Annotated in this window: 51 protein-coding genes and 1 riboswitch (2 of these 52 cut by a window edge); of the genes, 27 read left to right on the top strand and 24 right to left on the bottom strand. The window is 65.9% G+C overall.

The genetic code is table 11. From position 1 onward, the window contains the following. From AVE30378_RS17285 to AVE30378_RS32870, 8 genes are all read left to right on the top strand, one after another. Positions 1–1,327: the 3' portion of a 2-hydroxymuconic semialdehyde dehydrogenase gene (locus AVE30378_RS17285; RefSeq protein WP_129242099.1), read on the top strand. The gene continues 128 nt to the left of window position 1, outside the view; the window shows 1,327 of its 1,455 coding nt (coding positions 129–1,455); its start codon lies beyond the left edge, outside the window; the stop codon is at positions 1,325–1,327. A gap of 59 nt (positions 1,328–1,386) precedes the next feature. Then, complete coding sequence (locus tag AVE30378_RS17280) at positions 1,387–2,562, top strand: ABC transporter substrate-binding protein (protein WP_129242098.1); 1,176 nt, start codon at positions 1,387–1,389, stop codon at positions 2,560–2,562. A 28-nt stretch (positions 2,563–2,590) separates the two neighbouring features. Further along, entirely contained in the window at positions 2,591–3,511 is a 921-nt protein-coding gene (locus AVE30378_RS17275) for a branched-chain amino acid ABC transporter permease (protein ID WP_129242097.1), read from the top strand. Between the two features lie 37 nt (positions 3,512–3,548). Continuing rightward, positions 3,549–4,583, top strand: coding sequence for a branched-chain amino acid ABC transporter permease (locus AVE30378_RS17270; protein WP_129242096.1), 1,035 nt, complete (start codon positions 3,549–3,551; stop codon positions 4,581–4,583). Continuing rightward, the gene (locus AVE30378_RS17265) at positions 4,580–5,359 is read left to right on the top strand and encodes an ABC transporter ATP-binding protein (RefSeq protein WP_129242095.1); all 780 of its coding nucleotides are present in this window, start codon (positions 4,580–4,582) and stop codon (positions 5,357–5,359) included. Before AVE30378_RS17270 ends, AVE30378_RS17265 begins: the two co-directional genes overlap by 4 nt. Positions 5,360–5,368: 9 nt before the next feature. Further along, entirely contained in the window at positions 5,369–6,067 is a 699-nt protein-coding gene (locus AVE30378_RS17260; RefSeq protein WP_129242094.1) for an ABC transporter ATP-binding protein, read from the top strand. Between the two features lies 1 nt (position 6,068). Next, positions 6,069–6,839 (top strand): SDR family NAD(P)-dependent oxidoreductase, encoded by a 771-nt coding sequence (locus AVE30378_RS17255; protein ID WP_129242093.1) that lies wholly within the window; start codon positions 6,069–6,071, stop codon positions 6,837–6,839. Between the two features lie 137 nt (positions 6,840–6,976). Continuing rightward, on the top strand, positions 6,977–7,228 hold the full coding sequence (locus AVE30378_RS32870; protein WP_129242092.1) for a hypothetical protein: 252 nt from the start codon (positions 6,977–6,979) through the stop codon (positions 7,226–7,228). Positions 7,229–7,348: 120 nt separating this feature from the next. Here AVE30378_RS32870 and AVE30378_RS17245 read toward each other — a convergent pair whose 3' ends face one another. The 7 genes from AVE30378_RS17245 to AVE30378_RS17215 all read right to left on the bottom strand — a co-directional run bounded on the left by AVE30378_RS17245 (position 7,349) and on the right by AVE30378_RS17215 (position 14,176). After that, a complete protein-coding gene (locus AVE30378_RS17245; RefSeq protein WP_129242091.1) occupies positions 7,349–7,957 on the bottom strand; it encodes a hypothetical protein in 609 nt (202 codons plus the stop codon). 473 nt (positions 7,958–8,430) lie between these two features. Next, positions 8,431–9,222: an abortive infection family protein gene (locus AVE30378_RS17240; RefSeq protein ID WP_129242090.1), complete on the bottom strand. Its 792-nt coding sequence runs from the start codon at positions 9,220–9,222 to the stop codon at positions 8,431–8,433. 283 nt (positions 9,223–9,505) lie between these two features. Beyond that, a complete protein-coding gene (locus AVE30378_RS32865) occupies positions 9,506–10,978 on the bottom strand; it encodes a YecA family protein (RefSeq protein WP_129242089.1) in 1,473 nt (490 codons plus the stop codon). 279 nt (positions 10,979–11,257) lie between these two features. Then, a complete protein-coding gene (locus AVE30378_RS17230) occupies positions 11,258–11,572 on the bottom strand; it encodes a hypothetical protein (protein WP_129242088.1) in 315 nt (104 codons plus the stop codon). Between the two features lie 3 nt (positions 11,573–11,575). Beyond that, positions 11,576–12,193, bottom strand: coding sequence for a putative molybdenum carrier protein (locus tag AVE30378_RS17225; RefSeq protein WP_129242087.1), 618 nt, complete (start codon positions 12,191–12,193; stop codon positions 11,576–11,578). Positions 12,194–12,597: 404 nt separating this feature from the next. Then, on the bottom strand, positions 12,598–13,779 hold the full coding sequence (locus AVE30378_RS17220) for an oxidoreductase (RefSeq protein ID WP_129242086.1): 1,182 nt from the start codon (positions 13,777–13,779) through the stop codon (positions 12,598–12,600). Between the two features lies 1 nt (position 13,780). Further along, on the bottom strand, positions 13,781–14,176 hold the full coding sequence (locus AVE30378_RS17215; protein ID WP_129242085.1) for a RidA family protein: 396 nt from the start codon (positions 14,174–14,176) through the stop codon (positions 13,781–13,783). A 145-nt stretch (positions 14,177–14,321) separates the two neighbouring features. On the opposite strand from AVE30378_RS17215, the gene AVE30378_RS17210 reads away from it, so the two are divergent. Then, complete coding sequence (locus tag AVE30378_RS17210) at positions 14,322–15,200, top strand: LysR substrate-binding domain-containing protein (protein ID WP_129242084.1); 879 nt, start codon at positions 14,322–14,324, stop codon at positions 15,198–15,200. Here AVE30378_RS17210 and AVE30378_RS17205 read toward each other — a convergent pair. Continuing rightward, the gene (locus tag AVE30378_RS17205) at positions 15,159–16,106 is read right to left on the bottom strand and encodes a LysR family transcriptional regulator (RefSeq protein WP_129242083.1); all 948 of its coding nucleotides are present in this window, start codon (positions 16,104–16,106) and stop codon (positions 15,159–15,161) included. The genes AVE30378_RS17210 and AVE30378_RS17205 overlap by 42 nt on opposite strands. A 152-nt stretch (positions 16,107–16,258) precedes the next feature. Between AVE30378_RS17205 and AVE30378_RS17200 the strand changes: the two genes are divergently transcribed. Then, a complete protein-coding gene (locus AVE30378_RS17200) occupies positions 16,259–18,832 on the top strand; it encodes a penicillin G acylase (RefSeq protein ID WP_129242082.1) in 2,574 nt (857 codons plus the stop codon). Here AVE30378_RS17200 and cydC read toward each other — a convergent pair. After that, positions 18,804–22,418, bottom strand: coding sequence for a thiol reductant ABC exporter subunit CydC (cydC, locus tag AVE30378_RS17195; protein ID WP_129242081.1), 3,615 nt, complete (start codon positions 22,416–22,418; stop codon positions 18,804–18,806). The genes AVE30378_RS17200 and cydC overlap by 29 nt on opposite strands. A 92-nt stretch (positions 22,419–22,510) precedes the next feature. Here cydC and AVE30378_RS17190 point away from each other — a divergent pair, with 92 nt between their 5' ends. Continuing rightward, a complete protein-coding gene (locus AVE30378_RS17190) occupies positions 22,511–23,500 on the top strand; it encodes a LysR substrate-binding domain-containing protein (protein WP_129242080.1) in 990 nt (329 codons plus the stop codon). Here AVE30378_RS17190 and AVE30378_RS17185 read toward each other — a convergent pair. The 10 genes from AVE30378_RS17185 to AVE30378_RS17140 form a co-directional block, all read right to left on the bottom strand. Next, on the bottom strand, positions 23,492–24,220 hold the full coding sequence (locus AVE30378_RS17185; RefSeq protein ID WP_129242079.1) for a GntR family transcriptional regulator: 729 nt from the start codon (positions 24,218–24,220) through the stop codon (positions 23,492–23,494). The two genes, AVE30378_RS17190 and AVE30378_RS17185, sit on opposite strands and share 9 nt — an antisense overlap. Next, on the bottom strand, positions 24,217–25,746 hold the full coding sequence (locus tag AVE30378_RS17180) for an AMP-binding protein (RefSeq protein ID WP_129242078.1): 1,530 nt from the start codon (positions 25,744–25,746) through the stop codon (positions 24,217–24,219). The genes AVE30378_RS17185 and AVE30378_RS17180 overlap by 4 nt, the downstream gene beginning before the upstream one ends. Before the next feature lie 29 nt (positions 25,747–25,775). After that, positions 25,776–27,014: a thiolase family protein gene (locus tag AVE30378_RS17175; protein ID WP_129242077.1), complete on the bottom strand. Its 1,239-nt coding sequence runs from the start codon at positions 27,012–27,014 to the stop codon at positions 25,776–25,778. Beyond that, entirely contained in the window at positions 27,011–27,718 is a 708-nt protein-coding gene (locus AVE30378_RS17170; RefSeq protein WP_129242076.1) for an ABC transporter ATP-binding protein, read from the bottom strand. Before AVE30378_RS17170 ends, AVE30378_RS17175 begins: the two co-directional genes overlap by 4 nt. Beyond that, positions 27,715–28,470, bottom strand: a complete 756-nt coding sequence (locus AVE30378_RS17165) for an ABC transporter ATP-binding protein (protein ID WP_129242075.1) — start codon at positions 28,468–28,470, stop codon at positions 27,715–27,717. Before AVE30378_RS17165 ends, AVE30378_RS17170 begins: the two co-directional genes overlap by 4 nt. Further along, positions 28,467–29,489 (bottom strand): branched-chain amino acid ABC transporter permease, encoded by a 1,023-nt coding sequence (locus tag AVE30378_RS17160; protein WP_129242074.1) that lies wholly within the window; start codon positions 29,487–29,489, stop codon positions 28,467–28,469. The genes AVE30378_RS17165 and AVE30378_RS17160 overlap by 4 nt, the downstream gene beginning before the upstream one ends. Beyond that, complete coding sequence (locus AVE30378_RS17155) at positions 29,486–30,343, bottom strand: branched-chain amino acid ABC transporter permease (RefSeq protein ID WP_129242073.1); 858 nt, start codon at positions 30,341–30,343, stop codon at positions 29,486–29,488. Before AVE30378_RS17155 ends, AVE30378_RS17160 begins: the two co-directional genes overlap by 4 nt. An 83-nt stretch (positions 30,344–30,426) precedes the next feature. Further along, positions 30,427–31,608: an ABC transporter substrate-binding protein gene (locus AVE30378_RS17150; protein ID WP_129242072.1), complete on the bottom strand. Its 1,182-nt coding sequence runs from the start codon at positions 31,606–31,608 to the stop codon at positions 30,427–30,429. Between the two features lie 297 nt (positions 31,609–31,905). Beyond that, positions 31,906–32,709, bottom strand: coding sequence for an N-formylglutamate deformylase (gene hutG, locus AVE30378_RS17145; RefSeq protein WP_129242071.1), 804 nt, complete (start codon positions 32,707–32,709; stop codon positions 31,906–31,908). Between the two features lie 142 nt (positions 32,710–32,851). Next, a complete protein-coding gene (locus AVE30378_RS17140; RefSeq protein WP_244235076.1) occupies positions 32,852–33,490 on the bottom strand; it encodes a TetR/AcrR family transcriptional regulator in 639 nt (212 codons plus the stop codon). A gap of 147 nt (positions 33,491–33,637) precedes the next feature. Between AVE30378_RS17140 and AVE30378_RS17135 the strand changes: the two genes are divergently transcribed. Genes AVE30378_RS17135 through AVE30378_RS17125 form a run of 3 tightly spaced genes read left to right on the top strand, consistent with a single transcriptional unit; the run spans position 33,638 to position 37,255 of the window. Further along, the gene (locus AVE30378_RS17135) at positions 33,638–34,321 is read left to right on the top strand and encodes a MarC family NAAT transporter (RefSeq protein ID WP_129242069.1); all 684 of its coding nucleotides are present in this window, start codon (positions 33,638–33,640) and stop codon (positions 34,319–34,321) included. Then, entirely contained in the window at positions 34,308–35,342 is a 1,035-nt protein-coding gene (locus AVE30378_RS17130; protein ID WP_129242068.1) for an Lnb N-terminal periplasmic domain-containing protein, read from the top strand. The genes AVE30378_RS17135 and AVE30378_RS17130 overlap by 14 nt, the downstream gene beginning before the upstream one ends. Beyond that, on the top strand, positions 35,339–37,255 hold the full coding sequence (locus AVE30378_RS17125) for an esterase/lipase family protein (protein WP_244235075.1): 1,917 nt from the start codon (positions 35,339–35,341) through the stop codon (positions 37,253–37,255). The genes AVE30378_RS17130 and AVE30378_RS17125 overlap by 4 nt, the downstream gene beginning before the upstream one ends. A 92-nt stretch (positions 37,256–37,347) precedes the next feature. On the opposite strand, the gene AVE30378_RS17120 is transcribed toward AVE30378_RS17125, so the two are convergent. Further along, complete coding sequence (locus AVE30378_RS17120; RefSeq protein ID WP_129242067.1) at positions 37,348–38,649, bottom strand: LLM class flavin-dependent oxidoreductase; 1,302 nt, start codon at positions 38,647–38,649, stop codon at positions 37,348–37,350. 169 nt (positions 38,650–38,818) lie between these two features. Continuing rightward, positions 38,819–38,925, top strand: a riboswitch (TPP riboswitch). 104 nt (positions 38,926–39,029) lie between these two features. On the opposite strand from AVE30378_RS17120, the gene AVE30378_RS17115 reads away from it, so the two are divergent. Next, the gene (locus AVE30378_RS17115; protein ID WP_129242066.1) at positions 39,030–40,481 is read left to right on the top strand and encodes a sodium:solute symporter family protein; all 1,452 of its coding nucleotides are present in this window, start codon (positions 39,030–39,032) and stop codon (positions 40,479–40,481) included. A gap of 36 nt (positions 40,482–40,517) precedes the next feature. Here AVE30378_RS17115 and AVE30378_RS17110 read toward each other — a convergent pair whose 3' ends face one another. Next, positions 40,518–40,946 carry a VOC family protein gene (locus AVE30378_RS17110; RefSeq protein WP_129242065.1) on the bottom strand — a complete coding sequence of 143 codons (429 nt, stop codon included), beginning with the start codon at positions 40,944–40,946 and terminating at the stop codon, positions 40,518–40,520. Between the two features lie 356 nt (positions 40,947–41,302). On the opposite strand from AVE30378_RS17110, the gene AVE30378_RS17105 reads away from it, so the two are divergent. Continuing rightward, positions 41,303–42,055: an SDR family NAD(P)-dependent oxidoreductase gene (locus AVE30378_RS17105; RefSeq protein WP_129242064.1), complete on the top strand. Its 753-nt coding sequence runs from the start codon at positions 41,303–41,305 to the stop codon at positions 42,053–42,055. Here the strand turns inward: AVE30378_RS17105 and AVE30378_RS17100 are convergent. From AVE30378_RS17100 to hisD, 3 genes are read right to left on the bottom strand one after another with little or no spacing between them, the layout of a single operon-like run. Further along, positions 42,048–43,055 carry a LacI family DNA-binding transcriptional regulator gene (locus tag AVE30378_RS17100; RefSeq protein ID WP_129242063.1) on the bottom strand — a complete coding sequence of 336 codons (1,008 nt, stop codon included), beginning with the start codon at positions 43,053–43,055 and terminating at the stop codon, positions 42,048–42,050. The genes AVE30378_RS17105 and AVE30378_RS17100 overlap by 8 nt on opposite strands. After that, on the bottom strand, positions 43,052–43,819 hold the full coding sequence (locus tag AVE30378_RS17095) for an SDR family NAD(P)-dependent oxidoreductase (RefSeq protein WP_129242062.1): 768 nt from the start codon (positions 43,817–43,819) through the stop codon (positions 43,052–43,054). The genes AVE30378_RS17100 and AVE30378_RS17095 overlap by 4 nt, the downstream gene beginning before the upstream one ends. Then, on the bottom strand, positions 43,816–45,135 hold the full coding sequence (hisD, locus tag AVE30378_RS17090) for a histidinol dehydrogenase (protein ID WP_129242061.1): 1,320 nt from the start codon (positions 45,133–45,135) through the stop codon (positions 43,816–43,818). The genes AVE30378_RS17095 and hisD overlap by 4 nt, the downstream gene beginning before the upstream one ends. A gap of 274 nt (positions 45,136–45,409) precedes the next feature. Between hisD and AVE30378_RS17085 the strand changes: the two genes are divergently transcribed. From AVE30378_RS17085 to AVE30378_RS17035, 11 genes are all read left to right on the top strand, one after another. Next, positions 45,410–46,768 carry an aminotransferase family protein gene (locus AVE30378_RS17085; RefSeq protein ID WP_129242060.1) on the top strand — a complete coding sequence of 453 codons (1,359 nt, stop codon included), beginning with the start codon at positions 45,410–45,412 and terminating at the stop codon, positions 46,766–46,768. A gap of 129 nt (positions 46,769–46,897) precedes the next feature. Then, positions 46,898–48,118: an ABC transporter substrate-binding protein gene (locus AVE30378_RS17080; RefSeq protein ID WP_129242059.1), complete on the top strand. Its 1,221-nt coding sequence runs from the start codon at positions 46,898–46,900 to the stop codon at positions 48,116–48,118. Between the two features lie 109 nt (positions 48,119–48,227). After that, positions 48,228–49,040, top strand: coding sequence for a branched-chain amino acid ABC transporter permease (locus tag AVE30378_RS17075; protein ID WP_165360219.1), 813 nt, complete (start codon positions 48,228–48,230; stop codon positions 49,038–49,040). A gap of 47 nt (positions 49,041–49,087) precedes the next feature. Continuing rightward, positions 49,088–50,011, top strand: coding sequence for a branched-chain amino acid ABC transporter permease (locus AVE30378_RS17070; RefSeq protein ID WP_165360218.1), 924 nt, complete (start codon positions 49,088–49,090; stop codon positions 50,009–50,011). Further along, positions 50,008–50,772 (top strand): ABC transporter ATP-binding protein, encoded by a 765-nt coding sequence (locus tag AVE30378_RS17065; RefSeq protein ID WP_165360217.1) that lies wholly within the window; start codon positions 50,008–50,010, stop codon positions 50,770–50,772. The genes AVE30378_RS17070 and AVE30378_RS17065 overlap by 4 nt, the downstream gene beginning before the upstream one ends. Positions 50,773–50,774: 2 nt before the next feature. After that, positions 50,775–51,470, top strand: coding sequence for an ABC transporter ATP-binding protein (locus AVE30378_RS17060; protein WP_129242056.1), 696 nt, complete (start codon positions 50,775–50,777; stop codon positions 51,468–51,470). Positions 51,471–51,520: 50 nt separating this feature from the next. Next, positions 51,521–53,734: a N,N-dimethylformamidase beta subunit family domain-containing protein gene (locus AVE30378_RS17055; protein ID WP_244235074.1), complete on the top strand. Its 2,214-nt coding sequence runs from the start codon at positions 51,521–51,523 to the stop codon at positions 53,732–53,734. Between the two features lie 17 nt (positions 53,735–53,751). Continuing rightward, a complete protein-coding gene (locus tag AVE30378_RS17050; RefSeq protein ID WP_129242054.1) occupies positions 53,752–54,747 on the top strand; it encodes a LacI family DNA-binding transcriptional regulator in 996 nt (331 codons plus the stop codon). 44 nt (positions 54,748–54,791) lie between these two features. Next, a complete protein-coding gene (locus AVE30378_RS17045; protein WP_129242053.1) occupies positions 54,792–55,001 on the top strand; it encodes a hypothetical protein in 210 nt (69 codons plus the stop codon). 3 nt (positions 55,002–55,004) lie between these two features. Next, on the top strand, positions 55,005–55,874 hold the full coding sequence (gene serB / locus AVE30378_RS17040; protein WP_129242052.1) for a phosphoserine phosphatase SerB: 870 nt from the start codon (positions 55,005–55,007) through the stop codon (positions 55,872–55,874). A gap of 123 nt (positions 55,875–55,997) precedes the next feature. Continuing rightward, positions 55,998–56,504, top strand: partial view of a metallophosphoesterase gene (locus AVE30378_RS17035; RefSeq protein WP_129242051.1) — the 5' portion only. 189 nt of this gene lie beyond the right edge of the window; 507 of the gene's 696 nt are visible here — the first part of the coding sequence; it begins with the start codon at positions 55,998–56,000; the stop codon falls past the right edge of the window.

Raw genomic sequence — 56,504 nt, 5'->3', positions numbered from 1 at the left:
GGCGGTGCGGGCCGCCAAGGCCGCGTTGCGCGGTCCGTGGGCAAAGCTGAAAACGCAGCAGCGCGTCGAACTGCTGCACGCGGTGGCCGACGGCATCACGCGCCGCTTCGACGACTTCGTCGACGCCGAGATCGCCGATACCGGCAAGCCCTACGACCTGGCCAGCCATCTGGACATCCCCCGCGGCGCCGCGAACTTCAAGATCTTCGCGGACCTGGTGCGCAACATCCCGAACGAAACCTTCGACCTTGAGACGCCGGACAACGGCCATGCCCTGAACTACGGCGTGCGCGTGCCCCGGGGCGTGATCGGCGTGATCTGCCCCTGGAACCTGCCGCTTCTGCTGATGACCTGGAAGGTGGGGCCGGCGCTGGCCTGCGGCAATACGGTGGTGGTCAAGCCGTCCGAGGACACGCCGGGCACGGCCACGCTGCTGGGCGAGGTCATGAACGAGGTCGGCGTGCCGCCCGGCGTCTACAACGTAATCCACGGCCGCGGCCCCGGATCGGCGGGCGAAAAACTCACCCGCCATCCGCTGGTCGACGGCATCACCTTCACCGGCGAAACCCGCACGGGCGAAGCCATCATGCAGGCCGCGGCGGTGGGCGTGCGCCCGGTGTCGTTCGAACTGGGCGGCAAGAACGCGGGCATCGTGTTCGCCGACGCGGATTTCGACAAAGCGGTGGCCGGCATCGCGCGCGCCGCCTTCGACAACACCGGGCAGGTCTGCCTGGGCACCGAACGCGTCTACGTACAGCGGCCGATCTTCGAGCGCTTCGTGGCGGCGATGGGCGAGCGCGCGCGAGGCTTCCGGCTGGGCCGCCCCAGGGATCCCGGCGTGAACCTGGGGCCGCTGATTTCGCAGCGCCACCGGGACAAGGTGCTGAGCTACTACACCCGCGCCCGCGAAGACGGCGCCACCGTGGTGGCGGGCGGCGGCGTGCCGGACATGCCGGACGAACTGGCCGCCGGCGCGTGGGTGCAGCCCACGGTCTGGACCGGGCTGCCGGAAACCTCGGCCGTCATCCAGCAGGAAATCTTCGGGCCTTGCTGCCACATCGCGCCCTTCGACACGGAAGAAGAGGCCGTCGCGCTGGCCAACGCCACGCCCTACGGGCTGGCGGCCACGGTGTGGACCAGCAACGTGGGCACGGCGCACCGGATGGGGCAGGCCCTGGAAGTGGGCATCTGCTGGATCAATTCCTGGTTCCTGCGCGACCTGCGCACGGCCTTCGGCGGGGCCAAGCAGTCCGGCATCGGCCGCGAAGGCGGCGTGCATTCGCTGGAGTTCTACACGGAGCTGCGCAATGTCTGCGTGAAACTCTGACGTACCTGGCAGGCGCCGCGCAGAACGGCGCCGCCGCCCATCCCCCAAGGAGACATAGCATGCAAGCATACGCACGCGGGCTGTCCGCGCTGGCCGCCATCGCGGCCCTGACGGCGGCCGGCGCCGCAATGGCGGACATCCGCATCGGCTTTACCGGCGTGCTGTCCGGGCCGCAGGCGGCGCTGGGTCAGGACCAGTACGACGGCCTGATGCTGGGCATCGAACAGCTAGGCGGCAGCCTGGGCGGCCAGAAGGCCGTGGTGATCCGCGACGACGACCAGCTCAAGCCCGACGTGGGCGCGCAGATCGTGCAGAAGTTCATCGAGAAGGACAAGGTGGACGTGATCGTCGGCCTGGGTTTCTCCAACGTGCTCATGGCGGAACTGCGGCGCATCAAGGAGTCGGGCGTGGTGGCGCTGTCCACCAACGCGGGCCCCGCACCGATCGCCGGCCGCATGTGCCTGCCCAACCTGTTCGTGCTGGGCTGGCAGAACGACAGCATGTCGGAGGCCATGGGCAAGTACGTCAAGGACCGGGGCTACAAGCGGGCCTACCTGATGTCGTCCAACTACCAGGCCGGCAAGGACAAGCTGGCGGGCTTCAAGCGCTTCTACGGCGCGGCGCCGTCGGACGAGATCTACACCCAGTTGGGCCAGCTCGACTATTCCGCCGAGATCTCGCGCATGCAGTCGGCCGGGCCGGACGCGCTGTTCGCGTTCTACACCGGCGGGGTGGGCGTGAACTTCGTGCGCCAGTTGCGCCAGGCCGGCCTGATGGAAAAGCTGCCGTTCTTTTCGGAAAGCCTGATCGATTCCAACACGCTGACCGCGCTGAAGGATCAGGCCGTGGGCGCGGTCTACGGCACGCCGTGGGCGACCACGCTGGACAATCCGCAGAACCGCAAGTTCGTCGAGGCCTTCAAGGCCAAGTACGGGCGGCTGCCGTCGGAATACGCGGTGGGCGGCTACGACGCGGCCTATCTGCTGGACGCGGCGGTCAAGCAACTGGGCGGCAAGCTGGGCGACAGCCGCGCGTTGGCCGCGGCGGTGAAGGCGGCCGGCGCCACCTTCCCCTCGGTGCGCGGCGCGTTCCGCTTCAACACCAACAACATGCCGGTGCAGAACCTGTACGCCTACCAGGTCGTGAAGGAAGGCGACGGCGTGAACGTGAAGCAGTTGGCCACGGTGTTCACCGACCACCAGGACGCCTACGTGGCGGACTGCCCGCTGAAATGACGGGCCGGCGGCACAGGGGAGACGCGCCATGAACGGATCGTTGCTGCTGTCGCAGTTGCTCAATGGCCTGCAACTGGGCGCCTTGCTGTTCCTGCTGTCTTCGGGGCTGACCCTGATCTTCGGCATCATGAACTTCATCAACCTGGCGCACGGGTCGCTCTATATGATCGGCGCCTTCCTGGGGGCCACGGCCTATAACGCCAGCGGCTCGTTCACCTTCGCCATCCTGGCGGCGGTGGCGGGCAGCGGCTTCGTCGGCGTGGTGCTGGAGCGGCTGATCGCCCGGCCGCTGTACCGCCACGACCACCTCTACCAGGTGCTGGCGACGTTCGGCCTGATGATGTTCTTCAACGAACTGGCCTCGGTCATCTGGGGCAGCCGGCCGTACTTCGCGGCCGTGCCGCAGGGGCTGGACGGGGCGGTCAGCCTGTTCGGCAGCGACTATCCGGTGTACCGGCTGATGATCATCGGGGTGGGGGCGCTGGTGGCCCTGGGCGCCTGGTTCCTGATCCAGCGCACGCGCTTCGGCATGCTGATCCGCGCGGGCGCCAGCAATGCCCCCATGGCCAGTGTGCTGGGCGCCAACGTGGACCTGCTGAAGACGCTGCTGTTCCTGCTGGGCGCGGTGCTGGCGGGCGTGGCGGGCGCCCTGGCGGGGCCCATCCTGTCGGTGCAGTCCGGCATGGGCGAGCCCGTGCTGATCCTGGCGCTGGTGGTGATCGTCGTGGGCGGCATCGGCTCGGTGCGCGGCACCCTGGTGGCGGCTTTGCTGATCGCCATGATCGACACGCTGGGCCGCGCCTTCCTGCCCGACATGCTGCGCGCCGTCTTCGACGCCTCGGTCGCCAACGCGGTCGGGCCCGCGCTCGCCTCCATGCTCATCTACGTGCTGATGGCGGTGGTGCTGGCGTTCCGGCCGCAAGGCCTGGTCTTCTCGGCGCGGCGCTGAGCCCGCCGAGCCGCTTTCGCGCATAGGTCCAATCATCATGCAAGCAAACGACACGCGGCGCTGGGCGCTGCCCCTGCTGTTCCTGGTCCTGGCCGGCGTGCCGTTCGCCGCGCAGTGGCTGGGCGAACCGTTCTACGTGACCCTGGGCGCGCGCATCCTGATCTACGCGCTGGCCGCGCTGGCGCTGAACCTGGTGCTGGGCTTCGCCGGGCTGGTGAGCTTCGGCCACGCCATGTTCCTGGGCCTGGGCTGCTACGCGGTCGGCATCCTGAGCTACCACGGCTTCGGCAACGGCTGGCTGCAACTGGCCGTGTGCATCGCGGTCTGCGCGCTGGTGGCACTGGCGGTGGGCACCGTCTGCCTGCGTACCTCGGGCATCGGCTTCATCATGATCACGCTGGCGTTCGCGCAGATGTTCTATTTCCTGGCGGTGAGCCTGCGCGAGTACGGCGGCGACGACGGCCTGAACATCTACGAACCCAGTTCCTTCGGCCTGTTCGACCTGGACGGCAGCCAGCCCGTGTACTGGGCGGCCTGGGGCCTGCTGCTGGCCTCCAGCATCGCCATGCTGAAGCTGCGCCGCTCTCCCTTCGGCATGATCCTGCGCGCCACGCACGCCAACCCGCGGCGCGTGGACGCGCTGGGCTATTCCGTGTTCGGCGTGCGCCTGGCGGCCTACGTGACCTCCGGCGTGCTGACCGGCGTGGCGGGGCTGCTGCTGGCCAACCTGACGGCCTTCGCCTCGCCCAGCTACATGTCCTGGCCGGTGTCGGGCGAACTCATCGTCATGGTGGTGATCGGCGGCCTGGGCAGCGTGCTGGGGCCGATCGTCGGCGCCATCGCCTACCTGCTGATGGAAGAGGGATTCAAGAGCCTGACGCAGCACTGGATGCTGCTGATGGGGCCGGCGGTGGTGGCCATCGCGATGGTGGCCAAGGGAGGCTACGGCAGTTCGCTGGCCTGGCTGCGCCGTCCGCCGCCCGGCGCGGCTTCCAGCGCTCCGCCAGCGGGCGGGGAGAGCAAGACGGACCGCCGTCCGCCGGACGCGCTGGCCAAGGAGGCTTCCGTATGAACATGCAGACCGCCCACGCCGCGGCGCCCGCGAGCCTGGCCACGCGGGACCTGGTGCGCCGCTTCGGCGGACTGAGGGCGACCGACGGGGTGTCGCTGGCCGTCGAGCCCGGCGAACTGCACGCCCTGATCGGCCCCAATGGCGCCGGCAAGACCACGCTGATCAATCTGCTGTCGGGCGAACTGCGGCCCGACAGCGGATCCGTGCGCCTGGGCGCCGCCGACGTGTCCCGCGCTTCGGTGCAGGAGCGCGTGGCGCAGGGCATGCTGCGGTCCTACCAAGTGACCTCCGTGTTCGACAGCTACACCGTGCTGGACAACGCCTGCCTGGCCGCCTTGCGCAAGCGCCGCCGGCGCCTGTCGCCCTGGACCGCGCTGCGCGATTGCGCGGACGTGGTGGATGCCGCGAGGCGGGCGTTGCAAGCCTGCGGGCTGGACGACGTGGCCGAGGCGCCGGTGGAAAGCCTGGCCTACGGCCAGCGCCGCCAGCTCGAAATCGCGATGGCGCTGGCCGGCGAGCCGTCCGTTCTGCTGCTGGACGAACCCATGGCCGGCATGAGCGCGGCCGAAAGCGCCGGCGTGATCGCCTTGCTGCAAAGCCTGAAGGGCCGCTACACCATCGTGCTGGTCGAACACGACATGAACGCCGTCTTCGCGCTGGCCGACCGCATCAGTGTGCTGGTCTACGGCAAGGTCATCGCCACCGGCAGCGCGGACGACATCCGCAACCATCCCGACGTGCGCCGCGCCTATCTGGGCGACGACGCCGACGCCTAGGAGCGCGCCATGTTGAACATACGCGGATTGACGGCGGCCTACGGCCATTGCCAGGCGCTGTTCGGCGTCGACCTGGACGTGGGGCAGGGCGAGGTCGTGGGCCTCATCGGCCGCAACGGCATGGGCCGCAGCACCGTCATCAAATGCCTGTTCGGCCTGCTTCCCGCCGGCCAGGGCAGCATCGAATACGGCGGCCGCTCGCTGCGCGGCCTGGCGCCTTACCGGATCGGACGGCTGGGCCTGTCGCTGGTGCCGGAAGGGCGCCAGATATTCCCGACGCTGACCGTGGAGGAAAACCTGGTGGCCACGGCCTGCGCGCCCAAGGCCGCCGGCGGCTGGACGCTGGAACGCGTGTATGGACTGTTTCCGCGCCTGCGGGAACGGCGCGCCAACCTGGGCACGCAGCTCTCGGGCGGCGAGCAGCAGATGCTGGCGCTGGGCCGCGCCCTGATGACCAACCCCAGCCTGCTGGTGCTGGACGAGGCGACCGAAGGCCTGGCGCCGGTGGTGCGCGCCGAGATCTGGCGCGTGCTCGCCCAACTGAAGGCCGACGGCCTGTCGATGATCGTGGTGGACAAGAACACCACGGCCTTGCTGCGCTTGTCCGACCGCAACTTCATCCTCGACAAGGGGACGACGGTGTGGCGCGGAAGCTCGGCGGAATTGTCCGCGCGGCCCGAACTGGTGGCTGCCTACGTGGGAGTCTGAAATGAGATTGCAGGATCGGGTGGCGCTCGTCACCGGCGCGGCCGGCGGCATCGGGCTGGCGATTGCGCGGCGCTTCGCGGCCGAAGGGGCCTACGTGCTGATGGCGGACCGCAAGGCCGCCGAACTGGAGACCGCGGCGCGCGCCTTGGGCGAACGGGCCGCGGCCGCGGTGGCCGACGTGACGGATCCGGCCGACGCGCAGGCGCTGGCCGACGAATGCGTGCGGCGCTGGGGCGGCCTGGATATCTGCGTGTGCAACGCCGGCGTGATCCGGGCGGCGGATTTCCTGGACCTGACGCTGGAGGACCTGGACGCCGTCATGAACGTGAACGTGCGCGGCACCTTCCTGGTGGCCCAGGCCGCGGCGCGCGCCATGGTGGCGGGCGGACGCGGCAACGGCGCCATCGTGACCCTGTCGTCGATGACGGCGGAACTGGCGATGCCCGACCAGTTGGCCTACGGCGCCAGCAAGGGCGCGGTGCGCCAGATGACGAAGTCCATGGCGCTATCGCTGGCGCCGCACGGCATCCGCGTCAACGCCATCGGACCCGGCAGCATCGACACCGAGATCCTGGCGACCATCACCGCCAACCCCGAGGCGCGCAGGACCGTGCTGTCGCGCATTCCCATGCAGCGGCTGGGCGCGACCGACGAAGTGGCCAAGGTGGCGGTGTTCCTGGCCAGCGACGATTCCAGCTACGTCACGGGCCAGACGGTGTATGCGGACGGCGGCAGGCTGGCGCTGAACTATACGGTGGCGGTGAGGGAATAGGGGGCTGGGTGGCGGGCGGCGCGTACGGCAGACAGCGTGAGACGCCGGCGGAGGCCTCGTATTGCGAGTAAGGTACGGAGTAAAGGCCTTGATTGCCCGGCACTTCGGCCTGTGCCGCCAGCGGGAAACAGAACATTATGAAGATCCTACGCTTAGCACTGCGGCCCATCCTTGTCGCGGCTGCGTGCGCGTCCATTGCCGCCTGCGCGGATAATCCGCCCCGGCAAACCGATATGGACTATCGGAGCCGCCCATCTCCCACGACGCAGGGCGCGAACAGCACCCCCGGTTCCTCGGACCAACGTTTGACCATCCAGTCCGGGGAAGGGGAAAGGTTGAATCTTCCGTGGTTCATCCGGGATACGCAGGAGTGGATCAATAGCAACTGATTTCGATTTGATTCGTTAGTTGCCGGGGGGGCGCTTCTGGCTGGGGGCGGGCCGTCGTTGATGTCCGCTTGCGACCCGAAGTGGACGTCAAGGTATTTCGTAAGTAGCCCTTCAAGTTCGCTACCGCTTCAATAGATCGAACTCGTACGTTGGAGCCGCGGCGTTAACGGCGTACACGCGATAAGCTCCAGGAAGGGGATCGTGTGGTGCATCCAGCGTCACCCACTCGCGATCGGTGGCTCTCCAAAACATGCTTCTTCTCCGCGTCGCGTCAGGCTCACCAAAGTTCGCCAAGAAGTGCTTTCGAGCGAGATCAGTTCCAGCCTTCTCGCCGCTGGCGAGGTGAAAGAGTATCTGTGAAACTTTGCCCTTGCCGCCTCTCTCTGTGAAGTAGTAGGTCCCCCCCGTCACAACTGCGTCAAATTTTGCGTTGACAGAGTAGTACGCTCGTTCTTCATCCCATGTGCCGTCCGGGTAACGGCTTATAAGTTCAGCCACTGGGGTGCCGATAACCACCTCGTCAAATCCGAGCGGATAAACACTTCTATCTTGGAACGGAGACTTCAGCAAACTCGTCTGCAGGGCCGCACGCACCTCAGCTAACTCCCGCTTAGTGCGCTCAAGCTCCTTTGCGATCGAGGCCGAGTTCGCGCTCAATTCGGCAAGGCGCTCCACCTTCGCAGTAAGAAGGTCAACGCGCAAGGGAACGACCACTGTCATGAAGAACACGGCAGTCCCCACTGCAACGACAACCGCTATTGCAAGTGGGTGGTCCTTCCAATCTTTGCGAGATTGTGTGCCCATCTGTGGGCGTGGTTTGAATTTTGGTGTTGGCATAGAGGCCTTTTTGGAAGCGGCACGGAACCCGATCCCCCGAGCCTTTCGAAGACGCATACATTCATCACACGCTCAAGAGCCTAGCAATCTGCGATCTGGAGGTCTGTCCTGCGCCCCGGGACACTAGCGGGACAATTCGGCTTCAAAGCTGAAAGCGCGCGACGTGTCAAGCCGTATTGATCACTTGTTCGGTGAGCTTTGCAAATTTTACAAGCTGGCCGGATGGATTTCAAAATCCTCTGAGTCGTGACGTGCGATCAAACGTCCGTTGGTGGCCGTGAGCTGCCCCACTTGGCCGTCCGAGTTTGGGCCACCCCCGTATGTCGTGCGGTCGGGAATTCAAGGGCAGCCTTTGGACGCGACGCTCAACGAGATCGGGCCGTAGCTCGTCCTTCTAGAGCGCGAATGAACCTGATGGATGCACCGATGTGGCTGAAAATAAGCCGAGCCTCGCTGTCGTTCAGAATGGGGTTGTCGTGCGCTAGGCTCTTGTTGTTCCGCACATCGTTGAACGCTTCCAGGATGCTGATACCGCTCCGCAGGATGCGGTCGGCCATCTCCGACTCAAGCAGACCGGCCGCTCGAACCGCTTTGACATACTCACCCATGAGGCTGTGCAGCGGCTTGTCGCGGTTGACCTCGATGCCTCTGCGCTCGCAGTGCGTACGTAGGAACTTGATCGTGAACACATGCAGCCGATCGAGAGCGGTCGCGGGTTCATTTTGATCAATGGCCGTCCGTATGTGTTTGGCGGCAGCTTCGAAGTCCAAGTCGTTGACGCTGGCCGTGAACGCGTCGATCTCGGGAACGGGACTGGACGAGTTATGGTGAAGTCGGTCGATCACCTTCTGCACGTCAACGAGCAGGGCATTGTCAACGTCCACCGGCAGGCATTCGTACTCGTTGGCGTGCTCAATCATCGCGCCAATCACTTTTGCGACGACATGGTCGGGCTCAATGGTCCAAAATCCCCGCATGCGGTTGGCCTTGGAACCCGAACTCATATTGATACGATATTTAGCGTCGTCGATGTCCAGGCCGGTATGCTCTTCGAAGAAAAGGGAAAACGTTCGATCGGAAAAGTTGAGAACATAGCCGCTACTCATGCCGAGCAAGCGTTCGAGTTTCCGCTTTTCAATGGAGGACAAGGTTGCCATGCAGCTCCCGATGTTTTCCTAGATTGTCGATATCTGTAACGTCGTGCGGACTGACACCGCCCTTTAGATGACTCTCTGAACGGGCCGAGCGGCTCTCCCCCAAGTTGCCGCGATCATCAGTCTAAATTCTAGCCGGACAGCGCTTAGTTCGACATGCTGTCCATGGGCGTTGAAGAGGCGTTGTGAACGCAGGGGACAGCGATTACTGCCGATCCAAAACCGACGTCAGCTATGCCGAGTCCTGGAGCCTCACTTGTAAGGATAGGCTTGGTAACGCTCGATATTATCCCCCGTGGCACTTCTTAAACTTTTTTCCTGAGCCACACGGGCATGGATCGTTTCGCCCGGTCTTGCCGGACTTTGATCGCCTCTCTGGACGGTTCGGCTGTACGAACTGTGTGACGTGATCCCTGAATTGTTGTAGCGAGCCCGTTCCAAAGAAATTCCATTCACGGTTCAGATCTTCGTAGTAGCTCTTTCTGTCGTCTGGCCAGGTCTCGCACGGCATTAGGATAAAGTCCTCAGCGACTTCGCCTTTTGAGAACTTCGGGGCCTCAATGCCAATACCGATGACCTTCAGCAAATTGGGAAACTTGTTCTTGGCGGCGCCGCAAGCAATCTCCAACAGAGTTTGCCTTTTTTCACGGAAGTCCGCCTCTGAGCGGAACTCCTCTGGAACACGTAATTGCAGCAGAACGTAGCCAATGTTGGGCTCGAACGACGGCAGGAAGGTCACCTGGCGCGTGAACCTTCCCGTTTCAGGGAAGCGTTCGACGGCGGTGAGCATCTTTTCGGAAAGGACACGACGCATGAAGCGGGGTTCCTTCACCATTTCGAAGATGGCACTCTCACCGCTCGCGATATTCGAGTTGCCTCCAAGCGTTCCCGCCAGGCTGTTCTGGCAAGTCCGCTGAATTAACTGATCCCAAAAGTACGATACGCGGTCTTCGTGCTTAGTATTCTTGTAAAGATCAGTCTGCACGAAGTCGTGCCACTCACCTTCGCCGACCAGCACCCCATTGATATTTTTCCAGCCGTCGCCCCTCGGCCCGATAACGTGGCGCTTAGTCGCGCCGTCGTAATTCAGGAGATAGTGACCGAGGAGGTCTTCCTCGCCGCAGTAGCTCAGATAGTCAAAGGTGGTTGCTGCGCGGGTCTTCTCATTGAGATAGGCGGAGAAGTCACTGACCGTATCTAGCTCTCTAAAGACGATGTGCATGTTGTGGCTATCGAAGATATGAACTGGCTTGTGCCTGTCGATCTGGACATGGAACGGAATTGTCGGCCCCCCGTCGATCTCCGTGTAGGAGATTGCAAGACTTCCGTAAATATTTTGTGGCGATGCCCGTTCGCAAGCCTCCTTCGCTCCGTGCGCAACGATAATCTTGTGGATGACCGCCGTGTCTTTATCGAAGGGCACTGGGAGTGGTGTTTCGCGCTTCGCATCGGTATAGATCAGCCTACCACTGCGAATGTAGCGCTCCGCCCCGTGTGCGGTCTTGACCTGACGGTCGATGACGTTGCGCTTCCAGCGCTCCCAAAGTACTTGTGCATCTTTGTCAGGGTTCTCAGGGAGTTCGTTCTCACGATCAAAGAAGACGAATAAGGTGTCACCGAAGACAGCAAGCAGGTCACACAATTCATGTCCATCATCCTTGTGCGGATTGGGATAGCTCCAAAGCTTCAGGAAAGTCTGTTCACAGAATTCGGCGAGTAGCCGTTCCGTCGCTGTCACCCCGCCTACAGGCTTCGTCATCCCAGTTCCCCATGAAGTCTCTCGTGGATTCAAAGCATACGGCAGGCGGACGCCCAATGCGTCGTTGGGCATAGTGGCGCTGTCGCTAGTCCTTAGCCACCCATATATAACTATCACTTAGAGCGACTGGCCGCTCATGGCCGGAAGCTGTCCTCGATGACAGACTGCTTCCAACTGTGCATGCAGCCGGTCGCTGCCGAAAGAAGTTGGCCGCTCCGTGTTCTGCATCGGCCGCGGGGCGGAATACCGTCCGCTGCATGCTGCCGTTAGCCAGCCCATCTACCACCACAGTCCGAACACGGCGGTCATTGCGAATCCAAGCGTCAGCACGACAATGAATACGAAGAACCAGCAGGTTGCGCTGAACCAGATCTTATCGCTCATTAACGCGAAAGGAAGGTCAGTTCGCAAGGCGGACTTAACTTGGATATCAAGAGGAATTTCATCGAGAAATTTCTCGTAGCGTTGAATAGTCGTATTGTGGTAGTTGCCGAGGTTCCAGACTAACTTCAAGCACAGGATTCCGAAGACCGCCAGCCCTCCCGTCACGGCTCTCAGAAGAATTTCGTTCCCCGGGCGAGCTAGGTAGGCCATGAGTCAGCCGACGGCCGTAGCGAGGACACAGTACCAGTACGGTACCAACCAGCGCACTTGATCCCAGTGTCTGAAGTTCGCAAGCGCCGCATCACGCCGAGCCAGGACGACAGCAAATAGATCACCTCCCAGTACGGGATCATTGGAGGGCGGCTTCATGTCCATTAGGACTGCCTCCAGGATCCGTTTTGTTTTCGCATAGATAACGGGATCATCGCTTGACCGAGGGCCGGCGACATTGAGCGTGGCTGGGCGAGTTGCCGCGAGCCAGCGAGTGACCTCACGCACTGCCTCAGGAACGCTGAGGCGCGCGAGATTGACGTGGAGCCACGGCTTGTCCGCCTGCTCGGCTGTGGATGCTGTGAACTTCGACCCGCCGAACAGATCTCCGTGGGAGAGAATTAGAGTGGCGTCTGAGTCTTTGATGTTCAGAGCTGTTCGGGTGTCTGGTTCCGCATCCGGCGCCTCGACCATGCCGGGGTAGATGTCTGGAATAGCTCCGTTCTCGTCGAGACGCCCTTTAGGCACCCATCCACCGCAGGGGATACCGAGCTCGATGGCAATATCCAGGGCAGCCCGATCGGCACCGGTCTGTCCTCCAGAAACGATCTTGCTAATCATGGTGGCTTCCCTGGGTTAATCATCTCGCGAGGTGGCCAACTTCGTTATCGTGCGAATGCCCTGCTCGGCAATAACGGTGGAGGTCCGCAAGCGCGGACGTTAGCCACTTAAAGAAATCAATCAGTAAGCTGCAACCATGGGGAGTTCCGAGAGTCCCCAGTAACAAAGCAATGGATACGGCGACTGCTGAACGTGGTTAGCATACCGCGTAGATAAGCAGAATGTTCGCTTATGGCTGGGATTTCAGCGTGACCGAAATTGGCCCACAGCAGCTCACTATTTCCTTTCAAGAAGGAAGGCCGCCCGGTATGACATCTACATCTCGGTCACGCGCCATTCCCCGCCCAGCCGGTAGGTGGTCTTCGACGCAGCGTGTTGACAGGTAGCTGGCTTCCGGAGCGTCATCATCGGTCTCGCGCCGAACCGCCTCCACAAGCGCGGCGGCGTTCCTCGCGATGGCGCGCGGCATTGGCCAGGTCGGCGATTGGCGCCAGCAGCCCCCGATCGAAGGTCTCCAGCTCCTCGCCGGCGCGCAGTCTTGCGGGCCAGTCGGGATGCGTAAGCGCGCCGCGGCCGAGCGAAACGAAGTCGGCGTCCTTGCTTGCCATCAAGCCGCCGGCCTGCTGGGGATCATGCAGCGAGCCGTTGGCCAGCACCGGGACCGGAACGTGCCGCCGCGCCAAGGCTGCGAGGCTGGGACCCTGTTCGCCAAAAGCGGGGCGCCAGGCCTCGAACTCGGTCGTGTGCAGATAATCGATGGGCTGCGCGCCCAGGGTGCGGAAGATCTGCGCCGCATCCGCCTCGCCGCCTTCCCACTTGTGCGTGAAGTCGTTGACCTTGCCTTGCGAACTGCGCACCCCCACGACAAAGTGTTTTGCCGTCGACCGGCGGACGGCCTGGATGACGTCCACGGTCAGGCGCAGGCGATTGTCCAGGCTGCCGCCGTAGCGGTCCTCGCGCAAATTGGTGTGGGCGGTGAGGAACTGGTCCAGCAGATAGCCGTTCGCGCCATGGATCTCGACGCCGTCGAATCCGGCCTCCTGCGCCCTGCGTGCCGCCTGTGCGTAGCCTTCGACCGCTGCGGAGATGTCCTCGTCCGACATGGCTTCGGGCATCCGGTACGGCCCCGCGCCCCGATAGAAGGCCATCTGCTGTCCCCTCGGCTGTACGGCCGAGGGGCCCTTGGTGGCGGCGCGATGGGGATTGCCTTGCGACAGCGCGCCCGCGTGCATGAGCTGCGCGACGATGCGGCCGCCGTGTGCGTGCACGCGGTCCACCACGGTCCGCCACGCATCGCGCTGCGCGTCGTCGGTCAGCCCGGGCTGGAAGAGGTAGCCCTGCGCATAGGCCTTGTCTGTGTAGATGCCTTCGGTAATCACCAGGCCGAAGCCGCCGGCAGCGTAGGCTTCGTAGTAGTCGGCCATTTGCGCCGTGGCGCGGCCGTCCGCCGTGGCGCTGACCCGAGTCATCGGCGCGACGGCGAGGCGGTTGCGCAAGCTCAGGCCCCTCTCCAGCCGCAGCGGCGTGAACAATCCGGCGTGCGCGGTCTGCGCATCGCCGTCCGGACGATCGGCGAGCGTGCTCATGTCAGCGGCCCTCCTGCGGACGCACGGCCGCGATCGCTTCGATCTCGATCATGGCGGCGGGGTCGTAGAGCGCCTTGATTTCGGCGATCGTGTCGGCCGGGTAGGGGGCCGAAAAGAAGCGGCGGCGCAGCGTCACCACGTCCTCGAAATGTCCCATGTCGGTGACGAAGATGGTGACCTTGATGACGTCCCGCAAGCTGGAGCCGCCGGCTGCCAGCGCGCGGCGCAAGTTCAGGAAGGCTTGTTCGCCTTGCGCAAGAAAGCCGCCGGCGACGATCTTTCCGTCATCGCCGGCGCCCGCCTGGCCGGAGATGAACAGCAGGTTTCCGAATTGAATGCCCTGCGACAGCAGGAAGGGCTCGTAGTTGTCGGGCTGGGTGATGACGCGTTGTAGCATGGTGCGAATTCCTTCACTTATGGTTGCTGGGAGGATCAGCGCGATAGCGGCCGATCCATGCCCGTACTGTAGGGATGCGTGGCCCTGGTGACAAAGGTTCGTTTGTCAGCTATAAGGTGAAAGAAACTCATCTATGATGCCGGTCATGCAACGTCGATCCCTCCCGCTTTCCGGGCTACGCGTATTCGAAGCCGCCGCGCGCCTGGGCAGCTTCAAGGCCGCCGCCAAGGAATTGGCCGTCACGCCCACCGCCGTCAGTCACCAGATCCGCGCGCTGGAGGCGCAGACCGGGCTTTTGCTGTTCGATCGCCATGTGCGCAGGGTGTCGCTGACCGACGCGGGGACGCAGCTCTATCCCGTCCTGCGCGACGGGTTCGATGCCTTCGAAGCGACGCTGGCGCGGTTGACGCATCAGCGGACACGCACTCAAGTGACCATCTCCGCGACGAATGCATTTACCGTGAAGTGGCTGGTGCCGCGCATGGCCGATTTCCGGAGCCGGCATCCCGGCATCGACTTGCAGTTGCAGGCCAGCGACGACGTCGTCGATCTGCGATCGACCGCGGTCGACATCGCGATCCGCTATGGCCGCGGGCCGTATCCCGGCCTGGTGACCCAGCCCCTGTTCACGGACCGGTTCGCGCCCGTGGCGAATCCGCGCCTGGGCGTCGAATCGCCGGACGATCTGGCCCGCGTGCCGTTGATCCGTTTCGACTGGAAGCGGCCCCAACCGGAGAATCCCACGTGGGAGCGTTGGTTCAAGGTCGCGCAGCGGCCCCAGCCCCGCCAGGCGAGTCAATTGCGCTTTTCCGATGAAGGACACGCAATACAGGCGGCCGTCGCCGGCCATGGTGTCGCGCTGGTCAGCCTGGCGTTGATCTCCGAGGAGCTGGAGGCGGGCCATCTGGCGCAGCCGTTCGGCCCGGAGATAGACGGGCACACCTATCACCTGGCCATGTACGCCGGCCGGCCGCCGTCGGCGTCAGTCCAGGCCGTCGCGCACTGGTTGAGCACGCAGGCCTAGCGACGCAAATCCATCCCAGCACCCCCGCGTGAACTCGTACAGCGCATCCTGCGCCGTCAGCGGCGTGCGCCCCGCCAGCCGGGCCAGCGCGTAGTGCCCCTGGCGCTGCGGATCCGGCGGGATCGGCACTTCGACCATCAGCCCGGCCTCCTGCTGGCGGCGGGTGACGCAGATCACGCCCAGCAGCAGGGTGTCCGAGCGCAGCGCCAGTTCGACCAGCGCGTCCAGGTTTTCGCAGCGGTGGGTGACCATCTGTTCGGGGGCGCCGCCCGGTCCCAGCGTTTCCGTCAGCCGCAGCGAGACTTCGGGGCTGAGGGTGCTGGAGGCCACGGGGTACTGGCGGATCTGTTCGATGCCCGGCCGCTTGTGGGCCAGGATGGGATGGCCTTTGCGGCAGACCAGGCCGGCCCGCAGCGGGGGCAGGGGGCGGGTTTCCAGGTCGGCCGCGTCATACAGCATGCGGGCATCGCAGACCATGGCGTCGATGCGTTCGGCGCGCAGCATCTCCAGCAGGGCGGCGGTGGCGCCCAGTTCGACGCCGACGCGCACCTGCGGGTGGCGTTCGGCCATATGGGCCAGAAACGGCGACAGCAGCAGGGACGCGGGCGTGGGGCTCAGCCCGATGGACAGCGCGCCCGATTCGCCGCTGTGCAGGGTCTTGAGTTCGCGTTGCAGTTCCGCTTCCTCGAAGCGCATGCGGCGCGCGCGTTCGGCCACGCAGGCGCCGTAGGGCGTCAGGCGCACGCGCCGGGTGCCGCGGTCCAGCAGGGGCAGGCCCAGTTCGGCTTCCAGGGCCTGGATGCTGCGGCTGAGGGCGGGTTGCGACAGGTTGACCGCGTCCGCCGCGCGCGAATAGGTGCCGTGCTCGATGACGGCGAGCAGATGCTTGAGTTTCTGGAAGTCCATGTCCAAATCGCATTAATACTATGAAATAAATGCATTGGAATTATAAATGGGCTGTTCGTATGATGGTCCGGACGGCGCCCGCCAGAGGCGCCGCAATCCGTGCCCGGGACTCGCACCGTGGCGCGGCTCGTCAAATACGGAGACAGATTCGAATGAAGCAGCACTTGTTGTCGGCCGCCCTTGTAGCGGCCTGCGCGGCCATGGGCGCCCAGGCCCAGGAAGTCCGGCAAAATCCCCAGCCGTCCGAGGCCGCGGCGCGTCCGGCTGGCGCCGTCAGCGGCCAGGTCACGATCCGCCGCGACGGCTATGGCATGCCGCATGTGTACGCCAACACCGTCTACGGCATCTTCTATGGCTACGGCTACGCCGTGGCGCAGGACCGCCTGTTCCAGATGGAGATGGCAAGGCGCAGCACCCAGGGCCGCGTGGCCGAGGTGCTGGGCCGGTCCATGGTGGCGTTCGACAAGTCCATCCGCGGCAATTTCTCGCCCGAACGCATCCAGCGCCAGTTGGCCGCGCTGCCGGCCTCCGAGCGCCAGATCCTGGACGGCTACGCGGCGGGCATGAACGCCTGGATCGCGCGGGTGCGCGCCGAGCCGGGCAGCCTGATGCCCAAGGAATTCAACGACCTGGGGTTCCAGCCCGGGGACTGGACGGCCTACGACGTGGCGATGGTGTTCGTGGGCACCATGGCCAACCGTTTTTCCGACGCCAACAGCGAGATCGACAACCTGGCGCTCTTGACCGCCCTGAAGGACCGGCACGGCGACGAGCGCGCCATGCAGATCTTCAACCAGTTGCGCTGGATGACCGACAGCCGGGCGCCCACCACCGTGCCCGAGGAAGAGGGCGTCTACCGGCCCGACGGCGGCCGGCCGCCGGCCAGGCTGTCCTATGCCTTGCCGCGCTACGACGGCACGCCGCCCATGCTGGAACGGGTGGCGCGCGATGCGCAGACCCGGGGTGTGCTGGACGCGTCCCCGGCCGATACGCGCAAGCTGCTGCTGGCGCAGTTCGCCGAATCGGGCCAGCCGGGCATCGCCGGGTTCCCCACCACCAGCAATATGTGGATCGTGGGGCGCGAGCACGCCAAGGACGCGCGTTCCATCCTGCTGAACGGGCCGCAGTTCGGCTGGTGGAATCCTGCCTACACCTACGGCATCGGCCTGCATGGCGCGGGCTTCGACGTGGTCGGCAATACCCCGTTCGCCTATCCCAGCATCCTGTTCGGCCACAACGCGCACGTGACCTGGGGCTCCACCGCGGGCTTCGGCGACGACGTGGACATCTACGCGGAAAAGCTGGACCCCGCCGACCGCACCCGCTACTTCCATGACGGCGCCTGGAAGACGATGGAAAAGCGCACCGAGCTTATCCAGGTCAAGGACGGGCAGCCCGTGATGATGGACGTGTACCGCACGGTGCACGGCATCGTCGCCAAGTTCGACGACAAGCAGCACGTGGCCTACGCCAAGGCGCGCGCCTGGGAAGGCTACGAGCTGCAATCGCTGATGGCCTGGACGCACAAGGCGCAGTCGCGCAACTGGGATGAATGGAAGCAGCAGGCGGCGCGCCACGCGCTGACCATCAACTGGTATTACGCGGACGATCGGGGCAACATCGGCTACGCGCACACGGGCTTCTATCCCAAGCGCCGCCCGGGCCACGATCCGCGACTGCCGGCGCCGGGCACCGGCGAGATGGACTGGGACGGCATGCTGCCGTTTTCGACCAATCCGCAGGTCTACAACCCGCGCCAGGGCTTCATCGCCAACTGGAACAACCAGCCCATGCGCGGCTATCCGTCCACCGATCTGTTCGCCATCGTGTGGGGCCAGGCCGACCGCTACGCAGAAATCGAGACGCGCCTGCAAGCCATGACCGCGCATGGCGGCAAGGTCAGCGCCCAGCAGATGTGGGACCTGATCCGCACCACCAGCTACGCCGACGTCAACCGCCGCCACTTCCTGCCTTTCCTGCGGCGGGCGGTGCAGGGCCTGCCGGCGGACGACGCGCGGGCGCGGCTGGTTGCCGGGCTGGCGTCCTGGGACGGCATGGGCACGAGCGAGAAGCAGGCCGGCTACTACGACAACGCCGGGCCGGCCGTGATGGACGCGTGGCTGCGCGCCATGCTCAAGCGCACGCTGGCCGACGAGATGCCCGCCGACTTCTTCAAGTGGTACAGCGCCACCGGCTATCCCACGCCGGCCGCGCCCGCCACCGGTTCGGTCAACCTGACGGTGGGCTCGAAGGTGCTGTACAACGCGCTGGCCGGGCAGGACGCCGGCGTGCCGCAGCAGTACGACTTCTTCAACGGCCAGCCGCCGCAGGCCGTGGTGCTGGCCGCGCTGGACGACGCGCTGGCCGCCTTGCGGGAAGCCTACGGCGCGGACCCCGCCGGCTGGCGCGTGCCGGCGCCGCCCATGGTGTTCGCGCCCAAGAACTTCCTGGGCGTGCCCCAGGCGGACGCCAAGGCGGTGCTGAGCCATCCGGCCACGCAGAACCGCGGAACCGAGAACAACATGACGGTATTCGACGCCCGCGGCGTGCGCGCGGTGGACGTGGTGGCGCCGGGGCAGAGCGGCTTCGTCGCCCCGGACGGCACGGCCTCGCCCCACACCCGCGACCAGTTCGACCTGTACGCCAGCTTCGGTAGCAAGCGGGTCTGGTTCACGGAGGCGGAAGTGCGGGCCAACGCTAAGTCGGTAGAGACTCTGCGCTACTGACGGCGTAGCCGCCCTGGTGGCTGGCCAGCCGCGCATAGACCCCTTGCCGCTTCAGCAACTGGTCGTGCGTGCCGGCCTCCGCCAGCGCGCCGCGGTCCAGCACCAGGATGAGGTCGGCGTCGCGGATCGTCGACAGGCGGTGCGCGATGACCAGCGTGGTGCGGTGGCGCATCAGCACGTCCAGCGCGCCGCGCACCTGCATCTCGGACAAGGTGTCCAGGTGCGAGGTGGCCTCGTCCAGGATCAGCACCGGCGCGTTCTTCAGGAAGGCGCGGGCGATGGAGATGCGCTGGCGCTGTCCGCCGGAGAGCTGCATGCCGCGTTCTCCCACCCGCGTGGCGATGCCGTCCGGCAGGCTGCGCACGAAGTCCCCCAGCGCGGCCTGTTCCAGCGCGCGCGCCAGTTCCTCGGGGCTGGCCTCGGGCCGAGCCAGACGGATGTTGCCTTCCAGCGTGTCGTTGAACAGGTAGGTGTCCTGCGTGACGAGCGCCACGCGCTCGCGCAGGCCGTCGAGCCGCAACTGGCGCACGTCCACGCCCTCCAGCTTCACCGCGCCCTCGCGCGGATCCCAGAAGCGCAGCAGCAGGCTGGCCACGGTGCTCTTGCCCGCGCCCGACGCGCCCACCACGGCGACCGTGGCTCCGGCCGGCACCTTGAAGCTCAGGTCGCGCAGGGTGTCTTCGCGATTGCCCGGGTAGGCGAAGCTGACGTGCTCGAACGCCAGGGACAGGCCCTGCGCGGCGACGGGCGCGGCCAGCGGGCCGTCGGCGACGGGTTCGGGCTCGTTGGCCACTACGTGCAGGCGGCGCGTGGCGGCGATGGTGTCGGCAAGCTGCCGGCTGACCTGGGAAATCTCCGACACCGGCAGGAAGGTGGCCAGGGCGATCAGCACCAGCAGCGGCAGCATGCCGGCCGACAGCGCGCCGGCCGCGACCTGCAGGGCGCCCACCACCGCGACGGCCAGGCCGCCCAGCCCCATCGCCACTTCGAACCACGCGGTCTGCCGGGACAGGTCGCGCAGGATGTCCAGGCGGCGGACGCGGTAGCGGTCGGCCACTTGCAGGAATTCGTCGCGCCGGCGGCCCGTGGCCTGGAAGGCGGTCAGGTCGGCCAGGCCCTGGATGGTGTCGGTGGCGTGCGCGCTCATTTCCCCCAGCGCGTGGCGGGCCTTGTCGCCCAGCGCGTCGACCTTGCGGCGCCCGCGCACGGGGGACACCAGCGCGTACGCCAGGAAGGGCAGCAGGGCCAGCGCCACCGGCCAACTGTAGACGCCCAGGAAGCCCAGCACCGACAGCGGCACCAGCACCGACACGATGGCGGGCGCGATGGTGTGGGCGTAGAAGTACTCCACCATTTCGACGTCCTGGGTGGCCAGCGCCACCAGGTCGCCGGAGCGGCGCTGCAGCAGGTAGGCCGGCGCCAGGCGCTCCAGCTTGTCGTAGAGCTTGACGCGCATGTCGGCCAGCAACTGATAGGCCATCGCGTGCGCCAGCCACGATTCCAGCCAGTGGAAGAGGGCGGCCAGGGGCGCCGCGATCAGCAGCCCGACGACCAGGGTGGAAACGTCGCGGCCGTCGCGGATGGCGGCGACGATCAGCGCGCTGAAGACCCCCACGCCGATGAAGGCGGCGACGCGCGCCACGCCCAGCAGGATGGTGGCCGCCAGCGTGCCGCGCCATGGGCGGACCACCGACAGCAAGGTGCCCAGGGTGCCGCGCCAGCCGACCTGGGCGGCGTCGGCGTCCAGCGCGCGCAGCGCGGGGCCTTGCGCGCCGGACCCGGCGTCGGGCTCGCCGCCATCCCGCGCGGGGGCGGACGACACCGCCGCCGCGGGGCTGCCCGCGGCCGGGTTCCGGTGCGCCTCGGCCTGTTCGCGCATCAGGCGGTAGTACAGCCCGCCTTGTGCCATCAGCGCGGCGTGCGTGCCCGTTTCCACGACCCGTCCCTGGTCCAGCACCAGGCAGCGGTCGGCGCCGATGACGCTGGCCAGCCGGTGCGCCAGGATCAGCGTCGTGCGGCCGGCCATCAGCCGGTCGAGCGCCTGCTGGATCAGCGCCTCGTTTTCGGTGTCCACCGAGGACAGCGCTTCGTCCAGGATCAGGATGGGCGCGTCGCGCAGCAGGGCGCGGGCGATCGCCACGCGCTGGCGCTGGCCGCCGGACAATTGCAGGCCGCGCTCGCCGATGCGGGTGGCGTAGCCGTCGGGCAGCGCCATGATGAAGTCGTCGATGTTGGCGGCGCGGGCGGCGGCGCGCACCTGTTCGTGCGTGGCGCCGGGGCGCCCCAGCCGCAGGTTGTCGTCGATGGTGCCGTGGAACAGCGTGATGTCCTGGCTGACCAGCGCGATGTGCGACAGCAGCGCCTGCGTGTCGAGTCCGTTCACGTCGCGGCCGCCGACGCGGATGGTGCCGGCCTGCGGCACGCATTCGCGCAGCAGCAGGCGCACGATGGTCGACTTGCCCGCGCCGCTGGGGCCCACCACACCGACGCGTTCGCCGGCCGCGACGCGGAACGCCAGGCCCTGGTGCGCGCGGCGTTCTGGCGTGTAGGAGAACGCCACATCGTCGAATTCGATAGTGGGCGCCAGCCGCTGCGGCGCATCGCCGGCGGCGCGCGCGTCGGGCGCGGGCGTCAGGGGCCGGGCGTCCATCAGGGCGTGGATGCTGACCGCCGCGGACTGGCCCAGCATGCCCCGGTGCAGCACCGAGCGCAGGTCGCGCAGCGGCCGGAAAATCTCGGTGCCGGCCATCAGCACGATCAGCAGGGCCTCCACGCTCATGTCGCCGGCGGCCACGCGCCAGGCGCCCAGAGTCAGCGCCAGCGCAGCGCCCAGCGCCACGCCCAGGTCGCTGATGCCGCGCGTCAGCAGGCTGACCGACAGCACCCAGAACGTATTGTCCGACAGGCTGCGGGCGCGGGCGGCCAGCCGCCGGCCCCAGGCCTTGCCCTGGCCATAGGACTTCAAGGTGGGCAGGCCCTGCACCGCGTCGAGGAAGTCCTCGCCGAAATCGTTCAGAGAGCGCGTGCGGGCCAGGCTGGCGCGGCGGTCCAGCATGTGCACGGCCATCGGCCCGAACAGGGCGAACAGCGCGGCCGCCAGGAAGACCAGCGCGGTCGGCACGTCCCAGAACGCGATGACGGCGAAGATGGCGAAAGGCGCCGCGGCCGCGATGGCCACCTGCGGCAGGTACTGGCCGAAGAAGGTCTGCAATTGCTCGACCCCGTCCACCACCGTCAGCATCACGCCGCCGGTGCGCTGGTTGGCGAACCAGGCCGGGCCCAGGGCGACGATGCGGTCATACAGCTTGCCGCGCAGCGCCTGCTGCACCTCGGCCGAGCAGCGGTTGGCCTGCACGGTGCGCCAATGGTCGAAGCCCGCGCGCAGCAGCACCATCGCGGCCGCGCACAGGGCGGGCGCGGTCCAGTCCCGCCACGGCGCGCCCTCGAACACCCGGGCCAGCAACTGGCCCAGGAACACGTAGCGCGCAATGCCGGCCGCCAAGGCCAGCAACCCCAGGAATATGCCGCCCGCCATGCCGGCGCGCAGCCCTTCGGTCAGCCGCCAAAGCCGTGAATCGAAATACATTGCACTCTCCTTCCAGAGCTTGCATGGTCCCCGATCGCGACCGCCGGCGAAAGCGATAGTTTTTCAATCAGGGGTTGAGATAAACTCAACGCATGGCCGACCTTCCCAACCGCACCCCGCCCCTGGCCGCGCTGCGCGCCTTCGAGGCCGTGGCCCGCCTGGGCAGCCTGAGCCGGGCCGCCGCCGAACTCAGCGTGACCAAGAGCGCCGTCAGCCACCAACTGCGGGCGCTGGAGGCCGATCTGGGCGTCACGCTGCTGCGCCGGGGCGGCACGGTGCGCCGCGCCGAAACCACCGGCGCGGGCGCCGATCTGCTGGCATCGGTGCAACAGGCCTTGACCCTGCTGGAGACCGCCTGCCGCAATGTGCGCGCCGCCGCCCGCGGCAGGCGGCGCTATACCCTGAACGTATCGGCCAACCCCTCGCTGGCCGCCCTGTGGCTGGCGCCGCGCATCGGCCGGTTCATCGAATTGCACCCCGACATCGACATCCAGGTCTACCTGCATGCCAGCCAGGATCCGGCCTGGAAGAGCCAGGACATCGACCTGGCGTTCCTGCACGTGCGCGCCATGGGGCCGCACAACGCCGAGCCCGGCGACATCCCGCTCATGACCGAGACCGTGGTGCCGGTGTGCAGCCCGGCGCTGATCGCGCCGTCCGAGCGCGACGACCCGCGCGCGTTCACGCGCCATCGCTGGCTGGAGGAAAAGCACATCGACAGCCCCGAGACCGATTGGCGCATCTGGAGCCCGCGCCTGGGATTGGCCGAGTCGGACTGGCAGGAGCCGATGGTGCTCAGCGGCATGAGCACGGTCGCCGCGGCCGCGGCGGCGGGCGTCGGCATCGCGCTGGGGCGCGCGCCCCTGATCGACGAGGAACTGGCCAGCGGTCGCCTGGTTCCCCTGGTGCCGCGGCTGCGCATGCCGGGGTCCTGGGGCTACGTCATGCGCATCCAGGCCAACCGCCCGATGGACGCGTCCCTGCCGGCGCTGGTGGAGTTCCTGCTCGAGGAAGGGCGCAGCCCGGGAGCGTGGCAGCATTCGGGGAGCGGCGCGGGCCCTCTATCGGGCCTGTCAGTCTGAACCCCCCCTGCCACGCGGCGGGGAGCTGATGGTGACCGCCGACGTGACGATCAGCTCCATCAGGATGTCGCGCGCGAGGTTCTCGGCGTAGTCGTTGCGCGCCTCCGCTGTGGCGATCGCGCGTTCCACCGACCCTTCCACAATGGCGTTGATCTGCTGGATGTGCAGTTCGCAGATCTGCACCAGATCGGGATGGCGCTTCTGGTGGAAATACAGGAAGCGACGCGCCAGCGTCTGTAGCATGGCGTGGAATTCCGCCGCATAGCTATTGCGCGACGCGGCGCCGATCTGGCTGGTGAGCGTGAAATGCAGGCGCATGTAGATGCGCATATCATTGATCGCCTTCAGCGCTTCCAATTCGCGAGCCAGGCGCGCCAGCTCCGCACGTTCGCCATCGTCGGCCCATTGCGCGGCCTGAGCGACGATCAGACGCTCGATCTCCCGCCTCGCCTGGATGATCTTCAGTTGTCCCTGGTAGTCGATTTCGGAGATGAAGATGCCCTGGCGCGGCGCGATTTCGACCAGCCGCTGGAATGCCAGCTTCTGCAGGGCGTCGCGTACCGGCGAGCGGCCGATGCCGACCCGCTCGCTCAGCGTGGTTTCCGACCACTGGCTGCCAGGGGGCAGTTCCCCCGTGACGATCATCTCCTCCAGGGCGCAATAGGCCTTTTCGGTCTGGCTGACGGCGGTGCGGCCAAAGAGGGGGGCGGACGAATTCATGGGATCGAGAGCGCGCGTTGTTGGAGTTCGCGTTTTAACACTTTGCCGGTGCTGTTTTTCGGCAACTCGTCCAGGAAGACGTAGCGCTTGGGGCGTTTGAACCGGGCGATCGACGCCAGGCAGAGGCGGTCCAGGTCCTGGGTCTGCACCTGCGCGCCAGGTTTGAGCACCACGAAGGCCAGCACTGATTCCCCCCATTCCGGGTCCGCCACGCCCACTACCGATACCTCCTGCACCGCCTCGTGGCGCGTCAGCGCTTCCTCCACTTCGCGCGGGTAGATATTGGTGCCGCCGCTGATGATTACGTCCTTGGAGCGGTCCTTCAGGTGGAGCAGGCCGCGGGCGTCCAGGATGCCGATGTCGCCGGTATGGAGCCAGCCGTCCACGATGGTATGGGCGGTGGCGCGCGCATTGTTCCAGTAGCCCAGCATCACCGTCGGGCCTTTGACGGTCACTTCGCCCAGCTCGCCCAGGGCGGCCGGGCTGCCGTCGCCACTGCGCAGTTCGACCTCCATGGATGCCTGCACGTAGCCTACTGAGCCCAGCAGCGCGTCGTCGTTCGTGGCCACCGCGTCGGCGATCTGGGCCGCCGACAGGGCGGATATCGACATGGGGCTTTCGCCCTGGCCGTAGATCTGCGCCACGCGTGGGCCGAAGCAGGCGACAGCCTCCTTGATATCCTCTACGTAGAAGGGCGCGCCGCCCACGATCAAGGTGCGTAGACCCGGTGGCGGTCCGCCGTTCTGGCGGGCATGGCGCACCATGCGCTGCACGATGGTCGGCGAGGCGAACAGGCTGACCCGTTCGTAGTGCGTCAGCAGGGCGGACAGTTCATCCTCGTCCAGCCCGCCGCTGTCGGGGACGATCTGCAAGGCGCCATGCAGCCAGTAAGGAATGCTGTAGAGGCCGCCGCCATGCGACAGCGGGGCTACGTGGACCATTGCGTCGCCGGGGGCCACCGCCTGCACGTCGGCGTAGAAATTCAGGCACATGCCCAGCAGATTGGCGTGGCTGAGCATGACGCCCTTGGGCTTGCCCGTCGTGCCGCTGGTATAGAACAGCCAGGCCAGTTCCTGTGACGAGCGCCGTTCCAGCGCCAGCGCCGGCCCGCTGGCGGCCTTGGCGTAGGCGGCGGACTCCACGTCCTCGACGCGCACGGCGTCCAGGCTGCGGGCGGCCGGCGAAAGCGCTTCGAACAGCTCGCCTTGAGACAGACAAAGCCGCGCTTCGCAGTCGCGCAGAATGTACTCGAGCTCGTTGGGGTGCAGCTTGGCATTGACGGGCACGGCGCACAGGCCCGCGTGCCAGATGGCCAGCACGGATTCGATGTAGCTGGGGTGATTGCGCAGCGCCAGCATGACGCGTTGTCCGGGCTGCAGGCCCATGGGGCCGCGCAGCCAGCCGGCCAGCGCCTGGACCCGGGCCTGGAGCTGGGCGTAGGTAAGAGGAGTCCGGGTGCCCGCGGCCAGCGCGGGACGGTCGGCGTGCATGAGGGCGCTGCGGTGGAAGAGAGAGCTGAGATGCATGGCGGTCTCTGGGTTGGAAGGGGCGCGGTTCAATGGCCGAGCAGGGTGATGCAGGTGACGGCTTCCTCCACGCCGTTGAATCCGCCGCCGTTCTCGGCGATGGCGAAGCGCGCGCCTTCGACCTGGCGCGCGCCCGCCTCGCCGCGCAACTGGGTCACCATTTCGTGGACCTGGGCCAGGCCCGTTGCGCCGATGGGATGGCCGCGCGACAGCAGGCCGCCGGACACGTTGATGGGGATGCTCCCGCCCAGGCTGGTGGCGCCGGACTCCGCCATCGGCCCGCCTTCTCCGAAGGCGCAGAAGCCCAGGGCTTCGGTCTGCTGGATTTCGGCGAAGGCGGTGGCGTCATGGACCTCAGCCAGGGACATATCTTGCGGGCCGACGCCGGCGCGCTCGTACGCTTCCAACGCGGCAAGGTGGCACAAGTGGCGATCGTAGCGGTCCGCGGGACGGTCCGTGGCGGTGCGCAGCACGCTGGCGTACAGGCGCACCGCGCGGGCGCGCGCCAGCCGCTTCAGGCCCTGGGCGTTGCAGACGATGGCGGCGGCGGCGCCGTCGCTGATGGGGGCGCACATGGGCAGCGTCAGCGGCCACGACACCGGCCTTGCGGCCAGCGCTTCGTCCACGGTCAGCGGGTACTGGAACTGCGCCAGGGGATTGTGTGTGGAGTGCATGTGGTTCTTGGCGGCCACGGCGGCGAGTTGGCGCTGCGTGGTGCCGAAGGTCTTCATGTGCAGCCGCGCCAGGCTGGCGTATATGTCCATGAATACGCTGCGCTTGCCTGGCTCCTCGAAGCCGGGCGGAGGCGTGACGTCGGGCGCCAGCGCCATCAGCCGCGCCATCTGTGCCGACGCGTCGTGGACGTCCCAGGCGCCGTCGAACACCGCGAAGCTTCTGGCCTTGTCCTCCGAATACAGTTTGTCCACGCCCACGGCCAGGCAGATGTCGCCCGCGCCCGAGGCGACGTACAGGTGGGCGGCGTTCAGCGCCGTGCTGGAGCTGGCGCAGGCGTTCTCCACATTGGTGACCGGGATGCCGGCGATGCCCATGGCCTTGAGTGCGACCTGTCCCGCCACCATGTACTGGCCTTCGATCGATCCTTGGCCGGCCGTCGCGAAATAGGCCGCTTGCAGACCGGCGGCATCGCAGCCCGCGTCGGCCAGGGCCTGGGACACGGCGTCGCGAACCAGGTCCTTGACGCTCTTGCCGGGCTGCTTGTCGAAACGGGTAATGCCCACGCCCGCGATGTAAGTGGTGTCGTTGCTCATGATTGGATACCGGTGGTGAGTATGGATTCGATGACGTGGCGGCCGGCCTCGACTTCCGCGGCCGATCCGCTCCAGGCGACTTCGCCGTGGTCCAGTACGTACTGGCGATGCGCGAGGCGCGCGGGCACTTTCAGGTTCTGCTCGACCAGCACGATGCCCGTGCCCTGGCGGTGGACTTCGGCGAATACACCGATCAGGTCATTGACGATGCGCGGCGCCAATCCTTCGGTGGGTTCGTCCAGCAGCAGGATGCGGGGATTGCCAAGCAGGGCGCGGGCGATCGACAGCATCTGCTGTTCGCCGCCCGACAACTGGTCGCCGTCGAAGCCTATGCGTTCCTGCAGCCGGGGGAATACCTGCAGCACCCGGTCCGCGGTCCAGTAGCCGGGCCGGTGCGCCAGCGCGCCCATCCTCAGGTTTTCCCGCACGGTGAGATTGGGAAAAATGCGGCGCGTGTCGGGCACCAGCGCGATGCCGTCGCGGCTGATCTGTTCGACGGCGCGGCGCGTGGCATCCTGGTTCGCCACGAGGCGGCTTCCCGACGACAGCGGCAGCAGCCCGATCAGCGTCTTGAGCACGGTGGACTTGCCGGCGCCATTGCGTCCGACGATGGCGACGATCTCGTCCTGGGCCGCGCGTAGCGTGATGTCCTTGAGCGCCAGCGCCTGGCCGTAATGCACGCTGGCGTGTTGCAGCTCGATCATGCCGCCACCTCTTCGCCCAGATAGACCGCGCGTACGGTGGCGTCGTCGCGGATTGCATCCGGCGGGCCCTCCGCCACCTTGCGGCCGTTGGACAGCACCACGATGTGTTCCGAAAGCGTCATGATCACGTCCATGTTGTGTTCGATCAGCAGCACCGTGCGGCCGGCGGCCGCGTGGCGGACCAGGCGGGTGGCCGCTCCGATCTCGTGGTGGCCGACGCCGGCCAGCGGTTCGTCCAGCAACAGAATGCGGGGGTCGGGCAGCAGCGTCAGGCCCAGTTCCAGCGCGCGCTGCAGGCCGTAGGACAAGGTGCCGGCGACGGTGTCGCGCCAGGGGGCGAGGTCAGTAAGCTCCAGCATCTCGTCGATGGTGGACGCCAGCCGCCGGTCGTAGCGCGGCGCCAGCCAGAAGGGCAGCAGGCGCGAATGGCTGATCTGTGCGGCGATGCGCAGGTTCTCCAGCACCGTCATCTCTGGAAAGATCTTGGTGATCTGGAAACTGCGGCCGATCCCGTGGCGGGCGCGCTCATGGGCGCGCAGCCGCGAGATGTCCGCGCCGTGGCACAGAATGCTCCCGCCGTGGCCGGGCAGATGCCCGGCCAGCACATTGAGCAGAGTGGTCTTGCCCGCGCCGTTGGGGCCGATCAGGCCATAGACGCGGCCGGTCTCGAACGCGTAGCTGAACTCCTCGATGGCGCGCAGCGCGCCGAAGGTGACGCTGACCTTGTCGCATTGCAGGGCGATACCGTTCATGACAGGCTCCCTTCGCGAGGCGCCAGCGGCACCGCGGGCGCCGCCTCGCCGGCAGCCGGAGACGCCGGCGCTGCGGGCCGGCCGCGGCCCCAGCGGGCCTGCACTGCGCCCAGCACGCCTTGCGGGAAGTACAGCGTCGCCAGGATGAAGACCAGCCCCAGGATGCCGTACCAATAAGGCGTCCAGCCGCTGAGCCATTCCTTCAGCGTTTCAAACATCAGCACGCCCGCCACCGGGCCCCAGAGCGTGCCCGCGCCGCCGAGCAGGGTCATGATGATCACGTCGCCAGAAGTGGTCCAGTGCAGCATTTGCGGATTCATATACATCAGCACCGCCGCCAGCAGGCCGCCCGCGAGGCCGCCGACCGCGCCGGATACAAGGAAGGTGATCTGCTTGAGGCGCTGCACGTTGTAGCCCAACTGGCTGGCCCGGATCTCGTTCTGGCGCACGCCGGCCACCGCCCGGCCGAAGGGCGAGGCGCGCAGCATCGCCATCAGCGCCATTACCAGGGCGAACACTGCTGCCACGTACCAATAGAAGTTCACTGTGGCGAAGAAGTCGATGCCGGCGAGTTCGGGCCGGCCTATGCCGGGCAATCCATCCGCGCCGCCCGTCCATTCGCGCAATTTGCTGTCGGCCAGGATGTACATGAGCTGCGAGAGCGCCAGCGTAACGAGCGCGAAGAAGATCCCCGAGACTCGCAGCGCGAAGATGCTGAAGATCCAGGCGCAGGCCGCGCCGGCCAGGATGGCGAGGCCCAGGCCTGCCTCGAAGGACAGGCCGTATCGTTGGGTGGCCAGGGCCAGCGCATAGCCGCCCGTGCCCAGGAACGCGGCGTGGCCGAAGGACACCATGCCCAGCAGGCCGAACACCAGATCGAAGCCCACGGCGAAGATCGACCACACCATGATGAGAATGGTCAGGTTGAGCAGGAAATCGTTTTGCGTGCTGAAGGGCACCGCCAGCACCACGGCGGCAACGCAGGCGGCGATTGCGACGTTTTGGCGGGAAGTCTTCATGCCAGCCTCGCTTGACGGGAAAACAGTCCTTGCGGACGGGTGAGCAGCGTGGCGATGAGCATGGCGAAGGTCAGGATGTCGACCCAACTGGGCATGAAGGTGTAGCCCACCGCCCGGACCATGCCGATGAGCAGCGACGCGGCGACCACGCCGCGGATATTGCCCAGCCCGCCGAGGATCACGACGATGAAGCAGTCGATGATGGTGTTGGTGGCCATGCCCAGCTCGATCGGGAACAGCGGGGCGGAGATGGCGCCCGCCAGGCCGGCCAGCGCGGCGCCCACGCCGAACACGGCGCTGCGGATGGCGGCTGCCGGCAGGCCCAGGATCCGCACCATTTCTCCGTCGCTGCTGGCTGCGCGGACCAGCATCCCGAAGGTGCTTTTTTCCAGCACGAAGAAGAGCGCCGCGGAAACCAGCAGGCCGAAGGCGATGACGAACAGGCGGTAAACGGGGATGGTGCTGCCGGCCAACTCGACCGTGCCGGCCAGCGACGCGGGCATCGGCGTTTCCTGGTAGCCCAGGCCCCAGACGAATTTGACGGCTTCGCTGATCACCAGGATGAAGCCGAAGGTCAGGATCAACTGGTAGAAGTGGGGACGGTTATAGAGCGGCCGCAAGGCGAGCCTTTCCATCGCCATGCCGACCAGTCCCACGCCGATTGTCGCCACGGCCACGCCGGCGATGAAGGAGCCGGTGCGCAATTGGATGTCGAAGGCGAGATAGGCGCCCAGCATGTACAGCGCGCCATGGGCGAAATTGATGACGCCCAGCATGCCGAAAATAAGCGTAAGGCCGGAAGCCAGCAGGAACAGCAGCATTCCCAGGCTCAGGCCGATGATCACGGTGGACATGGCAGATATCCAGTCAGGCGGCGCGCGAGCGCGCCGGGAGGAAGCCGGCCCGCGGGCCGGCCGGTGTGTCGGGCGCGGCGCGTTCAGCCCGCGCAGGCTTCGAAGACCTGGTCCGGCGGGAACACGCGGACGATGTCCATCACATAGGCGGGTTGGGGCGGCTTGCCCGCGGTCACTACGCCCCACAAACCGTTCTGCATGGCCTGGTGGTCGCAGGCCCGCATGGTCTTCGTGCCTTCCACGGAGTTCTCGCGCACGCTGCCGGCGAAGGCCTCGACCCACTTTTCCTTGTCCCAGGTGCCGGTCTTGTCTACGACGTCCAGCCACCAGCTCATGCCGTCGTAGGCCTCGCCCGCCGCGGCGGAGGGGAACTCGTTGTATTTCTTGCGGAATGCCTCGACGAAAGCCTTGTTGGCGTCGTTCTCGACCGTGAAGTGGTAGCGCACGCCGGATTGGACGCCCACCGACGTGGGGCCCACCCCCGCCGCCATGGTCTCGTCGGCGATGACCGGGCCGAAGATCTTGCGTGTCTTGCCCAGGTCGATCTGGCCCGCTTGCTTGACCATGGTGACTGCGTCCGAACCCGTCATGAACAGCGCCACGCCATCGGCGTTGGAGCGCGCGATCTTATCGGCGATCGACGAGTAGTCGCGGTTGCCCAGCGGCGGGAAGTCCGCGCCCACGATCTCGATGCCCGCCTTCTCGGCTTCCCGCCGGTACCAGTCCCAGCTATCGCGGGTGGCCTGGTAATCGGCCGTGACGCCATAGATGCGCTTGAGCTTCTGCTCCTTGGTGTATGCCAGCGCCATCCGCTGCTCCATCCCCAGCGTGTTGGACGTGCGGAACGTGTAGCGCGAACCGCCCGGCACGGTGATCTTGTCGTCGGCCGACATGGTGACCAGGTGCGGGATCTTGCGCTGCTTGGCGATGTTCATGATCGCCAGCGTGCTGGCGGAGCTGACCGCGCCGAAGATCATCTGCGACCCGTCGGATATGAGGCGGGTGGTTTTTTGCACGGCGGGCTGCGGCTTGGTCTCGTCGTCCTCCCACGTGACCTGGATCGGCTTGCCCAGCACCTTGCCGCCGCGTTGTTCGATGGCGATGGTGACGCCCTTGCGCATGTCTTCGCCAAAGATGCCGTAGGTGCCCGACAGCGACACCACGCCGCCGATCTTGAACGTGTCCGGATCGGCAGCGTGCGCACTTGCTGCGAATAGGGCGCACACGGCCAGCGCGCCGCTGACGGCGTGACTCCATGTCTTCATTTCTTGTCTCCGTGTATTTTTCATTATGGCTCGTAATGTTTTACGAAGCTCACTTGATATGCTACGACCTTGCCTGTGATCTGAATAATTGGGGTAAACCCGGAATTAGCGGAAAGCAGGAATCGTCCCAAGGCCGGCAGGCGCTGGGACGGTTTCAAAGTGAGGAGATAGACATGGGCCCATTCGTGGGCCAGTGAAATAGGCGGAAGGTGCCTTGGTGTCCGTGGAGACGGCGATGGAGCGGCCGGCGGGTTTCGATGGCTCCGGAGGAAGGAGCGCGCCGGCGGCTTGGCGCGGTTAGCGCCGGCGCGCGCCCGTTTGCCGCAGGGCGGCCTGCACCAGGCTTTCGACGACCGGAATCACCTTGCCGGCCAGGTCCTCGCGATAGCCGTAGGGATGGGTTTCGTCCATGTAGGTGGATTGGCACATTTCCAACTGGATGGCGTGGACATTGTCCGCCGGCGCGCCGTAGTGGCGCGTGATGTAGCCCCCTTTGAAGCGGCCGTTGACGGCCCAGGTATACGCGGAGCAGCCGCGCAGGCGGTCTTCGACCGCCGCCAGGATGTCGGGGGCGCAGGCGGCGCCGTCGGCGGTGCCGATGTTCAGGTCGGGCAGCTTGCCTTCGAACAGGCGCGGCAGCACGCTGGCGATCGAGTGGGCCTCCCAGAGCAGCACGGTGCCGTGCTCGGCCTTGATGCGGTCCAATTCTTCACGCAGCTTGGCGTGGTAGGGCTGCCAATAGGTTTGCAGGCGGCGGGCCCGTTCGGCGTCGGTCAGGACGGCGTCATCCAGGTAGAGGGCGTCGCCGCGGAAGGTCTGGGTCGGGCACAGGCCGGTCTTGGTCTGGCCGGGGTACAGGCTTTCGTCGTTGGGCGGACGGTTCAGGTCCACCACGTAGCGCGAATAGCGCGCGCCCAGGACCGAGGCGCCCATGGCCTCGGCGAACCGGTACAGCGTGTCCAGGTGCCAATCGGTGTCGCCGGATTGCAGGCCGACGGGCGTCATCTGCGCGCGCTGCGGGCCGGGGATCTGGCTGCCCAGGTGGGGGATGGAAACCAGCAGCGGGGCGGTGCCGCGGCTGAATTGGTAAATATCGCTCAAGAAAAACTCCGGGGGAAAAGGCAGGGCGCCGCAGGCGGCAGGCAGGGACATGCCGGGCAGCGTCCTCGGGTATCCGGTATTGCACGACGAAGTGCAAGGCTGATGATCATAAAGGATGATGCAATCCGGCGCGGGCGGGGCACTAGGCCCGGAAGGCGCGCAGCAGCGTGTCCACGCCGTAGCGGCAGGCGGCCAGGTGCTCGGCATTGGGGCCGTCGGGGCTGCCGCCGGACAGGCGCGCATGGGAGGCGATGCCATTGATCAGGTTGCCCAGCGCCAGCGCGGCCTGGCGCGGGTCGTCGATGCGCAGCTCGCCGCGTTCGCAGGCCTGGCGCAGGCATTGCTCGAGCGGCGCGTGGATCTGCGTTTCCACCGCAAGCCGCAGCGACTCGGCCAGGTGCGGCAGGCGATGGCATTCCGATACCAGCAGGCGGTACAGCGCAACCGATTTGGGCAGAAGGGAATAGGCCAGCAAGCGCACCGCCAACTCGTGCAGCGCGGCGCCGACGGGTTGTTGCAGCACGGCGTCGGGGAATACCGCCGCGCGCAGGCCGTCCAGCTCATGCTGCAGCACCGCCGCCAGCAGGCCCTCTTTGTTGCCGAACAATTGGTAAGCGGTGGCCGCGGAGCCGCCGGCCTGCCGGAGCACGCGCTGGATGGACGTTTGGGCGTAGCCGTGCTGCAGCAACGATTGCGTGGCCGCTTCCAGCAGGCGCACGCGCCGCGCTTCGCCTCTGCCGGTCAGCGGGCGTGGCGCCGGACCGTTGGAAACCGTGCTCACTTCCTTCCTCCTGCCTCGAATGGGAAGACCGGGTATGGGGCCTTCCATTCCGGTCTATGTATGTAATGTATAGTACATTACACTACTTGGCATCTCTTGCGCAGCCGCCGGGCACCGGGCCGCGCATCTCGCATAAAGGCGGCCTTCATGACCGACGACCTGATTCAATTGGGCAAGCTGGTGAGCCTGGGGCTTGCCCTGATGCTGCCCCTGGCCAATCCGCTGACCTCCATGACGCTGCTGCTGTCCCTGGGCCAGCACATTCCCTACAAAGAGCGCGAACGCCAGGTGACCCAGGCGGCGTTCTACGTGGTCGGCATCATGGTCGTGACCTACTACGCCGGCGCCTGGATCATGCATACCTTCGGCATTTCGATTCCGGGGCTGCGCATCGCGGGCGGGCTGATCGTGGCCAGCATCGGTTTCAGCATGGTGTTTCCTTCCGGGGACACGAGCGCATCGCAGGCCGACGTCGCCGACGCGCAGGCCAACCGGCAAGTGCCCAACATCGCGTTCGTGCCGCTGGCCCTGCCCGGAACCGCGGGGCCGGGCACCATCGCCATGATCATCAGCGGAGCGGCGTCGCTGGACTCGACGGTCGCGCACGACTATGCGCCCTGGGTAGTGGCCGTCACGCCGGTCATCGTGTTTTCCGTGCTGGGCCTGCTGTTCTGGGCCTGCCTGCGGTCGGCCGGCCGCATCGTGGCGGTGATCGGCCAGGGCGGGGTGGAGGCGATCTCCCGCATCATGGGTTTTCTGCTGGTGTGCATGGCGGTCCAGTTCGTCATCAACGGCGTCCTGGAAATCGTGCAGCAATATGGCGCGGGCTAGCCGCGCCGCGCCCCGCGCCCTCGCCGTCGCGGGGCGCGCCGTCCTGAGCCTGCTGCTGGCATTTTCCGCGGTGTGGGGCTGCCTGGCGCTGGGCTACCGGGTGCCCGCGGGCGCAGCGGCCAAGGGCGCGGCTGCGCTCGCCTGGGGCGGCCTGTGCGTCTATGCGGCCGTGGCGCTGTGGCGCGGCCGGCCGCGGCGGGCCCTGTGGGCCTATCTGATCGGGCTGGCGGCGCTTTGCGGCTGGTGGCAGGCGCTGGCGCCGTCCAACGACCGGGTCTGGGCCGACGACGTGGCGCGCACGCTGCGGGGCAGCGTCGCGGAGTCCGTCGTCACGCTGGAAAACGTCCGCAACTTCGACTGGCAGCCGGACAGCGATGCCCACTACACGCCGCGCTGGGAAACCCGGCGCTACGACCTCGACCGGCTCGCGTCCGTGGACATGGTCCTGTCGTACTGGGGCAGTCCGGCAATCGCGCACACGCTCGTGTCCTTCGGTTTCAGCGATGGCCGCCACGTCGTGTTCTCGGTCGAGATCCGCAAGGAGCGCGGCGAGCAGTTCTCCGAGATAGGCGGTTTCTTCAAGCAGTTCGAACTGAGCGTCGTGGCCGCGGAAGAGCGCGACATCCTCTACGTGCGCGCGGGGCCGCGCGCCGAACGCGTGTATCTCTATCCAGTCAGCATGCCTGTGTCCGCCATGCGCGAACTGTTCCTGTCCTACGTGCGCACCGCGAACGAACTGGCCGACACGCCGCGCTTCTACCATACGGTGACCGCCAACTGCACGACGCTGGTCTACCGCATGGTGCGCGCCATCGTCCCGGGCCTGCCCATGGACTACCGCATCCTGCTGTCCGGCTATCTGCCGGAGTACCTGTATGAGCAGGGCGGGCTGGACCGCGGCCAGTCTTTGGCGGCGCTGCGCGAGCAGGCGTTCATCGGCGTGCCGGCCGCGCCGGGGCCGGACCCGGCCGCGTTTTCCCGCGCCATCCGCCAGCCGGCGTCCGCCAGGAGCGCGCCATGACGGCGGCGCGGGGCCGCCGGCAGGCGGCATTCTTGCGCGGCCTTGCGTTCGCGGCCGTGTTCCTGTGCGCCGGCTGCGCGGGCGTCAAGGTGTCTTCCGTCAGCACACAGGACTACATCGCCCAGCGCCGGGGCGACGTGCTCACCACCGGCCGGCTCAGCGCTTCGGCGCGCGAGGCCATGGCCGTCCTGGGCCTGAACGCGCAGGAGTGCCGCAAGGACCGCGACGCCTGCACCCGGTCGCTGGCGGCGACGGAAGGGCTGGACAGCGAACGGCGCCTGGCCACGTTATCCGAAGTCTGGCTGATGGATGCGCTGGCGACCGAAAAGCAGCGCCCTGTCGGCCAGGAGGGCGTGGACCGGCTGCTGGACGCCTATCTACAGACCGCGCGGGCCGCCTATGCGTACCTGTTCTTCACGCCGCGCTCGCCCAGCGACCGCGCGTTCGAGGACCGGCAGACCCAGGTGCGCGACTACTACAACTACGCCGTCCAGCAGGCCGTCACGCGCCTGTTCGAGCAGTATCGTGGCCATCCGCCCGAGCCGGGCGCGACGGTGTCGGCGGGGCCCTGGCAGGTGCTGGGCGAGATGTCGGAAGTCAAGCTCGCCCACGGCTTGCGGCTGCCGCTGGAGCTGGTGCCCGCTTCCACCCTGACGTTCCAGGGCCTGCGCAGCATGTATCGCCGCGACGGGTTCGGCGCCGAGCTGGTGGCGGTCACGGCCCGGCGCGTGAACGACGCCGACACCTTCAAGACGCCGTTCAGCGAAACGCCGTTCCCGGCCGTGACGGCGATCCTGAGCTTTCCGGGCGATACGCTGGAGCAGGTGATGGCCGCAAGGGAGGCCACCCTGACCGGATACGATCCCTACAAGCGTGACGCCGTGCAATTGGCGGGCACGAGAGTGCCCTTGGCCGCGAATTTCACGTCGGGCTACGGCCTGTGGCTGGCGCGTTCCGGCTTCGCCACCCAGGCCCTGCGCAACGTGCTGGGCGGCGAGGAGAGCATCGAGGCGCCGCACGTGTACCTGTTGCAGCCCTACGATCCGGGCCGGCGCACCATCATCATGCTGCATGGCCTGGCCAGCAGTCCGGAAGCCTGGATCAACGTGGCCAACGAGGTGCTGGGCGACGAGACGCTGCGCCAGCATTATCAGATCTGGCAGATCTATTACCCCACCAACGCTCCCCTGGCGATGAACAACCGCGCCATCCGCGAAGCGCTGGGCCGGACGATGGCGCATTTCGATCCCGCCGGCACGGCGCAGGCCTCGCGCGACGCCGTGGTCATCGGCCACGGCATGGGCGGCGTGCTGAGCCGGCTGCTGGTGTCTTCGTCCGGCACGGTGCTGTGGGACGCGCTGCGCGACCACGGCCGGCTGGACGGCATCCGGCTCGAACAGGCGCATGCCGAGTTCGATCCGATCCTGAGCTTCGACGCCTTTCCCGGCATTACGCGCGCGGTGTTCATCGCGGCGCCGCACCGGGGCACGCCGTTCGCCGAGAACACCCTGTCGCGCTGGCTGTCCAACCTGATCACGCTGCCGGCCGCGGCGGTCCGGCAATTCGCCAGGCTCAGCCGCCTGACCGACGCGGACGGCGCGCCTCCGCCCGAATCCCCGGTCCGCGTGCCTAATGGCGTGGACAACCTGAGCGAGAACGACCGCTACATACAGTTGACTGCCCGGATGCCGATTTCGCCGTCGGTGCGGTATCACAGCATCATCGCGAACGACACGCCCGGCGTGCCGCTGGCGGAATCGGACGACGGCCTGGTTCCGTACCGCAGCGCGCACCTGGACGGCGCGGAATCCGAAAAAATCATCCGCTATTCGCATAGCGTGCAGGAGACGCCGGAGGCGATTCTGGAACTGCGGCGCATCCTGAGGCTGCAATTGGGGCCGGGCGCGCCATGATGGCCTGGATGATCGTCGGCGCCCTGGGCGCGGCCATGCTGCGCCGCCCCGGCGTCGTGCTGTACGACTGGATCGCGACGCTGTCCCGCAGGCTATCCGCGCGCGGGCTGGCGCCCAGGCCTTTCCAGGCCGAGGTGGCCGCGCAGGGTGTCGTGCTCGTAATCCGTGCGGAACAGCCCGCGGCGCTGCAGCACGGGGATCACCTGCTCGACGAAGTCGTCGATGCCGCCGGGCAGCGAAGGCGGCATCAGGTTGAAGCCGTCGGCCCCTTCGTTGCGGTACCAGTGCTCCATCCGGTCGGCGATCTGTTCGGGCGTGCCCACCATCGTGCAGTGGCCGCCGCCGGCCGCCAGCCGCCCGAGCAGTTGGCGGACGGTGGGCCGTTCGGTCTCGATGATGCGCAGAATGGTCGCGTACCGGCCCTTCGGACCCGTGAACCCGGACAGCGGCGGCAGGGGCGGCACGGGCGCGTCCAGCTCCCAGGCTGAGCAGTCCTGCAGCACGAAAGTGCCCAGTTGGCGCAGCGACGCGTCGCTGGGCAGCAGCACGTCCAGTTCGCGCTGCTTGGCCCGGGCCTCGGCTTCGGTCGAACCCACGTACGTGACCAGGCCCGGCATGATGGGCACGAAGGCCTTGCGGCCGGCGGCCAGCACCCGCTGCTTGATGTCGCGGTAATAGGCCTGGGCGGCGGGCAGGTCGTAGGCGACCGCGTAGATGGCTTCGGCGCGCCGGGCGGCCAGGTCGCGGCCCTGGTCCGATGCCCCGGCCTGGAACAGCACGGGATGCCCCTGGGGCGGCCGCGGCACGGTAAGCGGCCCGTCCACCAGGAAGTGTTCGCCGCGGTGATCGATCTTGCGCACGCGTTCCGGCACGCCATAGACGCCGGCGCGGTCGACGGCCAGGGCGTCCTCTTCCCAGGAGTCGAACAGCCGCAGCGCGACGTCGACGAATTCCTCGGCGCGCGCGTAGCGCCAGTCGTGGCCGGGCATGGATTCGTAGCCATGGTTGCGCGCTTCCGCGTCGAACATGGAGGTCACGACGTTCCAGCCCATCCGCCCGCCGGAAATGTGGTCCAGCGAAGCGACCATGCGGGCCGCGTGGAAGGGCGTGAAGAATGTGCTGGAAACCGTGCTGATCAGGCCGATGCGGGTGGTGGCGCGCGCGATGGCGGCCATGGCGGTCAGCGGCTCCAGGTACCAGCGCGGTCCGTCGCCGATATTGTCGACGGATTGGCCGTCGGCGAAGAAGACGGCGTCGAGCTTGCCGCGCTCGGCCGTGCGGGCGAGTTCCTCGTAATAGCGGATGTCGCCCAGGCGTTCCACGGGGGAATCCGGATGGCGCCAGGCGGCGCGATGGTGGCCGCAACCGAAAATGAACAGGTTCAGGTGCAACATGGCGGTCAGTGTCCGGCGGGGCCGGAGGCGAGGGGGCAGGGTTGGGCTTTCGGCGGACACGCGAACGGGCGCCGTAAGCGGGCGAACTTAGCACAAATGCCGGACCGCGGGGCCGCTTGCCGTCCTGCGCAAATGCGTTGACATTGGCGCGCCGCTCTCCTAATCTTGCGGCAATTCCTGGGGGAGCCTCTTACGGGCTGAGATTCCGCGTCGCCGCGGTAACCCTTTGAACCTGATCCGGGTAATGCCGGCGAAGGGAAGGACATCGCAAGACTCGCGCGCCCTCCCTAGCTTTCCATTCATCTTGCGGTCCCCCTTGGTCGGGCGGGGCCGCCGCGTTGCGCGTCCGGCTGTAGCCGGCAGCGGGAGGACCGATCCTTATGCTGACCCAACCCGTCGCCCTGATGTGGCTGCTGCTGTTCTCGGGCGGCTTCGCCCTGGCCAGCGTCCTGTATACCCGGCGCAAGCGCGGCACGCTGGAAGACTATATCGTGGCCCGCAACAGCCAGGGGCCGGTCGGCACGATCCTGACCCTGATGGCGTCCACGCTGGGCGCATGGATCCTGTTTTCGCCCGCCCAGGCGGCGACCTGGGGCGGCCTGGCGGCGGTGATCGGCTACGCGCTGGGCTCGATGTCGCCGCGGCTGGTGATGATTCCGCTGGGCCGGCGCATGCGCGAACTGATCCCGCACGGGCACACCCTGACCGAGTTCCTGATGGCCCGCTACGGCCGCCCCATGTACGGGCTGGCGCTGTTCATCATGCTGTTCTACCTCTTCATCGCGCTGTCGGCGGAAGTCACGGCGATCTCCAAGCTGGTCGCCATGCTGGCGCCCGTGCCGCTGTGGGCGACGGCCGCCATCGTGATGGGCACCACCTTGCTCTACACCAGCTACGGCGGCCTGCGCTCGTCCATCTTCACGGACCAGGTGCAGATGATGGTGATCGTGCCCTTGCTGGTGGTCCTGTGCGCGGTCGGCTGGCAGGCGGCGGGCGGAGCGCTGCCCACCATCGAGGCGCTGCAGGCCAAGGCCCCCCAGTTGCTGGACCTGACCGACCCGGTGGGCGTAAAGGCGGGGCTGACGTTCTTCGTGGCGATCCTGCTGACCGGCATCTTCCACCAGGGCAATTGGCAGCGCATCTACGCCGCGCGCGACGCGCGCACCATGCGCAACGGCTTCCTGCTGGGCGGCGTGCTGGTCGCCCCGTTCATTTTCCTGATGGGCCTGTTCGGACTGGCCTTCGTGGGCCTGGCCCCCCAAGGCGACAGTTCCATCGCGCTGTTCAGCGTCATCATGCCGCACGCGCCCGCGTGGTTCGTGATCGCCCTGATCCCGCTGGGCCTGTCCCTGGTCATGAGCACGGCGGACACGGCGATCAGCGCCGTCTCCAGCATCATCGCGGTCGACCTGCGGCGCCTCATGCCCAACGCGGGATCCATGACCATGAAACGCCTGGCGCGCTGGCTGGTGCTGCTGATGGCCATTCCCGTCATGATCGTGGCCTCGCAGGGATACAGCGTGCTGTACCTGTTCCTGCTGGCCGACCTGCTGTGCTCGGCGGCCGCGTTCCCGGTGTTCTACGGCCTCTTCAGCCGCAAGCATGACGGCCTGACGGCCACCGCCGCGACGATCAGCGGCCTGGCCGCCGGCCTGTTCTACTTCCCGGCGCCAGGCGACAAGCCGACGTACCTGCTGGAATCCTTCCTGCTGGCCGCGCTGGTGCCGGTCGCGACCACCGTGCTGATGCGCTGCCTGCTGCGCGGCCGCAAGGAATTCGATTTTTCGACCCTGAGCGCGGCAGTGCGCAGGCTGGACCAGGACACCGTCTGAACCGGCGGCGGGGCCGGCGCGCCCCGAGGGCGCCGATCAGCGCGCGATGCGCACCGAATCCGCGCTCCGGACGGACTCGCCATGGAACACGGCTTCGATATTGTTGCCGTCCGGATCCAGCACAAACGCGGCGTAGTAGCCCGGGTGGTAGGAACGCTCGCCCGGCGCGCCGTTGTCCCGTCCGCCGTGCGCCAGCGCGGCCCGGTGGAAGGCGTCCACCATCGCCCGGTCCCGCGCCTGGAACGCCAGGTGATGGCGTCCGGTGAGTTCGCCTTCCACTTCGTCGCTGTCGGAAGACCCGATGAACAGCTCGTCCGCCCAGAAATTGTGCTCGTCGGAGCCGCCCACGGGGATGTGCAGGGCCTCGAAGACGGCGCCGTAGAAGACCTTGCTGGCGGCCAGGTCCCGCACGACCAGGCCGATGTGGTCTATCAAACGGCCGCGGTGCAGTTCTCGTGTCGCCATGGATAGCTCCCGTTGGAGGATGCCGGAGCACGGAATTTACACCGACTCCACCGGGCGCGCATCGCGAGCTGGAAATGTTCTCTCTGGGTCCCGTGATGACGATCGGACGAATCGATGCTCTGTCCCGCGGGGGTTGTGCGATTCTCCAGACTTCGATATACAGAAGGGCCTCGATTGAGGAAACGCTGCGCGCGGATTACCCCTATCCGAAGATGGAACAAGGATGAGAACGGCACTGATCGAATTCCCGGCGAACTGGGCGCCGATGTTTTTCTTGCAGGGGCTGCGCGCGATCAGCGCCCGCCTGGCGCGTATCGAAAGCGCGTTCGACGGTTGGGACGGGAGGCCCTGACATCATGTCCGACCTGAAACCGCCGCGGCCCGTCGCCCTCGTCACCGGTTCAACTTCCGGCATCGGCGAGGCCATCGCCCGCCGGCTCTCGCACGAAGGCTACGCCGTCATCCTGCATTCGCGCAGTTCGGTCGAAACCGGCCGCGTCCTGGCCCGCGAATTGGGCAATGCGGCATACGTCCAGGCGGACCTGTCGGTGGATGCCGACAGGGTAAGGCTGGTGCGGGAGGCAACGGCGCGGTGGGGCAGGCTCGATGTCCTGGTCAACAATGCCGGCATCAGCCAGGTGATTCCCCATGCCGATCTGGCGGCGGCAACGCCGGACGTCTGGCATACCCTGCACGAGGTCAACGTCGTCGCGCCGTTTCGCCTGGTCGCCGAAGCGGAGTCCGCGCTGCGCGAGGCCGCGGCCCGAGGGAAGGCCGGCTGTGTGGTGAACGTCAGTTCCCATGCGGGCGTCAGGCCCAAAGGGGCGTCCATTCCCTATGCCGCGACCAAGGCCGCCTTGAACCATGTCACGCGTTTGCTGGCGCTTTCGCTTGCCCCGGCCATCCGCGTCAATGCGGTTGCTCCGGGCCTGGTGGACACGCCGCTGACCGCGGATTGGACGCAGGCGCGGCAGCTATGGCAGGACAGGGCGCCGATGCGCCGGTCCGCCGGCCCGGAAGAAATCGCCCAGGTGGTGGCCATGCTGGTGGCATCGGACTACCTGACCGGCGAGATCCTGCTGGCCGACGGCGGCTTGAATCTCACCTGACCGTCTCGCGCTCGACCAGCACGCACGGCACGACAATGTCGCGCGCCGGGGCCTGGCCGGACATCCGTTCGCACAGCAGCGTCACGGCGGCGTCCACCATGGGTTCCACGCGCTGGCGGATGGTGGTCAGCCGGTACGCTCCCCAGGCTGCCTGCGGCACGTCGTCAAAGCCGATCACGCCTACGTCTTCGGGGATGCGCAAGCCCAGCTCCAGGCGCAGCACGTCCATGGCCGCAATCGCCATGTGGTCGTTGGCGACAAAGACGGCATCCGGCCGATCGGCCCGGTCGAACAGGCGCCGCACGGCATCCTGCGCGCCTGTGAAGCTGTAGTTGCCCGTGTCGCGATACGCTACGCGCGTACCCAGTTCGGCCAGCGCCTGATTGAAACCCCGTTCGCGTTCCATGCTGGTGGAGGAGTCTTCCAGCCCCGCCAGGAACGCAATGCGTTGGTAGCCTCGCGCCACCAGCAATTCGGCCGCCAGCCGGCCGCCGGCGGCGTTGTCGGAGGTGACCGACCCGGTGGCGTAACGCGCCAGGCCGGCCAGGTCCGATACGCGGTTGAACTGCACGACCGGCACGCCCACGTCCAGGCAGCTTTTCGCCAATGTGGGAGACAGCATCGCCGACGCCAGCACAATCCCGTCGACCTGGTATTGCAGGATGTCGGCCAGCACGCCGTCCGCGCCTTCGTCGATGTTCGCGATGAACATCAGCACGTGGTAGCCCTGTTTCTGCAGTTTCTGCGACAGTTTTTCGATCACCAGCGGATAGAACTGGTTTTCCAGGTAGCTCATGACCAGTGCAACGATCCGGCTCTGGCGCGTGATCAGGCTGCGCGCCAGCGCGTTGGGCCGGTAACCCAGGCGCTGGGCGGCCGCCAGCACCTTGCGCCGCATTTCTTCGGACACGCTTGCGCCTGGCGTAAAGGTCCGGCTGACGGCCGACTGGGAAACCTGTGCCAGGTCGGCCACATCCTGCGCGCGGGGGGCGGTCTTCATGCGGCGGTCCAACCTCCGTCGAGCATCAGTGCACTGCCCGTCATCAAGCTGGACGCATCGCTGGCCAGGAACACGGCGGCGCCCATGATTTCATCGAGCCGGCCCACGCGCCCCAAGGCAATCCGCTCGCACACCCATTGCCGGAAGCCGGGGGCGTCGAACATGGCCGATGTCATGGGTGTTTCGATAAAGGTCGGGCAGATCGAATTCACCCGTATGCCATGGGCGCCCAGTTCCCAGGCCAGGGCCTTGGTCATGCCTTCCATGGCATGTTTGCTGGCGCAATACAGCACGCGGCGCGGGCTGCCCACGCATCCCATCTGCGATGAAACATTGATGATGGAACCGGGCCGCTGAGCCGCCAGCAGCCGACGCGCCACCGCGCGGCTGACGTACAGCGCCGCCTTGACGTTCAGGTCGAATACCGCGTCGATGTCCTGGTCCGTTTGTTCGACCAGGGGCGCCGGCCGGTTCATGCCCGCGTTGTTGACCAGAATGTCGTACGGCGCGGCATCCGCGACGGCGGCTTCCACGTCGGCCGAGCGGGTGACGTCCAGCACGACAAAATCGCTGGACACCTGTTCCTTGCGGAGCGCCGCGCATACGTTCCGCAGCTCGGCCTCGCGGCGCGCCGCCACCGTGACATGGGCGCCGGCCCGGCCCAGCGCGGCGGCAATGGCAAGCCCGATGCCGCCGCTGCCGCCCGTTACCAGGGCGCGTTGCCCATCCAGCCGAAAACTGGGGCTAGCAGGCAGTTCGGTCATGCCTGTTCCTTTACGGGCTCATACCAGGGCAGGTCGGGGCGGCGGCCATAGCGGCGCACGCGGATATTGGCCTGTTCGCCATGCCCCGCGAAGTTCTCCATATGGCACAAGCGAGAGCAGTATTCGCCCATGGCAACACTGGCTTCATCGGTCAGCACGCGTTGATAGGTGCAGGTCTTCAGGAACTTGCCCACCCACAGGCCGCCGGTGTAGCGCGCGTTGCGGTTGGTGGGCAGCGTGTGGTTGGTGCCGATGACCTTGTCGCCGAAACTGACGTTGGTGCGCGGTCCCAGGAACAGCGCGCCGTAGTTGGTCATGTTGTTCAGGAAATAATCCGGCTCGCGCGTCATGACCTGTACGTGTTCGAACGCCAGGTCGTTGGCCACCTGCGCCATTTCTTCCAGCGTGTCGCACACGATGACTTCGCCGCAGTCTGCCCAGCTTTGCCTGGCGACGGCCGCAGTAGGCAGTATCGTCAGTTGGCGTTCGACTTCGGCCAGCGTGTCTCCAGCCAGCTTTTCGCTATTGGTCAGCAGTACGGCGGGCGAGGTCGGGCCATGTTCTGCCTGGCCCAGCAAGTCGACGGCACACAATTCGCCGTCGACGCTGTCATCGGCAATGACCAGCGTTTCGGTGGGGCCCGCAAACAGATCGATCCCGACGCGGCCATACAGTTGGCGTTTGGCCTCGGCCACGAACATATTTCCCGGCCCAACCAGCATGTCCACGGGCGCCACGCTGGGGGTGCCTACGGCCATGGCCACCACGGCCTGCACACCGCCCAGCACCAGGATTTCATCGGCGCCCGCCATGTCCATGGCCGTGACAATGGCTGGGTGCGGCTTGCCTTGATACGGCGGCGCCGTGGACACGACGCGTTTTACGCCGGCAACTTTTGCGGTCAGTACGCTCATGTGGGCCGAGGCCAGCAAGGGGTATTTCCCGCCCGGGATATAACAGCCCACCGCATTTACCGGGATGTGCTTGTGGCCCAGCACTACGCCGGGATAGGTCTCGACTTCCACATCCCGCATCGAGTCGCGCTGGATCCGCGCAAAATTGCGGACCTGTTTTTGTGCGAACGCGATGTCGTCGATTTCACGGGCGGACAGTTGCTTGCGCGCCGCCTCGATCTCGTCGCGCGACAAGCGGAAATCCTGGGGATCCCAATTGTCGAACTTGCGGCTGTATTCGCGAACGGCATCGTCGCCCTCTTGTTCGATGTGGCGGATGATGCCTTCGACCGTGGCACGCACCTTGGCGTCGTCGTCGGTTTTGACCTCGGCCGTGCGGCCGCGTTTCAGGTATCGGATCATGGTGATGTAGCCCTGCGTAGGCAGTAAGTGATGGAACGGCGGGGCTCCACATTCAGAGCTTTGCATGCGTATGCAAATAAGGGAAAACCCTTGTTGTTTCGTGCCGCAATCAAGTCCGCACGATCAGCGGGAAAACCCCGATAGAACCTCATGTCGACTTCGATAGAATCCGTATTCACTGTCCGAAAATCGTCGCGTGGACATGGCAAATCCCCTTTAATTCTCATTTTCCCGCCTGGGTCTTCTGATCTCAATGTAGCGGGAGCAAAAAAATATGCCCACAACTGAATACGTATTCAATACCTCTGAACTAGATGTGCTGTTGAAACAGCCGTTGGGGGCGAAGCTGCCAGTGGTCGACCGGGCCGAAGGTGTCTACATCTACGACACCGACGGCCGCGATTATCTGGATGGCTCGGGTGGCGCCATGACCGTATCGATCGGCCATGGCGTGCGGCCGGTGCTGGACGCGATGCATCACCAGGCCGAACGCGTGTGTTTTACCTATCGTTCGCATTTCACCAGCGCGGCCGCGGAATCCCTGGCGGCCACATTGACCGAGCTGGCGCCGGCAGGCGTGACCCACGCGTTTTTCGTCAACAGCGGGTCCGAGGCTACCGAATTGGCACTGCGCACTGCCCAGCAATACTGGCGCGACCGCGGCCAGCCCGGCAAAACCCACGTGCTGGGCCGGGACATCAGCTATCACGGCATGACGATGGGCGCGCTTTCCATGTCGGGCCATACCGCCCGCCGCGCCGATTACGGCAACCTGCTGCACACGTTCGCGGTGGCTCCGCCGCCGTATCCCTATCGTTTTCCCCTTTCGGGCACGGATGCCGACGGCCATGGCGCCATGGTGTGGGACCGCATCATCCGCGAATATGGCGCGGACAAGGTCGCGGCCATCATTGTCGAGCCGGTGGTGGGTGCGGCGGGGGGCGCGCTGACCCCGCCCATCGGATACCTGCGTACGCTGCGCGAAATCTGCGACCGCCACGACGTGCTGCTGATTGCCGATGAGGTAATTACGGGTATGGGCCGCACCGGGAAATGGTTCGCCTGCGAGCATGACGGCGTGTCGCCGGACATGATTGCCACGGGCAAGGGCATGACGTCAGGCTATACCCCCATGGGCGCGGTGCTGTTTCACCAACGCATCATTGCCGCATTCGCTGCCACTGGAAAAACCGTGCCGTTCGGCCACACCTTCAGCGCAAACCCGCTAAGCGCCGCAACCTGCCTGGCGGTGGTGAATTACATGCGCGGCCGGAACGTGCTGGAAAACGTCGCCGCCCGCGGCAAGCAACTGGAAGCCGGCCTGCGGCGCCTGGCGCAGCGCTATCCGTGGATGGCGGACATCCGCGGCCGCGGTCTGCTGTGGGGCTTCGAGTTCGTGACCGATCCGCACTCCCGCGGCCTGCCGGAGGCCGCTTTGAACGCAAATGCGTTGTTTACCGCGCATTGCTTCCGGGCCGGCCTGATTGTCTACACCGCCGGTATTGCGCCATTGAACAACGCTACCTTGCTGGCGCCACCGTTGGTGATTACAGAAGTGGAGATGGACGATCTGCTTGCCCGCCTGGAGGCCGGGATGATCAGTTTCGCATCTGAAATGGGATTTACCGCATGACCGGCGCCCGCAAGGTGCGCAGTAACCATCACGGCCAGGTCCGCAGCCGATAAAGCATCAATAACCCATCCATCCTGGCCAGCACATATTCGCGCCGGGCAGATTGCCCGGCTTTTCAAGGGGAACATAATGATTTCAGGCAAAGGTATCGATCGCCGCACCGTACTGAAAGCGGGCGTCGCCGCATTGGGCTCGTCGCTGTCGGGAATATCCTGGGCCCAGGGTACCGGCGACTCGTTGACGATGGGCATCATTTCCCAGCAGACCGGTACGTTCGCGTATGCGGGAGCGCTGGTGTTGAAGGGCGCGCAGCTTGCCGTCGAAGAGCGCGGCGGGAACATTCTTGGCAACAAGATCAACCTGGTGGTGCGGGATGACGAGGGCAAGCCTGCCGTGGGAGTGCGCCGTCTGACTGAAGCGATCTCGTCGGACAAACTGCGCTATTTCGCCGGCAATTTCTCAAGCGCGGTCGGGTTGGCCGAGCTGGAGGTCGCGCGCCAGGAAAAGGTGCTGCAGTACGCGGCAGGCGGCACCGAGGACATCACGGGATCACGGTGCAGCCCGTATACGTTCCAGTGGTCGGCCAACGCCTACACGGCGCTGCGCGCCACGCTGGAATACGTCGCCAAGACCATGCCGGACAAGAAGAAAATCTACACCATTACCGCGGACTATGCGTTTGGCCAATCGCTGCTGCGATACGCCCAGGTGGCGGCCAAGGAGCTGGGCCTGGAACTGGTCGGCAACGACAACCATCCGTCGGGCGAACGCCAATTCACGCAATACTTCACCAAAGCCCTGTCGACGCGCCCCGACATTATCTGCCTGTTGACGGCCGGCGCCGACGCCGTATCGGCGGTGCGCCAGTTTCACAGCTTCGGCGTGAAGACCGTGCAGCTCGTGGGGCCGTGGACACTCGAAATCGAACAAATGCAGGAACTGTCGCCAGCAATGCTCAACGGCATGATCCTGGGTTTGAATTATTACCAGGACATCGATACGCCGGTGAACAAGTCGTTCGTCGAGCGCTATCTGAAGGCATACGACACGGTGCCGTCCTACGCCGCGGCGTATGGCTACGACTCGATGCGCACGCTTTTCATGGCCATGGAAAAGGCGAAGAGCATTGAGGTCGAGGCGGTGATCAAGACGCTGGAAGGCATGCAGTACGACAGCATCTTCGGCCCCACGCATATCGACGCCCGTACGCACCAGACCGTGCGGCCGTACTACGTCGTGAAATGCAAGGCGCCCGATGCCATGAAGAACAAATTCGATATGGCCGCCATCGTCTCGCAAGGCGAAAGCCCGCAGCCGCCCGAGCTGAACCAGTGCAAGCGCACGGTGTGAGTTCGATTGTGTACGACACCAGGCGCGCAGCGCCTGGGATTAATCCACATCAAGGCCAACCATGATTTCTTTGTTAGCCGCGCAACTCCTGAACGGGTTGGCGATAGGAATGATCTACGCGCTGACCGCGTTTGGACTCTCCATCATCAAAGGGCTGCTTAATGTCCCCAACTTCGCGCATGGTGCCTTCTACGCACTGGGCGCCTATGTTTGTTTCGCCGCCATGCAGGTCGGGATGCCGTTCGGGCTGGCGCTGCTGGTCGCGTTCGTGGGGCCCGCGGCGGTCGGCATCATCGTCGAAAAGCTGGGCGTGGCCCGCTTGATGAGCGGCCCTTATCTGTATCAGTTGCTGTTTCTGTTCGGCACGGCCCTGGTCCTGGAACAGTTGATCATCATTATTTGGGGCACGGTAGGGCTGAGCGTCCAACCGCCGGAAGCGCTGCAGGGCGCTTTCGACCTGGGATTCACCTGGCTTCCCAAGTACCTGGTTTTCAACGGCGCCATGGCCGCACTGACGATCGCCGTGGTCTGGCTGCTGATCGAACGCACCCGCCTGGGATCGCAGATACGGGCCGGTATCGACAAACGCGAAATGGCGCAGTGCCTGGGCATAGACGTATCCAGACTGGTGACCGCCGGGTTTGCGCTGGGCTCGGGCCTGGCCGGCCTGTCGGGCGGCCTGGTGCTGCCGCTGCTGGGCGCGAACGCAACCATGGGGGCGGACATGCTGTCGATCGCTTTCGTGGTGCTGGTGATCGGCGGCCTCGGGTCGTTGTATGGCGCGCTGGCGGCCGGGATTCTGGTCGGCATCATCCAGAGCGTGTCGTCCGTCTTTGTGCCGTCGGCCAGCACGGTGCTGATCTACGTGGCCATGGTTGCCACATTGATGATCCGTCCCCAGGGACTGTTCGGGGAACGCTGATGCAACGTACGCCTTCTACCCATCTGATGTCGGCCATCGCCGTCGCCGTGGCCATCGCGGCGCCGCTCTGCATGCCGATCAATATCGCCACCGAGATCATGATCTTCGGTATCTTCGCCCTGGCTACCTATCTGCTGATCAGCGTGGCCGGGCTTTATTCCTTTGGCCAGGCCGCGTTTTTCGGCGTGGGCGGCTATGTGGCGGGGTACGTGTACATCAACACGGAACTTCCGCTCATCGCGGGCCTGGTGCTGGCGGCGCTGGGCAGCGCGCTGGTTGCCCTGGCGGTCGGGATGATGAGCGCCAAGCGAACGGGCATCTATTTCATGATGCTGACGTTCGCCTTCAACCAGATGATCTATTACCTGGCATACAGTTGGCACAGCGTGACTGGCGGCGAAGACGGCCTGGGGGGAATACGCAGGCCGGACATCTCCATTCCCGGCATCGGGACGATCGATATTTCCAACCACGTGAATTTCTATATCCTGGCCGCGGTGGTGTTCGTTGTCGTATTCGCGGGCTTGTATCAACTGATAAACAGTCCGCTCGGGCTGGTGTTGAATGCCGCCAGGCAGAATGCCCGCCGCACCGCATCGCTGGGGTTTTCCGTCTACCGGGCCCAGTTGCTGGCATTCGTGATCGCGGGGGCGACGTCGGGCGTGGCCGGCGCGTTGTTCGCGATGCTGTATCGGATCATGCCTATCGATGCGATCGCGTGGACCAACTCCGGCACGGCGGTATTCATGGTGATCATCGGCGGCATGTCGTCGATCTTCGGTCCGGTGATCGGCGCGGCGATTTTCATCTGGCTGCAGGGATTCTTCAGCGTCATATGGGCGCGCTGGCCGCTGCTGTTCGGCGTCTTCATCATTCTGGTGGTGCTGTTCCTGAAGGGCGGCGCCATCGAGCTGTTCGATCGCGTGCGCCGCTTGTTCGGCTCCCGGACACAACAAAGGAGCGTGTCATGAGCGCAGCGATCAGCACCTCGACCTACGCCTTCGAGGCCCGCCACGTCACCAAGAAATTCGGCGCCAACGTGGTCATCGAAGACCTGTCCATCGGTTTCGAGCCCGGCATGCTGCACAGCATCCTGGGCCCCAACGGCGCCGGCAAAACCACGTTGTTCAACTTGCTGACCCGCGACCTGCCGGTCACCAGTGGCGAAATCCTGCTCAGGGGCGCATCCGTCACCAATCTGAAACCCCATCAGATCGCGCGGCGCGGGGTAGGGCGTTCGTACCAGATTTCCAGCGTGTACCTGGACCTGACCTTTCTGGAAAACGTATGGCTGGCCGCGTATCGTGCCGCGCATAAGGGGCGCACCGGGTGGTGGCGCAATGTGCGCAGCTACGACACCCTGCGCGTTCAGGCCAGCGAGCTGCTGCAAACGCTGGGTCTGGATCAATACGAAAACACCTTGGCGAAGTCGGTGTCCTACGGCGACCAACGCCTGCTGGAAATCGCCGTGACGCTCGCCACGCGGCCCGAGATACTGCTACTGGACGAGCCCACGGCCGGCCTGTCGCAGCGCGAAACCGAACGGGTAAAGACGTTCATTGCATCGATCAAATCCGACTACACCATCGTGATGATCGAACACAAAATGAACGTGGTGATGGAAATTTCCGATCGCATTCACGTCATGAGCCGCGGAGCGCTGATCGCCGCCGGGACGGCGGAGGAAATTTCAAAGAACCAGGCCGTACACGCCGCCTATTTTGGACTTTAAAAATGCTGCTAAGGATCGACTCGATCAATACGTTCTATGGTCCCAGCCAGGCCATTCACGGCGTGTCCTTCGACATAGGCAATCGCGAGGTGGTGGCCTTGCTGGGCCGCAATGGCGCGGGCAAGTCCACGACGCTGCGGTCCATCATGGGCCTGAACCCGGTCGCGAGCGGCACGGTCGCCTTCGACGGCAAGGATATCTCGCGCCATTCGCCGCAGGCCATATCCAGGCTGGGGATCACTTTGGTTCCGGAAACCCGGGATCCCTTCGTTTTGCTGACGGTAAAAGAGAACATCATGCTGGGGTATCGCCCAGGGTCTCCCTACACACTGGACCGGCTGATGGATCTGTTTCCGTTGTTGGAAGAGCTGCTCAAGAAGAAAGGCGGCGAGCTGTCCGGCGGGCAGCAGCAGATGATGGTAATGGCGCGCGGCCTGGCCATGGGGCCGCGCGTGCTGTTGCTGGACGAACCCTCGCAGGGCCTGGCGCCCATCATGGTGAAAGCCGTAGCCAACGTGTTGAAGCAACTGAAGGGCGAAGACTTGACCCTGTTGCTGGTCGAACAGAACCTGAACATGGCGCTCGAGATCGCCGACCGCGTCGTCGTGTTGGAAAACGGCTGCGTGGCCGACACCTTTACCAGCGAGGAGGGCCGATCGAACCCCGGCCGCCTTGAGCAATATCTTGCCGTGCACTGAGCGCCGCTCACGGCGACTGTACTCACATCGAACCGATGAATACACCTATCATGCATCCTCCTATCTTGGGCTACGTCACGCCGCTCAGCGCGCAACCCGGCCAGACCTTGTCGTTTCGCATCAGTTCGGCAGGCAACCAGCCGTTTACCGCGCGTGTCCTGCGCATCCATTGCGCCGACCCCAATCCCGACGGGCCCGGCATGCAGCTTGAACCGGTCGACTTCGCGTTGCAAGCCGGTTATGCGGGGCGCGAGCAGGCGGTCCACCCGGGGGCGTGCGCGCTGGCCGTGTTCAATCCCGCCGCCCAGAACAATGCGAAGCACATCGAGCTGCGCATGTTGACCAGGCCAACGCTGGTTCAAGGCGGCCCGCAGGTGTTGGCCAGCCTGCAGGATGCGCCGGCGGCACGCGGCGTGGCGTTGGCCGTGGATGATGGCGAATGGGTCATTCTGGCGCTTCAGGAAAAAGGGGCGGCGCCTGTCGCGCTGCGTACCGGCCTGCGCGCCACGCAGGATCGCTGGCAATCGGTGTCGTTAAGCCTCGCACTGGCCGAGCAACGCCTGACGCTACGTGTAGGGCCCGTGTCCACCGGCACCCCAGGGGCCGGGCCGGCACTGCCCGCGCAAGAGGCGGTGCTGGATGCCGACGCGGTTCAATCCGGCTGGCAGCCATTTACCCATCTTTGCCTGGGCGCAGTGTGGCAAGAAGGCCATCCCAGCCAGGGATATAACGGGCTGATCGAAGCGCCTGCACTGTATGCCGGCGGGCAGGCGCTGGCGCAATGGAATCTGTCCGATGCCATGCAGGAATCGTCCGTGCCCGGCGAGCAGTCCGGCATGCCCGCGCTGACGCTGGTCAACACGCCGGTGCGCGCCGTCCGGTCGTCGCGCTGGTCTGGCCTGAATCTGAACTGGAAGGAAGCGCCGGACGAGTATGCCGCCATGTACTTTCACGCCGACGCGCTGACCGATTGCGGTTGGGCGGAGAGCGTCAGCCTGCGCATTCCGCCGGGCACGCAATCCGGCGTGTATGGATTGGAAGTCGTGCACCCCGAGGGCAGCGACACGATCCCGTTCTACGTGACGCCCGCCCCGGATGGGCCCCGCGCGCGCGTGTTGTTCCTGGCGCCGACCCTGACCTACCAGGCCTATGCGAACCACGCCCGAGGCAACTATGCAGGCCAGTTGGCCGAACGCATCGCGCAGTGGGGAGCCTATCCGCACAACCCCGACGTGGTGACGCAGTTCGGTGCGTCCACCTATAACCGGCACAAAGACATGGCGGGCATCAGCCTGTCGTCGCGCCTGCGCCCGATATTGACGATGCGCCCGGGCTATCTGACGTTTCCGGATCCCAACGGGTCCGGCCTGAGGCACTTTCCAGCGGATTCGCACCTGACGCACTGGCTGCGTGAAAAAGGGTTCGACTATGACGTGATTACCGACGAGGACCTGGACGACCAGGGCCTGGACGCCTTGCGCCCCTACGACGTGGTGCTGACCGGCTCGCACCCGGAATACCATACGCGCCGCATGATCGAAGCCCTGGTGGCGTACCGCGAAGGTGGCGGATATCTGATGTATCTGGGCGCCAACGGCTTTTACTGGAAGATCGCCCGCCCTGCGGCGGCCCCCCATCTGCTGGAAATCCGGCGCGCCGAAGGCGGCATCCGCGCGTGGGCCAGCGAACCGGGCGAGTACTACCACCAGTTGGACGGCGGCTACGGCGGCATGTGGCGGCGCAACGGCATTGCGCCGCAATGTGTGGGTGGCGTGGGCTTTGCCGTGCAAGGCGGATTCGAGGGCGTGGGCTACCGGCGCACCCCGGAGTCCTACGATCCGGACGTAGCCTGGTTGTTCCAGGGCGTGGAAGGAGAGACCTACGGTGATTTCGGCCTGTCCGGCGGCGGCGCGGCCGGGTTCGAGCTGGACCAGGTCGTGCCGGAACTGGGTTCGCCCGCGTACCTGAAGATCGTCGGCATTTCGGACGGCCATGGACCTAGCTTTAGAATAGCGCCCGAAGAGATCCTGACGTGGACCATCGCCGCGTCGATTCCTCGCAAGTACGAAGGCGTGCACGCCCATATGGCAGTCGGTGTGGCCGAGCAGGGCGGCGGACTGTTTGCCGTGGGCTCGATTACCTTCCTGGGAAGCTTGTTGCACAACGGGTGCGACAACAATGTCTCGCACATCGTCGAAAACTGCTTGCGTCATTTCCTGTCGATCTCGTTGGCGAAGCGCGGCGCCGACAGTGCACCTCTTTGATCGGAAAACCAGAAGGCGTGAAAAAGAAAGCTCCAACACAGAAAGACGTGGCCAGGTTCGCGGGCGTGTCCCAGGCCGCCGTGTCCCGGTTCATCTCGGGCAAGGGCGCCATTTCGCAAGAAGTCCGCGAGAAGATCCTGAAGGTCGTCGATCTGGTCGACTACCAGCCCAACCCGCTGGCCCGCGGCTTGAGCAGCGGCAAGTTCAACATCATTGCCATCGTCATGGCCAACATTACCAATCCCTGGTATCCGGTCGTGCTGGAGCTGATCACGCGGGAACTGCATCGGCGGGGATTGCAGACGCTGCTGTTCAACGCCACGCCGCCGCAAACGGTCGACGACCTGATGCCGCTGGTGCTGCAGTACCGCGTGCGGGGCGTCATCATCACGACCGCGTCACTGACGACCCTGGGCGCCGATTTGTGCGTCAAGCAGGGCGTGCCCGTGGTCATGTTCAACCGGTATGCGCAAACCGGCAACGGACATTCCGTGTCCACCGACAACATCGGCGGCGGCCGGCTGGCCGCCGACGTGCTGCTGGAATCCGGCAGCAAAGTACTGGGCTACCTGGGCGGCATGCCGTCGGTGTCCACCAATCGGGATCGGCGCACCGGCTTCCTGGAGCGCCTGGCCGAATTGGGCATGACCGCGGTGCCCGTGCTGGAAAAAGAATTTACCTATGCCTGGGGCTACGAGGCCGCTCAGATGCTGATGGCGCGCCACCCCGACATCGATGCGCTGTTCTGCGCCGACGATGAAATCGCCTCGGGCGCCATCGACGCGCTGCGCTTCGCCTTGGGCAAGCGCGTTCCGGAAGACGTGCGGGTATTCGGCTTTGACGATCATCCGGTTGCCTCGAACGCCGCCTACCAGATGACCACGATACGTCAGCCCGTCGAAGACATGATCACCGCGGCCATAGAACTGCTGCTGCAGGACAGCGGCAAGAACGAGCGCCGCCTGCTGCCCGGACAACTGATCTACCGAAATTCCACGCCGGAGAAGCGCTGATCCGTCGTTCCTGGCGCCATGTTGTTGATTACCAAGAGGAATTCATGGCTGCGCGTAAGCGCGAGCGAGGAAAAATGCATACCTATAGCCGCGTGCCCGCAGAGGCCAGATTCTGTCCGGCCATGCTGTTCATCAGAAACCAGCACGGCAGCCACAACAAGGATGAAACCGTGCTGATGGAAGATGCGCAGCTTGGCGCCTCGGTGCTTGCCGAGTTCCTGTGTTCGACGTTTGATCAAGATTTACGCGGTTGAAACATGCATTTGGTCGTTCAGCGAAACACGCCGCTTTCGGACGGCGAAGCCGCGCGCATCGGCGCGCTGTTTCAGGCCGTGGAGGGCTGCCGTATTCATGACGGCGGTCTGCGTTACACCCTGGCGGCTGCGGCAAGCCGGGAGGCCATTCATGAGCTGGGGCGCGAGCACGGATTGGATACCGCGGTCATCGAGTCTTTCCGGCGCCTGTCCGATTTCAAGTTGATGGTGTTCGATATGGATTCGACCTTGATCAATATCGAATGCATAGATGAACTGGCGGATCTGGTCGGCAGGAAGCGCGAAGTCGCCCGGTTGACCGAGCAGGCCATGCAATCCGGCGCCGTTGACTATGACACCAGCCTGCGCATGCGCACGCGGCTGCTGGCCGGCTTGCCGGTCGGCACGTTTGACAGCCTGTATGCCGAGCGGGTGCGCATCACGCCCGGCGCGTCGGCCCTGATCGCCGCCGCCAGGCAGGCCGGCCTGAGGACCGCCATCGTCTCCGGCGGCTTCGACTATTTCACGGGGCGCGTGCGCGCCGAACTGGGCCTGGACGCCGACCTGTCGAATCATCTGGAAGTGAAGGACGGGCGCCTGACCGGGGAACTGTTGGGCACATTGATCAATGCCGACGTCAAGGCCGGGCACGTCGCGCGAATGTGCCGCGAGCTGGGCGTGCCCACGTCGGACGCGATCGTGGTGGGCGACGGCGCCAATGACCTGAAGATGATGGCCTTGGCCGGCCTGTCGGTCGGCTACCATCCCAAACCGGTGGTGCGCGCAACGGTCAATGTGGTCATCGATCAACTCGGGCTGGATTCTTTGCTGAACGTGCTGGGCGCCTCTTCGGCCGGGCCGGATCGGAGATAGGGTTCATTGCCTCGATGAGCCCGCGCCCGCGGGCGGCGAACAATCCCGCCTGGGCCCACGGAGGGCCAAGTATCATGGGGGTCATGCAGGATGAGCCGCCAGGAGATCACATGGAAATCAGGGATGACGCCCGGTAATTCCCGAGTCCAACGCTTCCCGTTGAACGACCGGGGCCGTGATTTTGCCGTGGGCGACATCCATGGCCATTTCAGCCGGGTCGATGCGGCGCTGGCTGCCGTCAGGTTTGCGCCCGATCGCGACAGATTGTTCTCCGTCGGGGACCTCGTAGACCGTGGGTCGGAGTCTCGCGATGTCCTGGCCTGGCTGGATCGCCCCTGGTTTCATGCCATCCGCGGCAATCACGATCTGATGACGCTGCGGCGGGCGATGAGCGACCCGCTGCCGGACATAGACCATCGTGCTCACGGTGGCTCGTGGCTGGATGCCTGCGACAGCGGCACCCAGGCGCGCATCGCTGCGTGCTTGCATGCCTTGCCGCTGGCTATCGAGGTGGAAACGCCGCAGGGCCTTGTCGGCCTGGTGCATGCCGACTTTCCCTATGACGATTGGCAAGCCATCCACGGCGCCACCTTCAGCCCGGAGGATGAGGATGCCTGCCTATGGTCCATC

The sequence above is a fragment of the Achromobacter veterisilvae genome, assembly GCF_900496975.1.
Classification (GTDB): Bacteria; Pseudomonadota; Gammaproteobacteria; order Burkholderiales; family Burkholderiaceae_B; genus Achromobacter; species Achromobacter veterisilvae.
Note: the sequence above shows the minus strand (reverse complement) of the source record. Positions and strands in the feature narration are given on the sequence as shown.

What these genes read in the sequence shown, in the direction of transcription:
- AVE30378_RS17185 (WP_129242079.1), bottom strand. Translation starts at nt 24,220, where the DNA reads ATGAATTCGTCCGCCCCCCTCTTTGGCCGCACCGCCGTCAGCCAGACC.
- AVE30378_RS17105 (WP_129242064.1), top strand. Translation starts at nt 41,303, where the DNA reads ATGTCCGACCTGAAACCGCCGCGGCCCGTCGCCCTCGTCACCGGTTCA.
- AVE30378_RS17260 (WP_129242094.1), top strand. Translation starts at nt 5,369, where the DNA reads ATGTTGAACATACGCGGATTGACGGCGGCCTACGGCCATTGCCAGGCG.
- AVE30378_RS17135 (WP_129242069.1), top strand. Translation starts at nt 33,638, where the DNA reads ATGACCGACGACCTGATTCAATTGGGCAAGCTGGTGAGCCTGGGGCTT.
- AVE30378_RS17215 (WP_129242085.1), bottom strand. Translation starts at nt 14,176, where the DNA reads ATGCTACAACGCGTCATCACCCAGCCCGACAACTACGAGCCCTTCCTG.
- AVE30378_RS17085 (WP_129242060.1), top strand. Translation starts at nt 45,410, where the DNA reads ATGCCCACAACTGAATACGTATTCAATACCTCTGAACTAGATGTGCTG.
- AVE30378_RS17280 (WP_129242098.1), top strand. Translation starts at nt 1,387, where the DNA reads ATGCAAGCATACGCACGCGGGCTGTCCGCGCTGGCCGCCATCGCGGCC.
- AVE30378_RS17150 (WP_129242072.1), bottom strand. Translation starts at nt 31,608, where the DNA reads ATGAAGACATGGAGTCACGCCGTCAGCGGCGCGCTGGCCGTGTGCGCC.
- AVE30378_RS17110 (WP_129242065.1), bottom strand. Translation starts at nt 40,946, where the DNA reads ATGGCGACACGAGAACTGCACCGCGGCCGTTTGATAGACCACATCGGC.
- AVE30378_RS17200 (WP_129242082.1), top strand. Translation starts at nt 16,259, where the DNA reads ATGAAGCAGCACTTGTTGTCGGCCGCCCTTGTAGCGGCCTGCGCGGCC.
- AVE30378_RS17120 (WP_129242067.1), bottom strand. Translation starts at nt 38,649, where the DNA reads ATGTTGCACCTGAACCTGTTCATTTTCGGTTGCGGCCACCATCGCGCC.
- AVE30378_RS17055 (WP_244235074.1), top strand. Translation starts at nt 51,521, where the DNA reads ATGCATCCTCCTATCTTGGGCTACGTCACGCCGCTCAGCGCGCAACCC.
- AVE30378_RS17080 (WP_129242059.1), top strand. Translation starts at nt 46,898, where the DNA reads ATGATTTCAGGCAAAGGTATCGATCGCCGCACCGTACTGAAAGCGGGC.
- AVE30378_RS17100 (WP_129242063.1), bottom strand. Translation starts at nt 43,055, where the DNA reads ATGAAGACCGCCCCCCGCGCGCAGGATGTGGCCGACCTGGCACAGGTT.
- AVE30378_RS17095 (WP_129242062.1), bottom strand. Translation starts at nt 43,819, where the DNA reads ATGACCGAACTGCCTGCTAGCCCCAGTTTTCGGCTGGATGGGCAACGC.
- cydC (WP_129242081.1), bottom strand. Translation starts at nt 22,418, where the DNA reads ATGTATTTCGATTCACGGCTTTGGCGGCTGACCGAAGGGCTGCGCGCC.
- AVE30378_RS17190 (WP_129242080.1), top strand. Translation starts at nt 22,511, where the DNA reads ATGGCCGACCTTCCCAACCGCACCCCGCCCCTGGCCGCGCTGCGCGCC.
- AVE30378_RS17205 (WP_129242083.1), bottom strand. Translation starts at nt 16,106, where the DNA reads ATGGACTTCCAGAAACTCAAGCATCTGCTCGCCGTCATCGAGCACGGC.
- AVE30378_RS17175 (WP_129242077.1), bottom strand. Translation starts at nt 27,014, where the DNA reads ATGAGCAACGACACCACTTACATCGCGGGCGTGGGCATTACCCGTTTC.
- AVE30378_RS17170 (WP_129242076.1), bottom strand. Translation starts at nt 27,718, where the DNA reads ATGATCGAGCTGCAACACGCCAGCGTGCATTACGGCCAGGCGCTGGCG.
- AVE30378_RS17060 (WP_129242056.1), top strand. Translation starts at nt 50,775, where the DNA reads ATGCTGCTAAGGATCGACTCGATCAATACGTTCTATGGTCCCAGCCAG.
- AVE30378_RS17155 (WP_129242073.1), bottom strand. Translation starts at nt 30,343, where the DNA reads ATGTCCACCGTGATCATCGGCCTGAGCCTGGGAATGCTGCTGTTCCTG.
- AVE30378_RS17270 (WP_129242096.1), top strand. Translation starts at nt 3,549, where the DNA reads ATGCAAGCAAACGACACGCGGCGCTGGGCGCTGCCCCTGCTGTTCCTG.
- AVE30378_RS17230 (WP_129242088.1), bottom strand. Translation starts at nt 11,572, where the DNA reads ATGGCCTACCTAGCTCGCCCGGGGAACGAAATTCTTCTGAGAGCCGTG.
- AVE30378_RS17220 (WP_129242086.1), bottom strand. Translation starts at nt 13,779, where the DNA reads ATGAGCACGCTCGCCGATCGTCCGGACGGCGATGCGCAGACCGCGCAC.
- AVE30378_RS17165 (WP_129242075.1), bottom strand. Translation starts at nt 28,470, where the DNA reads ATGAACGGTATCGCCCTGCAATGCGACAAGGTCAGCGTCACCTTCGGC.
- AVE30378_RS17115 (WP_129242066.1), top strand. Translation starts at nt 39,030, where the DNA reads ATGCTGACCCAACCCGTCGCCCTGATGTGGCTGCTGCTGTTCTCGGGC.
- AVE30378_RS17160 (WP_129242074.1), bottom strand. Translation starts at nt 29,489, where the DNA reads ATGAAGACTTCCCGCCAAAACGTCGCAATCGCCGCCTGCGTTGCCGCC.
- AVE30378_RS17130 (WP_129242068.1), top strand. Translation starts at nt 34,308, where the DNA reads ATGGCGCGGGCTAGCCGCGCCGCGCCCCGCGCCCTCGCCGTCGCGGGG.
- AVE30378_RS32865 (WP_129242089.1), bottom strand. Translation starts at nt 10,978, where the DNA reads ATGACGAAGCCTGTAGGCGGGGTGACAGCGACGGAACGGCTACTCGCC.
- AVE30378_RS17065 (WP_165360217.1), top strand. Translation starts at nt 50,008, where the DNA reads ATGAGCGCAGCGATCAGCACCTCGACCTACGCCTTCGAGGCCCGCCAC.
- AVE30378_RS17265 (WP_129242095.1), top strand. Translation starts at nt 4,580, where the DNA reads ATGAACATGCAGACCGCCCACGCCGCGGCGCCCGCGAGCCTGGCCACG.
- AVE30378_RS17210 (WP_129242084.1), top strand. Translation starts at nt 14,322, where the DNA reads ATGCAACGTCGATCCCTCCCGCTTTCCGGGCTACGCGTATTCGAAGCC.
- AVE30378_RS17180 (WP_129242078.1), bottom strand. Translation starts at nt 25,746, where the DNA reads ATGCATCTCAGCTCTCTCTTCCACCGCAGCGCCCTCATGCACGCCGAC.
- AVE30378_RS17125 (WP_244235075.1), top strand. Translation starts at nt 35,339, where the DNA reads ATGACGGCGGCGCGGGGCCGCCGGCAGGCGGCATTCTTGCGCGGCCTT.
- AVE30378_RS17045 (WP_129242053.1), top strand. Translation starts at nt 54,792, where the DNA reads ATGGCTGCGCGTAAGCGCGAGCGAGGAAAAATGCATACCTATAGCCGC.
- AVE30378_RS17240 (WP_129242090.1), bottom strand. Translation starts at nt 9,222, where the DNA reads ATGGCAACCTTGTCCTCCATTGAAAAGCGGAAACTCGAACGCTTGCTC.
- AVE30378_RS17275 (WP_129242097.1), top strand. Translation starts at nt 2,591, where the DNA reads ATGAACGGATCGTTGCTGCTGTCGCAGTTGCTCAATGGCCTGCAACTG.
- hisD (WP_129242061.1), bottom strand. Translation starts at nt 45,135, where the DNA reads ATGATCCGATACCTGAAACGCGGCCGCACGGCCGAGGTCAAAACCGAC.
- AVE30378_RS17255 (WP_129242093.1), top strand. Translation starts at nt 6,069, where the DNA reads ATGAGATTGCAGGATCGGGTGGCGCTCGTCACCGGCGCGGCCGGCGGC.
- serB (WP_129242052.1), top strand. Translation starts at nt 55,005, where the DNA reads ATGCATTTGGTCGTTCAGCGAAACACGCCGCTTTCGGACGGCGAAGCC.
- AVE30378_RS32870 (WP_129242092.1), top strand. Translation starts at nt 6,977, where the DNA reads ATGAAGATCCTACGCTTAGCACTGCGGCCCATCCTTGTCGCGGCTGCG.
- AVE30378_RS17075 (WP_165360219.1), top strand. Translation starts at nt 48,228, where the DNA reads ATGATCTACGCGCTGACCGCGTTTGGACTCTCCATCATCAAAGGGCTG.
- AVE30378_RS17225 (WP_129242087.1), bottom strand. Translation starts at nt 12,193, where the DNA reads ATGATTAGCAAGATCGTTTCTGGAGGACAGACCGGTGCCGATCGGGCT.